General features: G+C 70.7%; 47 protein-coding genes and 3 pseudogenes (2 of these 50 running past the window's edge). 26 read left to right on the top strand and 24 right to left on the bottom strand.

The genetic code is table 11. The annotated features are described in order from the left end of the window. From CLT74_RS26195 to valS, 5 genes are all read left to right on the top strand, one after another. Window positions 1-1189, top strand: the 3' portion of a protein-coding gene (locus CLT74_RS26195) for an AlkA N-terminal domain-containing protein (protein WP_099849823.1). 248 nt of this gene lie to the left of the window's left edge; only the last 1189 of its 1437 coding nucleotides appear in the window; its start codon lies beyond the left edge, outside the window; the stop codon is at window positions 1187-1189. A 40-nt stretch (window positions 1190-1229) separates the two neighbouring features. Continuing rightward, the gene (locus CLT74_RS26190; protein ID WP_099849821.1) at window positions 1230-1745 is read left to right on the top strand and encodes a methylated-DNA--[protein]-cysteine S-methyltransferase; all 516 of its coding nucleotides are present in this window, start codon (window positions 1230-1232) and stop codon (window positions 1743-1745) included. Window positions 1746-2313: 568 nt separating this feature from the next. Next, complete coding sequence (locus CLT74_RS26185; RefSeq protein WP_099849819.1) at window positions 2314-4164, top strand: ABC transporter ATP-binding protein; 1851 nt, start codon at window positions 2314-2316, stop codon at window positions 4162-4164. Beyond that, entirely contained in the window at window positions 4161-6038 is a 1878-nt protein-coding gene (locus CLT74_RS26180; protein ID WP_099849817.1) for an ABC transporter ATP-binding protein, read from the top strand. The genes CLT74_RS26185 and CLT74_RS26180 overlap by 4 nt, the downstream gene beginning before the upstream one ends. Before the next feature lie 58 nt (window positions 6039-6096). Next, entirely contained in the window at window positions 6097-8661 is a 2565-nt protein-coding gene (gene valS / locus CLT74_RS26175) for a valine--tRNA ligase (protein ID WP_099849815.1), read from the top strand. A gap of 101 nt (window positions 8662-8762) precedes the next feature. Here valS and CLT74_RS26170 read toward each other — a convergent pair whose 3' ends face one another. From CLT74_RS26170 to CLT74_RS26155, 4 genes are read right to left on the bottom strand one after another with little or no spacing between them, the layout of a single operon-like run. Next, on the bottom strand, window positions 8763-9473 hold the full coding sequence (locus CLT74_RS26170; RefSeq protein WP_099849813.1) for an ABC transporter permease: 711 nt from the start codon (window positions 9471-9473) through the stop codon (window positions 8763-8765). After that, the gene (locus CLT74_RS26165) at window positions 9473-10423 is read right to left on the bottom strand and encodes an ABC transporter ATP-binding protein (RefSeq protein ID WP_099849811.1); all 951 of its coding nucleotides are present in this window, start codon (window positions 10421-10423) and stop codon (window positions 9473-9475) included. Before CLT74_RS26165 ends, CLT74_RS26170 begins: the two co-directional genes overlap by 1 nt. Beyond that, a complete protein-coding gene (locus CLT74_RS26160) occupies window positions 10420-11301 on the bottom strand; it encodes an ABC transporter permease (RefSeq protein ID WP_099849809.1) in 882 nt (293 codons plus the stop codon). Before CLT74_RS26160 ends, CLT74_RS26165 begins: the two co-directional genes overlap by 4 nt. Continuing rightward, window positions 11294-12208 (bottom strand): ABC transporter ATP-binding protein, encoded by a 915-nt coding sequence (locus CLT74_RS26155; RefSeq protein ID WP_099849807.1) that lies wholly within the window; start codon window positions 12206-12208, stop codon window positions 11294-11296. The genes CLT74_RS26160 and CLT74_RS26155 overlap by 8 nt, the downstream gene beginning before the upstream one ends. A 192-nt stretch (window positions 12209-12400) precedes the next feature. On the opposite strand from CLT74_RS26155, the gene CLT74_RS26150 reads away from it, so the two are divergent. From CLT74_RS26150 to galT, 4 genes are all read left to right on the top strand, one after another. Continuing rightward, complete coding sequence (locus CLT74_RS26150; protein WP_099849805.1) at window positions 12401-12979, top strand: DM13 domain-containing protein; 579 nt, start codon at window positions 12401-12403, stop codon at window positions 12977-12979. Between the two features lie 210 nt (window positions 12980-13189). After that, window positions 13190-14719, top strand: coding sequence for an adenylyl-sulfate kinase (gene cysC / locus CLT74_RS26145; RefSeq protein WP_099849803.1), 1530 nt, complete (start codon window positions 13190-13192; stop codon window positions 14717-14719). Between the two features lie 93 nt (window positions 14720-14812). Further along, window positions 14813-15601, top strand: coding sequence for a DeoR/GlpR family DNA-binding transcription regulator (locus CLT74_RS26140; protein WP_099849801.1), 789 nt, complete (start codon window positions 14813-14815; stop codon window positions 15599-15601). Then, window positions 15598-16674 (top strand): galactose-1-phosphate uridylyltransferase, encoded by a 1077-nt coding sequence (gene galT, locus CLT74_RS26135; RefSeq protein WP_099849799.1) that lies wholly within the window; start codon window positions 15598-15600, stop codon window positions 16672-16674. Before CLT74_RS26140 ends, galT begins: the two co-directional genes overlap by 4 nt. A 330-nt stretch (window positions 16675-17004) precedes the next feature. Here the strand turns inward: galT and CLT74_RS26130 are convergent, their stop codons facing one another. Together CLT74_RS26130 and CLT74_RS26125 are read right to left on the bottom strand one after the other, a co-directional pair. Next, window positions 17005-18222, bottom strand: a complete 1218-nt coding sequence (locus CLT74_RS26130; RefSeq protein ID WP_099849797.1) for an NADP-dependent isocitrate dehydrogenase — start codon at window positions 18220-18222, stop codon at window positions 17005-17007. A gap of 181 nt (window positions 18223-18403) precedes the next feature. Then, a complete protein-coding gene (locus CLT74_RS26125) occupies window positions 18404-18802 on the bottom strand; it encodes a VOC family protein (RefSeq protein ID WP_099852955.1) in 399 nt (132 codons plus the stop codon). Window positions 18803-18883: 81 nt separating this feature from the next. On the opposite strand from CLT74_RS26125, the gene CLT74_RS26120 reads away from it, so the two are divergent. Then, window positions 18884-19660, top strand: a complete 777-nt coding sequence (locus CLT74_RS26120) for a TetR/AcrR family transcriptional regulator C-terminal domain-containing protein (RefSeq protein WP_099849795.1) — start codon at window positions 18884-18886, stop codon at window positions 19658-19660. Window positions 19661-19724: 64 nt separating this feature from the next. Here the strand turns inward: CLT74_RS26120 and CLT74_RS26115 are convergent, their stop codons facing one another. Together CLT74_RS26115 and CLT74_RS26110 are read right to left on the bottom strand one after the other, a co-directional pair. Next, complete coding sequence (locus CLT74_RS26115; RefSeq protein WP_099849793.1) at window positions 19725-20675, bottom strand: malate dehydrogenase; 951 nt, start codon at window positions 20673-20675, stop codon at window positions 19725-19727. A gap of 127 nt (window positions 20676-20802) precedes the next feature. After that, a complete protein-coding gene (locus CLT74_RS26110) occupies window positions 20803-21663 on the bottom strand; it encodes a bifunctional methylenetetrahydrofolate dehydrogenase/methenyltetrahydrofolate cyclohydrolase (RefSeq protein WP_099849792.1) in 861 nt (286 codons plus the stop codon). Window positions 21664-22132: 469 nt separating this feature from the next. On the opposite strand from CLT74_RS26110, the gene CLT74_RS26105 reads away from it, so the two are divergent. The 7 genes from CLT74_RS26105 to CLT74_RS26080 all read left to right on the top strand — a co-directional run bounded on the left by CLT74_RS26105 (window position 22133) and on the right by CLT74_RS26080 (window position 30472). Beyond that, window positions 22133-23737, top strand: a complete 1605-nt coding sequence (locus tag CLT74_RS26105; RefSeq protein WP_099849790.1) for an ABC transporter substrate-binding protein — start codon at window positions 22133-22135, stop codon at window positions 23735-23737. Between the two features lie 81 nt (window positions 23738-23818). Next, on the top strand, window positions 23819-24757 hold the full coding sequence (locus CLT74_RS26100) for an ABC transporter permease (RefSeq protein WP_099849789.1): 939 nt from the start codon (window positions 23819-23821) through the stop codon (window positions 24755-24757). Beyond that, on the top strand, window positions 24750-24872 hold the full coding sequence (locus CLT74_RS31565; RefSeq protein WP_486582576.1) for a hypothetical protein: 123 nt from the start codon (window positions 24750-24752) through the stop codon (window positions 24870-24872). The genes CLT74_RS26100 and CLT74_RS31565 overlap by 8 nt, the downstream gene beginning before the upstream one ends. Next, window positions 24869-25825, top strand: coding sequence for an ABC transporter permease (locus CLT74_RS26095; RefSeq protein WP_099849787.1), 957 nt, complete (start codon window positions 24869-24871; stop codon window positions 25823-25825). The genes CLT74_RS31565 and CLT74_RS26095 overlap by 4 nt, the downstream gene beginning before the upstream one ends. Before the next feature lie 123 nt (window positions 25826-25948). Continuing rightward, window positions 25949-26986 carry an ABC transporter ATP-binding protein gene (locus tag CLT74_RS26090; RefSeq protein ID WP_099849785.1) on the top strand — a complete coding sequence of 346 codons (1038 nt, stop codon included), beginning with the start codon at window positions 25949-25951 and terminating at the stop codon, window positions 26984-26986. Further along, window positions 26970-27998 (top strand): dipeptide ABC transporter ATP-binding protein, encoded by a 1029-nt coding sequence (locus CLT74_RS26085; RefSeq protein WP_099849783.1) that lies wholly within the window; start codon window positions 26970-26972, stop codon window positions 27996-27998. The genes CLT74_RS26090 and CLT74_RS26085 overlap by 17 nt, the downstream gene beginning before the upstream one ends. Before the next feature lie 104 nt (window positions 27999-28102). Next, window positions 28103-30472, top strand: coding sequence for a putative bifunctional diguanylate cyclase/phosphodiesterase (locus tag CLT74_RS26080; protein ID WP_486582575.1), 2370 nt, complete (start codon window positions 28103-28105; stop codon window positions 30470-30472). A 200-nt stretch (window positions 30473-30672) separates the two neighbouring features. On the opposite strand, the gene purH is transcribed toward CLT74_RS26080, so the two are convergent. Continuing rightward, window positions 30673-32244, bottom strand: a complete 1572-nt coding sequence (purH, locus tag CLT74_RS26075; protein ID WP_199172427.1) for a bifunctional phosphoribosylaminoimidazolecarboxamide formyltransferase/IMP cyclohydrolase — start codon at window positions 32242-32244, stop codon at window positions 30673-30675. A 3-nt stretch (window positions 32245-32247) separates the two neighbouring features. Beyond that, window positions 32248-32859 (bottom strand): annotated as a pseudogene (purN, locus tag CLT74_RS30915) (phosphoribosylglycinamide formyltransferase); the annotation flags it as partial. Window positions 32860-33013: 154 nt separating this feature from the next. On the opposite strand from purN, the gene CLT74_RS26070 reads away from it, so the two are divergent. Next, window positions 33014-33313 carry a CD225/dispanin family protein gene (locus tag CLT74_RS26070; RefSeq protein WP_099849780.1) on the top strand — a complete coding sequence of 100 codons (300 nt, stop codon included), beginning with the start codon at window positions 33014-33016 and terminating at the stop codon, window positions 33311-33313. Window positions 33314-33320: 7 nt separating this feature from the next. After that, the gene (locus CLT74_RS26065) at window positions 33321-34019 is read left to right on the top strand and encodes a DUF4190 domain-containing protein (RefSeq protein ID WP_099849778.1); all 699 of its coding nucleotides are present in this window, start codon (window positions 33321-33323) and stop codon (window positions 34017-34019) included. Window positions 34020-34102: 83 nt separating this feature from the next. Here CLT74_RS26065 and CLT74_RS26060 read toward each other — a convergent pair whose 3' ends face one another. After that, entirely contained in the window at window positions 34103-35395 is a 1293-nt protein-coding gene (locus tag CLT74_RS26060; protein WP_099849776.1) for a cell division protein PerM, read from the bottom strand. 178 nt (window positions 35396-35573) lie between these two features. On the opposite strand from CLT74_RS26060, the gene CLT74_RS26055 reads away from it, so the two are divergent. Continuing rightward, window positions 35574-35834: a hypothetical protein gene (locus CLT74_RS26055; protein WP_099849774.1), complete on the top strand. Its 261-nt coding sequence runs from the start codon at window positions 35574-35576 to the stop codon at window positions 35832-35834. Between the two features lie 41 nt (window positions 35835-35875). On the opposite strand, the gene sucD is transcribed toward CLT74_RS26055, so the two are convergent. The 3 genes from sucD to icmB all read right to left on the bottom strand — a co-directional run bounded on the left by sucD (window position 35876) and on the right by icmB (window position 38891). Next, a complete protein-coding gene (gene sucD / locus CLT74_RS26050) occupies window positions 35876-36763 on the bottom strand; it encodes a succinate--CoA ligase subunit alpha (protein WP_099849772.1) in 888 nt (295 codons plus the stop codon). Between the two features lie 3 nt (window positions 36764-36766). Next, window positions 36767-37945, bottom strand: coding sequence for an ADP-forming succinate--CoA ligase subunit beta (gene sucC / locus CLT74_RS26045; protein ID WP_099849770.1), 1179 nt, complete (start codon window positions 37943-37945; stop codon window positions 36767-36769). 541 nt (window positions 37946-38486) lie between these two features. Continuing rightward, window positions 38487-38891, bottom strand: a complete 405-nt coding sequence (icmB, locus tag CLT74_RS26040; protein ID WP_099849768.1) for a coenzyme B12-dependent isobutyryl CoA mutase small subunit — start codon at window positions 38889-38891, stop codon at window positions 38487-38489. A 471-nt stretch (window positions 38892-39362) separates the two neighbouring features. On the opposite strand from icmB, the pseudogene CLT74_RS26035 reads away from it, so the two are divergent. Continuing rightward, window positions 39363-40075 (top strand): annotated as a pseudogene (locus CLT74_RS26035) (M23 family metallopeptidase). 278 nt (window positions 40076-40353) lie between these two features. Continuing rightward, window positions 40354-41136 carry a M23 family metallopeptidase gene (locus CLT74_RS26030; RefSeq protein WP_099849764.1) on the top strand — a complete coding sequence of 261 codons (783 nt, stop codon included), beginning with the start codon at window positions 40354-40356 and terminating at the stop codon, window positions 41134-41136. A gap of 15 nt (window positions 41137-41151) precedes the next feature. Here CLT74_RS26030 and pcrA read toward each other — a convergent pair whose 3' ends face one another. Beyond that, window positions 41152-43554: a DNA helicase PcrA gene (gene pcrA, locus CLT74_RS26025; RefSeq protein ID WP_099849762.1), complete on the bottom strand. Its 2403-nt coding sequence runs from the start codon at window positions 43552-43554 to the stop codon at window positions 41152-41154. A gap of 335 nt (window positions 43555-43889) precedes the next feature. Between pcrA and CLT74_RS26020 the strand changes: the two genes are divergently transcribed. Continuing rightward, window positions 43890-44249, top strand: a complete 360-nt coding sequence (locus tag CLT74_RS26020) for a chorismate mutase (RefSeq protein ID WP_486582574.1) — start codon at window positions 43890-43892, stop codon at window positions 44247-44249. Window positions 44250-44378: 129 nt separating this feature from the next. On the opposite strand, the gene CLT74_RS26015 is transcribed toward CLT74_RS26020, so the two are convergent. The 9 genes from CLT74_RS26015 to CLT74_RS25975 form a co-directional block, all read right to left on the bottom strand. Then, window positions 44379-45389, bottom strand: a complete 1011-nt coding sequence (locus CLT74_RS26015; RefSeq protein ID WP_099849758.1) for a dipeptide ABC transporter ATP-binding protein — start codon at window positions 45387-45389, stop codon at window positions 44379-44381. Continuing rightward, window positions 45382-46419, bottom strand: a complete 1038-nt coding sequence (locus CLT74_RS26010) for an ABC transporter ATP-binding protein (protein ID WP_099849756.1) — start codon at window positions 46417-46419, stop codon at window positions 45382-45384. The genes CLT74_RS26015 and CLT74_RS26010 overlap by 8 nt, the downstream gene beginning before the upstream one ends. Window positions 46420-46503: 84 nt before the next feature. Continuing rightward, window positions 46504-47439 (bottom strand): ABC transporter permease, encoded by a 936-nt coding sequence (locus CLT74_RS26005; protein ID WP_099852948.1) that lies wholly within the window; start codon window positions 47437-47439, stop codon window positions 46504-46506. A gap of 72 nt (window positions 47440-47511) precedes the next feature. Next, entirely contained in the window at window positions 47512-48522 is a 1011-nt protein-coding gene (locus tag CLT74_RS26000; RefSeq protein WP_099849755.1) for an ABC transporter permease, read from the bottom strand. A 100-nt stretch (window positions 48523-48622) separates the two neighbouring features. Then, window positions 48623-50257, bottom strand: coding sequence for an ABC transporter substrate-binding protein (locus tag CLT74_RS25995; protein WP_099849753.1), 1635 nt, complete (start codon window positions 50255-50257; stop codon window positions 48623-48625). A gap of 419 nt (window positions 50258-50676) precedes the next feature. Beyond that, window positions 50677-51879: a thioester domain-containing protein gene (locus CLT74_RS25990; protein ID WP_099849751.1), complete on the bottom strand. Its 1203-nt coding sequence runs from the start codon at window positions 51877-51879 to the stop codon at window positions 50677-50679. 177 nt (window positions 51880-52056) lie between these two features. Next, window positions 52057-52743, bottom strand: a complete 687-nt coding sequence (locus CLT74_RS25985) for a response regulator transcription factor (RefSeq protein WP_099852942.1) — start codon at window positions 52741-52743, stop codon at window positions 52057-52059. Next, window positions 52743-54008, bottom strand: coding sequence for an ATP-binding protein (locus CLT74_RS25980; protein WP_099852937.1), 1266 nt, complete (start codon window positions 54006-54008; stop codon window positions 52743-52745). The genes CLT74_RS25985 and CLT74_RS25980 overlap by 1 nt, the downstream gene beginning before the upstream one ends. A gap of 109 nt (window positions 54009-54117) precedes the next feature. Then, window positions 54118-54411, bottom strand: a complete 294-nt coding sequence (locus CLT74_RS25975; protein WP_099849749.1) for a hypothetical protein — start codon at window positions 54409-54411, stop codon at window positions 54118-54120. Between CLT74_RS25975 and CLT74_RS25970 the strand changes: the two genes are divergently transcribed. The 3 genes and pseudogenes from CLT74_RS25970 to CLT74_RS25960 form a co-directional block, all read left to right on the top strand. Further along, window positions 54397-55971, top strand: a complete 1575-nt coding sequence (locus tag CLT74_RS25970; RefSeq protein ID WP_486582573.1) for a PspC domain-containing protein — start codon at window positions 54397-54399, stop codon at window positions 55969-55971. The genes CLT74_RS25975 and CLT74_RS25970 overlap by 15 nt on opposite strands. Then, window positions 55968-56151, top strand: a pseudogene (locus tag CLT74_RS25965) (hypothetical protein); the annotation flags it as partial. The gene CLT74_RS25970 and the pseudogene CLT74_RS25965, both read left to right, overlap by 4 nt. Before the next feature lie 436 nt (window positions 56152-56587). Next, on the top strand, window positions 56588-57671 hold the 5' portion of the coding sequence (locus tag CLT74_RS25960; protein ID WP_099849747.1) for a phosphatidylserine decarboxylase. The gene runs 164 nt beyond the window's last position; 1084 of the gene's 1248 nt are visible here — the first part of the coding sequence; it begins with the start codon at window positions 56588-56590; its stop codon lies off the right edge, out of view.

The raw sequence follows: 57671 nt of genomic DNA, 5'->3' as shown, positions 1-57671 counted from the left end.
CGACGTGGTCGGCCGGGCGATGCGACTGATCGCCGACGGCGTGGTCGACCGCGACGGGGTACCCGGGCTGGCCGCCCGGCTCGGCTACACCGAGCGGCACCTGCACCGGATGCTGCGGGCGGAACTGGGCGCGGGTCCGCTGGCACTGGCCCGGGCCCAGCGCGCGCAGACCGCCCGCACCCTGATCGAGACGACCGGGCTGGGCCTGGCCGAGATCGCGTTCGCCGCCGGGTTCGGCAGCGTCCGGCAGTTCAACGACACCGTACGCGCGGTCTACGGCGCACCGCCGTCGCAGCTGCGTACCGGCAACGGCACGGCGGTCGGTGGCGCGGGCACCGTCACCCTGCGGCTGGCGTACCGGCCGCCACTGCACACCGCCGCGCTGCTCGACTTCCTCGCCCGGCGCACGCTGCCCGGGGTCGACGAGCTGGCCGACGGGGCGTACCGCCGGGGGTTGCGGTTGCCGCACGGCCCCGGCGAGGCCACGCTCACCCCGGCGGCCGATCACGTGGCGGCGACGCTGCGCCTGACCGACCTGCGCGACCTGGCCCCCGCCGTGGCCCGGTGCCGGCGCCTGCTCGACCTGGACGCGGACCCGGTCGCCGTCGACCAGACCCTCGCCGCCGATCCGGCGCTGGCGGCGACGGTGGCGGCAGAGCCCGGGGTACGCGTCCCGCGCGCGGTGGACGGCTTCGAGATGGCCGTCCGCGCCATCACCACTCAGCAGGTCTCCCTGGCCTCCGCCCGCACCACCCTCACCCATCTCCTCCGAGCGGCCCGTGGTGATCAGGAGGCTCCGGGGACCGGGGCACTGTCCGGGTTCGCCACGGCGGAGGAACTGCTCGGGGTGGCGGATTCCGCGTTCCGGATGCCGGCGGGGCGACGTGAGACGATCCGGGCGGTGGCGCGGGCGGTCGTGGCCGGCGAACTCGACCTGGAGCCGGGTGGGGACCGGGACGAGACGGCGCGGCGGCTGACCGCGATCCCGGGCATCGGTGCGTGGACCGCCGGCTACCTCGCCATGCGGGCCCTCGGCGACCCCGACACGTTCCTCCCCACCGACCTCGCGGTACGTCGGGGCGCCGCCGCCCTCGGCCTCACCGACAATCCCAGAACCCTCGACGAGTACGCAGCGCGTTGGCGCCCCTGGCGGTCGTACGCCGTGATCCGTCTCTGGCGATCAGCATGAGTCCGGCCATCCGCCCGATCGTTCAACCCTGGAGAATCACATGATCAGTACGAACAGCACGATCGACAGCACGGTCATCGCCACCCCCGCCGGACCGTTCACCGTCCTCGTCGCTCCGGACGGCGCGGTACGGGCGTCGGGTTTCACCGCGGACCCGGCGAACCTGCTGCCACTCGTGCACCCGAGCCTGCGCGGCGAACCGCGACAGCGGCCGGAACTCGGCCCGGTCACCGCCGCCGTGACCAGCTACCTCGACGGCGACCTGGCCGCGATCGACGGCATTCCGGTCGAACAGCACACCGGCGGGATGTTCATGTCACACGCCTGGCGGGTGCTGCGCGACGTCAAACCGGGCGAGCCGGTCACCTACACCGCTTACGCCGCACTCGCCGGCCGCCCCGCCGCGATACGCGCCGCCGCCGCGGCGTGCGCCCGCAATGCCGCCGCGCTCTTCGTACCCTGCCATCGGGTGCTACGCACCGACGGCACGCTGGGCGGCTATCGCTGGGGGCTGCCGGTGAAACGCTGGCTCCTCGACCACGAACGACTCGGCTGACGCGGCGTCCAGGCCCATTGAGCCGGACCCGATCGCCGGCCAGACCGCGCCGTGGCACCACCAACGCCTCCTGCCACCGCACCGGAGGCCAGCACTCACCCACTGTGACTATCACGCTGGGTGACAGCCACCACGAACAAGCCGCCGGCCGACTGTCTCCCCTCCGCACGCTTTGCTCTGCTTCAACCCACGCAATAGCCGATGACCAGCGCCGAAGCAGGGCGGCGGTCCGACCCCGCCAGACGAGGTGGCACGGAGAGTAACCGTTGCGCGGGTTGAAGCAGAGCAAAGGGGGCCGCTGACACGTTGGTGGACGGGCGCGGCAGCCACGCATCGTCACGGCCGTGACGGAGCTGCCGCACCCGACAGGGGTGACGGGCCGACGGGACTGACGGCACTGACTGACTGGGCGACGGCGGCGCTCGGCGACGGTACGTGCCGCGGGGCGGGGGCAGGGCACGGCGGGGCAGGGCACGGCACGGCGCGGCGGGGCACGGCGGGGCGGGCGGGGTGGCTCTGACAGCAAGCCGACAGCGGCGTCGCTGCCAAATGCGGCTACCGTCGGGTAGTGGCTGCGGGGAGCGACGGCGGCCCGGCCGACCGGGGCGAGGTCCGTAGACATCCCCTGCGCAACCTCTGGCGACTGCGACGTTACCTGCGTCCACACGCGTTCGAGTTCGGTTGGTTGATGGTGGCCGGGCTCGCCGCCACCGGCGCGGGCATCGCCGTACCCCTGGTGGCGCAGCAGGTGGTCGACGGGCCGGTGGCCCGGCGTGACCTGACCGGTCTGTTCGTGTTGGCCGGGCTGGCGCTGCTGCTCGGGCTGGCCGAAGCTTTGCTGATCTTCATTCGCCGGTGGGTGCAGTCGTCGTCCTCGGTGGCGATGGAGGCGGCCATTCGCACCGACGTCTACGCCCACCTGCAACAGCTGTCGGCCAGTTTCCACGACCGGTGGCCGTCCGGGCAGTTGCTCTCCCGCATCACAAGCGATCTGTCGGTGCTGCGCCGGTTCCTCTCCTTCGGCTTGTTCTTCCTCATTCTCAACGTGGTCACCTACCTGGTCGTGGTGGTGCTGCTGATCCGGCTGCACCCCGCGCTGGGCCTGCTGGTGGCAGCGAGCGCGGTGCCGCTCTTCCTGATCGCCCGCCGTTTCGGCCGGCACTACCACGTCGCGTCCCGTCGCATGCAGGACCAGCAGGGTGACGTGGCCACCCTGGTCGAGGAGACCGCGCAGGGCCTGCGCACGATGAAGGCGTACGGCCGGGGTCCGCAGCTCGCCGCCCGGTTCGCGGCCGGCACCAGAGCGTTGCACGACACCGGGATCGACAAGGGCAGGCTGCTGGCCCGCACCTCCGCACTGCTCGACCTGGTGCCGAACCTGACCCTGGGCGTGGTCCTGGTCGCCGGTGCCGCGGCTGTCGCGGGTGGCCGGCTCACCATCGGCCAGCTCGTCGCGTTCGTCAGTCTCCAACTGATGCTGATCTGGCCGGTGCAGTCGCTGGGATGGATCATCGCCAACGGCCAGGAGGCGGCCACCGCCGCCGATCGTATCCAGGAGGTGCTGGACACCCGGCCGGCCATCGTGGACCCGCCGGTCGCCGTCGCCCTGGCGCGCTCGACGGTGCGCGGCCGGCTCCGTTTCGAGGGGGTGTGTTTCCGCTATCCGGGTGGCAGGGTGCCGGTGTTGCGAGGCCTCGATCTGACCGTCGAGCCCGGCGAGACCCTGGCCGTGGTCGGCGCCACCGGCAGCGGCAAGAGCACCCTGCTGTCCCTGGTGCCCCGCCTGAACGAGGTCAGTGCCGGCCGCATCACGCTGGACGGGCACGACCTGCGCGACCTGCGGCTGGCCGCACTGCGCGGCCTGGTCGGGGTCGCCTTCGAGGAGCCGACGTTGTTCTCCATGTCGGTGTGGGAGAACCTCACCCTGGGCCGACCCGACGCCGGTGAGGACGAGGTCCGGGCAGCCCTGGCGCTGGCCCAGGCGGAGTTCGCGTACGACCTGCCGTGGGGCCTGCGAACCCGGCTCGGGGAGCAGGGCCTGTCGCTCTCCGGCGGCCAGCGGCAACGACTCGCCCTTGCCCGGGCGGTGCTGATCCGACCGGCGGTGCTCGTGCTCGACGATCCACTCTCCGCACTCGACGTGCACACCGAGGCGTTGGTGGAGTCGGCACTGAAACGGGTGCTGCGGAACACCACAGCGCTGCTGGTGGTGCATCGTCCCTCCACCATCGCGCTGGCCGACCGGGTGGCACTGTTGGAGCACGGCCGGATCACCGCCGTCGGCACCCACACCGAACTGCTCGCCAGCGTGCCCGCCTACCGTGGACTGCTCTCCGCCGAGCCGGCCGTACCGTCGATCGCCGGAACGCCGGCATCCATCGATCCAACACCTGGCGGCTCTCCCCTGGTCCTCTCATGACCGCCACGTCGGCTGTGCCGGACCCGCCGCCCGAAGCCGACCCGGATCACTGGCGGGGGGTGGCACCGGATCCGCACGCCGACCGCAGCCTCGCCGAGGACACCGACCCGGCAGCGGTGGCCCGGCTCCGGGCACGCAGCCGGGCACTGCTGGCGGACGTGTTGCGACCGCACCGGGCGCGGCTGGGCGGGGCGGTCGCGCTGCTGCTGACTCAGAACGCCGCCGCCATGTCCGGGCCGTACCTGGTCATGCTCGGCATCGACCGGGGGATCGAGCCGCTCCGGGCCGGCGAGCCCGGCCCGCTGATCACCGTGGCCGTGTCGTTCGCCGCCGCGACGGGCGTCGAGTACCTGGCCCGGCGGGGCTTCCTCGCCCTCTCCGCCCGCATCGGCCAGGCCGTCCTGCTCGACCTGCGTCGCCGGGTGTACGCGCACTTTCTGCACCTGCCTGTGGCCTTCCACGAGCGGTACACGTCGGGCCGGATGATCTCGCGGCTGACCAGCGACATCGACTCGATCGCCGAGTTGGTCGACGGTGGGGTGGAGAGCCTGGTGATGGCCGCCCTGACGATCGTCTCGGTGGCCGGCATCCTGCTCTGGCTCGACCTGCCGCTGGCCTCGGTGACGCTGCTCGCCTTCCCGCTGCTGTTCTGGCTGTCCCGCTGGTTCGCCCGGGCCTCGGCTTCCGCGTATCGGCGTACCCGGGAGGCGATGGCGCTTGTCATCGTCCATTTCGTCGAGTCGATGCGGGGCATCCGGGCGGTTCAGGCGTACCGCCGTCAGGCCCGCAACCAGCAGATCTTCGACTCGGTGAACGACGACTACCGCAGGTCCAGCCGGCATGCCTTCCATCTGATCGCGACGTACTCGCCGGGCATCAAGTTGATCGGCAACGTCACGGTCGCGGTGGTGCTCTGCTATGGCGGCGCCCGGGTGCTGGGCGGCGACACCGGGGTCGGTGTGCTCGCGGCCTTCCTGCTCTACCTGCGCCGGTTCTTCGAGCCGATGCAGGAGCTGAGCCAGTTCTACAACTCGCTCCAGTCGGCGACGGCGGCGCTGGAGAAGCTCGCCGGGGTGCTCGACGAGCGGCCCTCGGTCGCCGAGCCGGCCCGGCCGGTGCCGCTGCCCGACGGTCCGACCCGCGGTGCGGTCCGCTTCCACGCGGTGTCGTTCGGGTACCGCCTCGACTCACCGATCCTCACCGGGCTGGACCTCACCGTTCCCGCCGGGCAGACCGTGGCCCTGATCGGGCCGACCGGCGCCGGCAAGTCCACGGTCGCCAAGCTGCTCGCCCGCTTCCACGACCCGGACGCGGGCACGATCACGCTCGACGGGGTGGACCTGCGCGAGGTGGCCGACGCGGACCTGCGCCGGGCGATGGTGCTCGTCACCCAGGAGACCCACCTGTACGGCGGCACCGTGGCGGACAACATCCGGTTCGGTCGCCCGGACGCGGACGACACCGCCGTCGAGGCCGCCGCTCGGGCGATCGGCGCGCACGACTTCATCTCGGCGCTGCCCGACGGGTACGCCACCCAGGTTCATCGACGCGGTGGCCGGCTCTCCGCCGGGCAACGCCAGTTGGTCGCCTTCGCGCGGGCGTTCCTGGCCGACCCGGCGGTGCTGATCCTGGACGAGGCCACCTCGTCGTTGGACGTGCCTACCGAGCGTCTGGTGCAGCACGCGCTCGGCAGCATCCTGCGAGACCGGACCGCGTTGGTGATCGCGCACCGGCTCTCCACGGTGGAGACCGCCGACCGGGTCCTGGTCCTCGACCGGGGCCGGATCGTCGAGGACGGGCCGCCGACCGAACTGGTCGCCGAGGGCGGCAGGTACGCCGCCCTGCACCGCCAGTGGCGCGACTCGCTGCTCTGACCCGTTCGTGATCAGGTAATGGGGTGCCCACCCCGGTACGGGTGCCTAGGATCGGCGAATGACTGATACGGCGAGGACGGCCCGTACCGGTGTCCCCGAGCGCCCGAACCTGGACGGGCTTGAGGAGACCTGGTCGCGCCGCTGGCAGGAGGAGGGCACGTACGCGTTCGACCGCACGAAGGAGCGGTCGGACGTATACGCGATCGACACCCCGCCGCCGACCGTATCGGGCGAGCTGCACATGGGCCACGTCTTCTCGTACACGCACACCGACCTGGTCGCCCGGTTCCAGCGGATGCGCGGCCGGACGGTCTTCTACCCGATCGGCTGGGACGACAACGGACTGCCCACCGAGCGTCGGGTGCAGAACGTCTACGGGGTGCGGTGCGACCCGTCGCTGCCGTACGACCCGGACTGGGAGTCGCCGACCGGTCCGGTGGACGACGCCGCCCGGAAGAACCCGACCCCGATCTCCCGACGCAACTTCATCGAGCTGTGCGAGCGGTTGACGCTCGCCGACGAGCAGGTCTTCGAGGCGTTGTGGCGGCGGCTCGGCCTGTCGGTGGACTGGTCGTTGGTGTACACCACCATCGGGCCGGTGGCCCGGGCCACCTCCCAGCGGGCGTTCCTGCGCAACCTGGCCCGGGGTGAGGCGTACCAGGCCGAGGCGCCGACGTTGTGGGACGTCGGGTTCGCCACCGCCGTGGCGCAGGCCGAGCTGGAGGACCGGGAACGCCCCGGCGCTTACCACAGGCTGCGTTTCCACGCGCCCGACGGACGCGAGGTCCTTATCGACACCACCCGACCGGAGCTGCTGCCGGCGTGTGTCGCGCTGGTCTGCCATCCCGACGACGAGCGGTACGCCGACCTGGTCGGCACGACCGTGCGTACCCCCGTGTTCGGGGTCGAGGTGCCGGTGCGCGCGCACCCGCTGGCGGACCCGGCCAAGGGCACCGGCGTCGCGATGGTCTGCACCTTCGGTGACCTGACCGATGTGACCTGGTGGCGGGAACTGGCCCTGGACACCCGGGTGGTGATCGGCCGGGACGGCCGGCTGCTGCCGGAGCCACCGGCGGGGGTGCCCGCACGGCCGTACGCGGCGCTGGCCGGGCAGACCGTGAACGCTGCCCGGCGGACCGTGGTGGAGCAGCTGACCGAGGCGGGTGAGCTGGTCGGTGAGCCGCGCCCGATCACCCATCCGGTGAAGTTCTACGAGCGGGGCGACCGGCCTCTGGAGATCGTCTCGACCCGGCAGTGGTATCTGCGCAACGGTGGCCGCGACGCCGACCTGCGGGCCGAACTGCTGGCCCGGGGGCGGGAGCTGCGCTGGGTGCCGGAGCACATGCGGCACCGCTACGAGCACTGGGTGGGCGGCCTGACCGGCGACTGGCTGGTCAGCCGGCAACGCTACTTCGGGGTGCCGGTGCCGGTGTGGTACCGACTCGACGACGCTGGCGAGCCGGACTGGAGCCAGCCTCTCACGCCCGAAGAGTCCACGCTGCCGATCGACCCGTCCGAGGACGCTCCACCGGGATACGACGAGTCGCAGCGCGGTGTGCCGGGCGGTTTCATCGGCGACCCGGACGTGCTGGACACGTGGGCCACCTCGTCGCTGACCCCGCAGATCGTCGGCGGCTGGGAACGCGACCCGGACCTGTACCGCCGGGTCTTCCCGATGGACCTGCGCCCGCAGGGGCACGACATCATCCGCACCTGGCTGTTCGCCACAGTGGTCCGGGCGCATCTGGAGCACGGCACGCTGCCCTGGCGGACGGCGGAGCTGTCCGGTTGGATCCTCGACCCGGACCGCAAGAAGATGTCGAAGTCCAAGGGCAACGTGGTCACCCCGATGGCGCTGTTGGAGCAGCACGGCTCGGACTCGGCGCGGTACTGGGCGGCAAGTGGCAAGCCCGGCACCGACCTGGCCTTCGACCCGGCCCAGATCCGGGTCGGCCGACGGTTGGCCACCAAGCTGCTCAACGCGTCGAAGTTCGCGCTCGGGCTGGGCGCCGCCGACGCGCTGCGCGCACCGGCGACCGAGCCACTGGACCGGTCCATGCTCGCCGAACTGTCCGAGGTGGTGACGGCCGCGACAACGGCGTTCGAGGGGTACGACCACACGGCGGCGCTCCAGGCCACCGAGTCGTTCTTCTGGCGGTTCTGTGACGACTACATCGAGTTGGTGAAGGAGCGCGCCTACGGCAGCGGGGCCGGGGCCGACTCGGCCCGGGCGGCGTTGGCGACCGCACTGTCGGTGCAGTTGCGGCTGTTCGCCCCGGTGCTGCCGTACGCCACCGAGGAGGTCTGGTCGTGGTGGCGGTACGGCTCGGTGCACCGCGCGCCGTGGCCGACCACGTACGAGGTGGGCCGGGCCATCCAGGGCGACGGTGATCCACACCTGCTGCGCCTCGCCGGTGACGCACTGGGTCAGGTCCGCCGGGCCAAGTCGGAACGGAAGCTGTCGATGAAGGCGGAGGTGCCACTGGCCGAGGCGCTCGGTCCGGCCGCCCTGCTCGACCAGCTCACACTTGTCATCGACGACCTGCGCGCCGCCGGCCGCATCAACAAGCTCGACCTGCTGCCCGACCGCACCCCCGAACTGGTCATCGCCTGCGCCTTCTGAGGATGCCGCGCACCATCGGGAAAGTGCTGCCTCAACAGCCGCCAGCCAGGGAGGCAGCACTTTCCCCGAAAGTCCTGCCTCCCGACGCCCGCCCAGGCGGGTCAGCTGGTTTCGCCGGCTACCGAGAAGGAGCGTAGGCGGTCGATGGAGAGGAACGTGGCCGCGACGATGATCAGCGCGGTCATCACCGCCGCCACCGGTACGGAGACCGTGGTGTTGAGCAGCTCGGTCGGGGCGAGCCGGTCGGCCAGGGCGATCACGTAGTGCTGGATCGACAGCACCCGGGTGCCGGTGACCACGTTGCTGAGCAGCCCCTCCCAGATCAGCACGTAGACCAGGCCGAGCAGCACCGGCCGCCGGGTGAGCAGGCTGGCCGCCACGAACAGCGCCGAGTAGGCGAGCGCGCCGACCGACGCGGCCACGGCGAGCGCCACGCCGAGGCGTACCGAATCGGCAAGCAGGCCCGCCGCGAACAGTGGGACCGCGACGCTTACCGCTGTGACTCCGGCCGCGACGGCGAGCTTCGGCAGCACGATCTGCCAGCGTGGCAGCGGCGTGGTGAGCACGTGCACCACAGTGCCGTCGTCGATCTCGGCCCCGAGCACCCCGGTGCCGACGATCAGGGCGACCACCGGCAGCACCACGGCCAACCCGAGGCCGACAAGCACCGGCGGCCCCCAGTCGGCGGGTTCGACCCCGAGCCCCCGGGACAGGACGGCCAGCCCCACCAGCAGGACGGGCAGCGGAAGCAGCAGCAGGAACCGGCGACGCCCGAACAGGCCACGCGCGGTGATCCAGGTGACAGTGGACATCAGGCCTCCACCAGATAGGAGAAGACGCTCTCCAGGGATTCGTCCTCGGGTACCAGTTGCCGTACCCGCACGCCACGGGCCAGAGCGATCTTCGGCAGGGCCCGGGTGAAGGCGCCGTAATCACCGGCACGGACGGTCAGGCCGTCGCGCCCCAGCTCGACCCCGGTGACGGACACCTCGGCCATCAGCGCCACGGCCAGCGCCCGGTCGTCGGTGGACCGGACGGCGAAGACGTGCGGCCGGTTGGTCATCAGCCGGCGGATGGTCCGGAAGTCGCCGGAGGCGGCGAGCCGGCCGGCGACCATCACCTGGACGGTGCCGGAGACCTGCTCGACCTCCTCCAGGATGTGCGAGCTGAACAGGATCGTCCGCCCCGCGTCGCCGAGGGAGTGCAGCAGCTCCATCATGTGCAGCCGCTGGCGTGGGTCCATGCCGTTGAACGGCTCGTCGAGCAGCAGCACCTGCGGGTCGTGCACGAGCGCCGCCGCCACCCGGGTGCGCTGCCGCATGCCCTTGGAGTACGTGCCGATGCGGCGGTCCTGCGCGTCGGCCATCTCCACCAGGTCGATGGCCCGCCGGGCCGCCGCCTGCGGATCCGGCAGCTTGTGGAGCTTGGCGGTGGCCAGCACGAACTCGTACGCGGTGAGGTAGCTGTGCACCGCCTCCCGCTCACTGACCAGGCCGAGCCGGCGGTAGACCTCCGGGTTGCGCCAGGTGGGCCGGCCGTCCAGGGTGACCTGCCCCCGGGACGGGGTGAGGAAGCCGGCCATCATGTGCAGCAGGGTCGTCTTGCCCGCGCCGTTGGGGCCGAGCAGCCCGGTCACCCCGGGCCCGAGGCTCATGCTCACGTTGTTCACCGCGACCACGTTGCCGTACCAGCGGGAGACCCCGGCGAGGTCGAGGGTGCTGGCGGTGATGGCCGCCGGTGGGGCGGTGTTCGTCGTGGTCATCGTGCGGCCACCTTCTTGTAGCGGGCCAACAGCAGGGCGACGCAGCCCGCCACGAGCGCGACGGCGACAAGCGCGTACACCGGACCGAAGGCCCCGAGGTCGAGGTCGGCGCTGTTGTCTTCGGTGACCAGCAGGTCGCGCATCGTCCAGAGGCCGACGCCCTGCACCAGGGTGGGCGGCGAGGCGATGCCGGCCAGCTGGTTCGCCGTCTGCGAGGGCAGGACCGACAGGATGCCGACGATGGGCGTGGTCATCAGGAACACGGCGACGATCCCGCCGGCGGCGAAGGCGCGCTTGCCGGTCATCGAGGCGATCAGCAGACCGACCGAGGCGAACACCACAGCCCACAGCCCGGCGTAGAGCAGCCCGGGCAGCAGGTCGAGCAGTTCGTCCCAGACCGCCCCCATGCCGTCGGCGGTGAAGGCACCGCCGAGGAACATCAGTAGTTGCGGCGCGCCGAGCAGCAGGAAGAGCGCGGTGACCAGAGCGAGCAGCTTGGCCAGCGGGTAGTCGGCGTGTGGCAGGGGCCGGGAGAAGTACAGCGGCAGGACCCCGCTGCGCAGGTCGCGGGAGACCAGCTCGGGTGCGGCCACCGCGACGAAGAAGATGACAAGCCAGCTCATCGCGTCGGCGAACTGGGCGTACGTCATGATCACTTCGCCGATCTGGCTGCGGATCGCGGTCACCGCGGCGGCGACCAGCAGCACGATGCCGACCACCAGCCAGGGGAAGATCTTGGCCTTGGCGCTGCGGCCCAGCCCGAAGGCGGTCCGCACACCGTGCAGGTACAGCGCCCCGAAGACGTGCCGGCGGCCGAGCCGGGGGCCGGTGTAGCGCTGGTAGCCGATGTCGTGGATGACGCCGGTCGGCTCAGGCATGGCTGTTCTCCCTCCGGGCGAAGAGTTCGGCCACCCGGTGCCGGCGCTGGTCCAGCCGGTGCAGCGGCAGGTCCAGCTCGGCCACCGCACCGAGGATCAGGTCGTAGGTGCCCTGGTCGGCCAGCGGCACCAGCAGCAGCCGACCCTCGCGACCCACCGGCAGGTCGAGCGCGGCGAGCCGGGCGGCAAGCATCTCGGTGCCCTCACTCACCTCGACCGCGAGCACGTCGGTGGCCGAGGTCATGGCGGCGATGTGGTCGGCCCGCAACAGCCGTCCGCCCTCGATGGCGACCAGGGTGTCGCAGATCCGCTCGACCTCGCCGAGCAGGTGCGAGCAGACAAGTACGGAGATGCCGAACTCGGTGCCGATCCGCTGCACCAGGGCGAGCATCGCGTCCCGACCGGCCGGGTCGAGGCCGTTCGTGGGCTCGTCCAGCAGCAGCAGGTCGGGATCGTGCACCAGCGCCTGGGCGAGCTTGACCCGCTGCTTCATGCCCGTGGAGTAGCCGCCCACCGGGCGGTGCCGCTCCTCGTGCAGGCCCACGTGGCGCAGCGCCTCGGAGGCCCGTTCCCGGGCCACGGTGCGCGGTAGGCCGCTGATCCGCCCCAGATGGGTGACCAGTTCAGCGGCGGAGAGGTCGGGCGGCAGGCAGTCGTGCTCCGGCATGTAGCCGACCCGGGCCCGCACGGCCGCCGTGTCGGCGGTCGGGTCCAGCCCCAGCACCTGTATCCGGCCGCTAGTGGGAGTGAGCAGGCCGAGCAGCAGCTTGATCAAGGTCGACTTGCCGGCGCCGTTGGCGCCGACCAGGCCGACGATCCCTGGTTCCACCGCGACCGTCAGATCGGACAGTGCGGTGACCCCGCCGCCGTAGACCTTCGTCAACGACTCGGTTGCGATCAGTGTCACGCCGTCAGCCTAGAGCCGTCGGACAATGCGCCGCGCTCCGGAAGCAACCCCCGTTTCCCCTGATACCGGCACACCCGCTCCCCCTAGGGAGATCGACCACGCCGCCGGTATGCCGCCGCCGGGCAATCGGTTCGAATATCGTAAGGATTGCCTGGCTGACACGACGCGATCGGGCGCGACAGACTGAACAACATGATCAGCCGCTTGTTACGCGCCCCGTTGACGTGGATCGCGATCACCGTACTGGCCGCCGGCTCGGCCTTCGGCCTGTACTGGTTCCAGCCCTGGAAGCTGCTGACCGACGCCGAGGTGGCCGAGCGACTGAGCACGGTCGCCACACCTGCCAGCTCGGCGGCGTCGGCCAGCCCGGCCGCGCCCGCCAGTTCCGCGCCGGCTTCCCCGGCGGCCACCGAGCCGGCCACCGCGACCCTGGTCAGCTCCGGTGACTTCATCAGTCACGAGCACGACACCTCCGGCAGCGCGCGGATCGTGCGTACCGCCGACGGGCGGCACCGGCTGGAGCTGGTCGGACTGAACACCTCGAACGGTCCGGACCTGCGGGTCTGGCTGACCGACCAGCCGGTCGTCGAGGGCCGGGCCGGGTGGCACGTGTTCGACGACGGCCGCTGGGTCGAGCTGGGACGACTCAAGGGCAATCTCGGCGACCAGGGTTACGAGATCCCGGACGAGGTCGAGTTGACGAACCTGACAAGCGTCTCCATCTGGTGCAAGCGCTTCGCCGTCTCCTTCGGTGCGGCCGCGCTGGGCTGATCGGGCCGAGCGCGTACGACGTGCGGGGACACCGGTCGCAGCGGCCGGCGACCGGGTGCCGCCAGCCCTGTTGCCGGCCGCTGCGGGCAGCCGGTTCGCGGTGGCCGGGCGGCCCCGCCGGCACCGGTGACCCGGTGAGCGTGGTGGCGCTCTCGACCGATCGGCGACCGGCTGCGAAACTGTGTGCCGGTCGCCGGAGTTGGGGGTCTGATGAGCAACGGGTGGGTGCTGCCCGACGAGGTGCTGCGGGAGGCACCGGCGTACACGCCGCGTCCCGGTGAACTCGCGGATCTCGAACTGCTGCTGATCGGTGCGTACGCGCCGCTGGCCGGCTTCATGACCCGGGCCGACCTGGTCTCGGTCAGCCGCCGGGGCCGGCTCGTCGACGGTGCTCCCTGGCCGGTCGCCGTCACCCTCCAGGTGCCCACGACGCTTGTGCAGCAACTCGACCTCGCCGACGCGGACCGCCGGACGCTTGTCCTCACCGACAGTGAGGGCGCGCCGATGGCCGCCCTGGAGGTGGCCGACGCCTGGACGATCCGCGACGGGGTGGCCGGGGTCGGTGGCACGGTGCGCCGGCTGGGCGACGGCGGACACGGTCCGTTCCAGCGGCTGCGGCGCACGCCCGAGGAGATTCGTGGGCTGCTGCCGCCCGGCCGGGTGCTCGGGGTGGTCGCCGACCGCCCGCTGCACCGGCCGCAACTGGCCCAGATCGCGCACGCCGTACGCACCCTGAGCGCGCACCTGCTGATCATGATTCCGGTGGGCGAGGACGGCACCGGCGGGCTGCCGCCGGAGGCGCTGGTGCGCAGCGTGTTCGCCGCCCGGGACCGGATGCCACCGGCGACCCTGGTCGCCGTGCCGTTCTCCCGACGACGCGACGAGATCAGCGACGCGCTGCTGCTGGCCCGGGTCTCCGCCGCGTACGGCGTCACCCACCTGCTCTCCACCGGAGAGATGCTCTCCGGTGCCGGGCTGCGGGTGCTGGTGCCCCGCGAGCTGGCCTACGACAACCGGGACGGCCAGTGGCGCTGGCGCGACGACATCCCACCCCGCAACCGGCGGCTCGCGCTGAGCCAGGCGGAGATCGAGGACCTGCTGGACCGGGGTTTCCCGCTGCCCGAGTGGCACACTCCGCCGGCCGTGGCGAAGGAGCTGAGCCGGGCCCGGCCGCCCCGACGGCATCGCGGCCTGGTGGTGTTCTTCACCGGGCTCTCCGGCTCCGGCAAGTCGACGGTCGCCCGGGGGCTCGCCGACGCGTTGCGTGAGGAGGGCGAGCGCACCGTCACCCTGCTCGACGGTGACGTGGTGCGTCGCGAACTGACCGCCGGGCTGGGTTTCAGCAAGGCTGACCGGGACACGAACGTGCGCCGGATCGGGTGGGTCGCCGCCGAGATCGCCCGGCACCACGGGATCAGCATCTGCTGCCCGATCGCCCCGTACGCCCAGGCCCGGGCGACCGCCCGGGAGATGGCGGCGGCGGCGGGCGCCGGGTTCGTGCTGGTGCACGTCGCAACTCCGTTGGAGGTCTGTGAGCGACGTGACCGCAAGGGCCTGTACGCCCGGGCCCGGGCGGGACTGCTCACCGGGATGACAGGCATCGACGACCCGTACGAGGAGCCGACCGACGCGGACCTGGTGCTGGACACCACCGAGCTGACCGTCGAGGAGGCGGTGCAGCGGGTGCTGCACCAGCTCACCGAGACCGGTTGGGTGGAGCCCCGCCTGCCCGCGCTCTGATCCCGCTACCGCACCCCTTCCGGCGATGACGCCGAACACTAGTGTTTGATTCTGTTCAGTGATGTTTGTTCACGTGAGGTCTGGAAGGGACCGATGCTCGCGCAGCAACGCCATGCGGCGATCCTCGACCGGGTCCGGGTGACCGGCGGCGCACGCGTCGGCGAGTTGGCCGCCGAGTTCGGTGTCTCCGACATGACCATCCGCCGCGACCTGGACCTGCTGCACGAACGCGGCCTGCTCGCCAAGGTGCACGGCGGCGCCACCGTCGCCGGGGCCACCGACGAGCCGGGATTCCAGGCGAAGTCGGTGCGCCAGCAGGCCGAGAAGGCGGCCATCGCGGCGCGTGCCGCGCAGTTGGTCAGGCCGGGGGCCGCGATCGCGCTCTCCGCCGGCACCACCACCGCCGAACTGGCCCGGCACCTGGTCGACGTGCCGGCCCTGACCGTGGTGACCAACTCGCTGCCGGTGGCCGACATCCTGCACGAGCGGGGCCGCGCCGACCAGACGGTGGTGCTGACCGGCGGGGTACGCACCCCCTCCGACGCCCTGGTCGGGCCACTGACCGTCGACGCGGTCCGCACCCTGCACCTGGATCTGCTCTTCCTCGGCGTGCACGGGATAACCGAACGGACCGGTTTCACCACCCCGAACCTGACCGAGGCGGAGACGAACCGGGCGCTTGTCGCGGCGGCGGACCGGTTGGTGGTGCTCGCCGACCACACCAAGTGGGGCACCGTGGGCATCTCCGCCATCGCCGACCTGGGCTCGGCCGACGTGCTGGTCACCGACGACCGGTTGCCGCCGGAGGCCCGACGACTGCTCACCGACCGGGTCGGCGAGCTGATCGTCGTACCGGTCCTGCGAGGCGGGAGACCACGATGAAACGTACGGCGATCAGCCTGGCCGACGGCCGTGAACTGATCTATTTCGACGAGCGCGACGACGCGGTCCGGGATCAGCCGGACCGGCGCCCGTTGCCACCTCCCCCACCCGCCTCCCAGCTGCGCCACGACCCGCTCACCGACGAGTGGGTGGCACTGGCGGTGCACCGGCAGACGCGCACCTTTCTGCCGCCGGCCGACCAGTGCCCGCTCTGCCCCTCGACGGCGGACCGGCTCAGCGAGATCCCGGCACCGGAGTACGCGGTCGCGGTCTTCGAGAACCGGTTCCCGGCGCTGAGCGAGCGGGTGGTGGCGGAGCCGGCCGCGATCACCCCGTTCACCGCGGCCCGACCGGGACAGGGGCGCTGCGAGGTGGTCTGCTTCACGGACGACCACGACGCCTCGTTCGCCGGGCTACCGCCGAGCCGGGTGCGTACCGTGCTGGACGCGCTGGCCGACCGGACCACGGCGCTCGGCGAACTGCCCGGTGTCGAGCAGGTGTTCTGCTTCGAGAACCGGGGCGTGGAGATCGGCGTGACGCTGCATCACCCGCACGGGCAGATCTACGCGTACCCGTTCGTCACCCCACGCACCCGCGCGCTGCTGGGCGCGGCCCGCCGGCACGCCGAGCGCACCGGCGGTGGCAACCTCTACGCCGACGTGCTGGCCGCCGAACGCGCCGCCGGCGAGCGGGTGGTGGCGACCAACCAGCACTGGACGGCGTACGTGCCGGCGGCCGCCCGGTGGCCGTTCGAGGTGCACCTCGCACCGCACCGGGTGGTGCCCGACATCCCGGCGTTGACCGACCCGGAACGCGACGCGTTCGGTCCGCTCTACCTGGACCTGCTGCGCCGCTTCGACGGGTTGTTCGACTCGCCCATGCCCTACATCGCCGCCTGGCACCAGGCGCCGGTACGCGTCGAGCGCGAGCTGGGCCATCTGCATCTGCAACTGTTCAGCGTCCGGCGGGCGGCGGACAAGTTGAAGTACCTGGCCGGTTCGGAGTCGGCGATGGGGGTCTTCATCAACGACATCGCCCCGGAACGCGCTGCCGAGTTGCTGCGCGCGGTGTGACGGGCGGTCCACCTCGGTCGCCGCACCGGGCGGAGCCCACAGCGGCCCTGCGGACAACAGGGCGCGGGGGGCCCGGGACAGGGCCCCCCGCAGGGAAGGGACGGCTGGCTGTACTCGACAGCCGGGAAGGCTGGCTGCTGGGCACGCGTGTCGCGCGGTGGCGACGGTCAACCTTCCTGGACGGGACTGGCATCTCGTCCACCCAGGTCAACGAGGCGCGCCGGACGAAGTGACGACGGCTGGCGCGTCCTTCACGACACGCCGCGGATCCGCGTACCCGGAAACACCGAGCCCGCCGGCGCTCGGGCCGGCGGGCTCGGTGAATGATTCTCAGGCAGCGAGCCGGCGCGCCAGGTTCTCGTCGAGCGTGTTCATGAACTCCTCGGTGGTCTGCCACGGGGCGTCCCGCGAGATGAGCAGCGCGAGGTCCTTGGTCATCTGACCGCCCTCGACGGTGTCGACGATGACCTGCTCCAGCGTGTTGGCGAACTCGCTGACCGCCGGGGTGCCGTCCAGCTTGCCCCGGTGGGCCAGGCCCCGGGTCCAGGCGTAGATCGAGGCGATCGGGTTGGTCGAGGTCTTCTCGCCCTTCTGCCACTGCCGGTAGTGCCGGGTGACGGTGCCGTGGGCGGCCTCGGCCTCGACGGTGCGACCGTCCGGGGAGAGCAGGACCGAGGTCATCAGGCCGAGCGAGCCGAAGCCCTGCGCGACGGTGTCGGACTGCACGTCACCGTCGTAGTTCTTGCAGGCCCAGACGTAGCCGCCCTCCCACTTGAGCGCGGCGGCGACCATGTCGTCGATGAGCCGGTGCTCGTAGGTGAGGCCGGCGGCGTCGAACTCGGCCTTGAACTCGTTCTCGAACACCTCGGCGAAGATGTCCTTGAAGCGGCCGTCGTACGCCTTGAGGATGGTGTTCTTGGTGGACATGTAGACCGGGTAGTTGCGGTCCAGGCCGTAGCGGAACGAGGCCCGGGCGAAGTCCCGGATCGACTCGTCGTAGTTGTACATGCCCATCGCGATGCCGCCGCCGGGGAAGTTGGCGACCTCCATCTCGACCGGCGCCGAGCCGTCGGCGGGGGTGTAGGTGATGGTCACCGTACCCGGGCCGGGGACCACGAAGTCGGTGGCCTTGTACTGGTCACCATGGGCGTGCCGGCCGATGATGATCGGCTTGGTCCAGCCGGGGACCAGCCGCGGCACGTTGGACATGATGATCGGCTCGCGGAAGACGACGCCGCCGAGGATGTTGCGGATGGTGCCGTTCGGCGACCGCCACATCTTCTTCAGCCCGAACTCCTCCACCCGCGCCTCGTCCGGGGTGATGGTGGCGCACTTGACGCCGACGCCGTGCTCCTTGATGGCGTTTGCGGCGTCGACGGTGACCTGGTCGTCGGTGGCGTCGCGGTGCTGGATCGAGAGGTCGTAGTAGTGCAGGTCGACGTCGAGGTAGGGCAGGATCAGCTGCTCCCGGATCTGCTTCCAGATGATCCGGGTCATCTCGTCGCCGTCGAGCTCCACGACCGGGTTGTTTACCTTGATCTTCGCCATCGGCCGGCGCTCCTCTCAGGGGACATGCTCAAGCAGTACGAGCGTACTGGATCGGCTCGGACAGGAACGCCGCGCCCACCGGTCGGCCCGTGCCCGGCAGGTCGAGGCACGGACGCGCGCTGGGCTCGGCGGAGCAATACCCCGCCGGGCCCAGCGCACACCAACGCGTCGACCGCCCGGATCAGCCGGCGGCCTCCGGGTCGTGCACCCACTGCACGAGTTGGAGGATCACCCCGTTGGGGTCGGCGACCTGGAAGAAGCGCTCGCCCCATGGCTCGGTCTGGATCGGGGTGGTGATCGACACACCGGCCTCGATGAGTCGGGCGTACTCGGCATCGATGTCGTCCACCACGAAGGCGACGAGCACACCCTCGGCCCGCTGCGACCGCAGGCTCTCCGGCTGGAGGCTGGCCAACCCGGTACGCAGGAAGATCAGGTTGACGCCGGCCCCTTCGTGGGCCAGTGAGACGAAGCCGTCGGCCGACATCTGCTCGTGGAATCCGAAGTGCTGCTTGACGAACTCGGCCGAGGCCGCCACGTCCTCGACGTTCAGCGAAATCGCCGCTGCGGTGATGTGCACACGCACCCCCTGTGAGTGACAGTAACTTCGTACATTGTACAGCGTACTGCGTACGGCGTTTGGACCTGCGAAGATCGGGGGGTGCCCGATCACCGCACCGGAGGCGGCGACCCCGCTCACACCCTGCGCCTGCTCTGGCGGCAGCCCGACGACGCCCCTCGTCGTGGCCCCCGCCAGGGCCGCTCCCTCGACGACATCCTGACCGCCGCGATCGCCCTGGCGGACGCCGAAGGGTTGGCGTCGGTGACCATGCGGGCCCTCGCTCAGGCCGTCGACGTGGCACCGATGACCCTCTACACGTACGTTCCGGGCAAGGCCGAACTGCTCGATCTGATGCTGGACGCGATCTACGCGGGGATGCCGAGGCCGGACCGCTCCGGGGCACCGTGGCGGACGCGGGTGGCGGCAGTGGCGGCGGACAACCGGAACCTCTTCACCACCCACCCGTGGGCGGCCGAGGTCGCCACCGGGCGGCCACCGCTCGGGCCGGGCCAGATGGCGAAGTACGAGTACGAACTGCGCGCCTTCGACGACACCGGCCTGGACGACGTGACCCGGGACGCCGCGTTGACCTACGTCCTCGACTTCGTCCGGGCCGCCGCCCGATCGGCGACCGAGGCACGCTCCGCCCAGCAGGAGAGCGCCTGGACGGACGAACAGTGGTGGACGGCGAACGCCCCCCTGCTGACTCAGGTTCTCGATGACCGACGCTTTCCGACAGCCGTCCGGGTCGGCGCAGCGGCCGGAGCCGCCCAGAACGCCGCATACCACCCCGACCGGGCGTACGAATTCGGGCTGGCCCGGGTGCTCGACGGGCTGGGCGTGCTGATCGACGCCGGCCCCGGTGTGGACGACTGATCCCCGTGCCGCAACGCCGAGCGCCCCACGACATCGCGTCGTGGGGCGCTCGGCAAAGAGTCGATCACATGCTGGCGACGTCAGCCTGCTTGGCCCGGACGGCCTCGGCGGCCTCCTGGAGTGCGGCCAACTCGTCCGCGTCGAGGTCGGTCTCCACCACGCGCTTGACGCCCTGGGCACCGATTTCGGCCTCCACACCCAGGTAGACACCGGAGATGCCGTACTCGCCGTCGACCCAGGCACAGACCGGCATGACCTCGCCGGAGTCCTCCGCGACAGCCTTCGCCATCCGGGCCGCCGCCGCCGACGGGGCGTAGTACGCCGACCCCGTCTTCAGCAGCGCCACCACCTCGGCGCCACCGTTGCGGGTCCGCACGACCAGGTCCTCGATCTGCTCGGCCGGCATGACCTCGCGCAGCGGCTTCCCGTCGACGGTGCTCTTCGACGGAACCGGAACCATGGTGTCGCCGTGCGAGCCGAGGGTGAGGGTGCGTACCGACTTCACCGGCACGTCCAACGCCTCCGCCACGAAGTTGGTGAACCGGGCGGTGTCCAGCATGCCGGCCTGGCCGAGGACCCGGTTACGCGGGAACTGGGTCGCGATCTGGGCCAGCGCGGTCATCTCGTCGAGCGGGTTGGAGACCACGATGACGACGGCGTTCGGGGCGTACTTGGCCACGTTCTCGGCGACCTGACGCACGATCTTGGCGTTGGTCTCCAGCAGGTCCATCCGGCTCATCCCGGGCTTGCGGGGCAGGCCGGCGGTGATGACCACCACGTCCGAGCCCTCGATGCCCTCGTAGCCCTCACCGTTCGGACCGGTCGTGACGCCGACGACAGTGGTCTCGAAGCCCTCCACAGCACGCGACTGGTTGAGGTCGAGGGCGATGCCCGCGGGCTTTCCCTCGATGATGTCGGTGATCACGACGGTGTCGAAGACGTCGTACTCGGCCAGGCGCTGCGCGGTGGTAGAGCCGTAGAACCCGGCCCCGACGACAGTGACCTTCTTACCCATGGTCGTCCCACTCCCTGATACCAGTCGGTTTTCCGGACCGTATCAGCCATCCTGGCACCGAGCGGGCCAGGGGCGGACGGTTATGAGCACTCCGGGGTTTTCGTACCCGCGACGGACGTTGCCCGCCTCAGCCGCGTTCGGCCCGCTCCACGACGTTCGTGAGCAGCATGGCGCGGGTCATCGGCCCGACCCCGCCGGGCATCGGCACCAGCTTGCCGGCCACCTCGGCCACCTGCGGGTCCACGTCGCCGGTGTAGCGCCCCTTGCCATCCTGGCCGATCACCCGGGTGATGCCCACGTCGACCACCACGGCGCCCGGGGTGACCATGTCCGGGGTGAGCAGGCCGGGCACCCCCGCCGCCACGATGACGATGTCGGCGGCGCGGGTGTGTGTGGTCAGGTCGAGGGTGCCGGTGTGGCAGAGGGTGACTGTGGCGTTCTCGCTACGCCGCGTCAGCAGCAGGCCCAGCGGACGTCCGACGGTGTTGCCCCGACCCACCACCGCCACGTTGGCCCCGCGCAACGGCACGTCGTGCCGACGGAGCAACTCCACGATGCCGCGCGGGGTGCAGGGCAGCGGCGCGTCGTAGCCGAGCACCAGCCGACCCAGGTTCACCGGGTGCAGACCGTCGGCGTCCTTGTCCGGGTCGATCAGCTCCAGCACCCGCTGGGTGTCCAGGTGCGCCGGCAACGGCAACTGGACGATGTAGCCGTGGCAGGCCGGATCGGCGTTCAGCTCGGCCAGGATCCCGTCGACCTGCTCCTGGCTGGCGTCGGCCGGCAGCTCGCGGCGGATCGAGGCGATGCCGACCTCGGCGCAGTCCCGGTGCTTGCCGTTGACGTACGCCTGGGAGCCCGGATCGGACCCGACGAGCACCGTGCCGAGCCCCGGCACGATGCCCCGTTCCGCAAGCGCCTTGACCCGCGCCCGCAGCTCGTCCTTGATCTCCGCCGCGGTCGCCTTGCCGTCCAGAAGCGTCGCCGTCACGAGCAGATCGTCTCACGCCCGTCGCCACCGACTCCCTCGACCTCGGCGACCCGACCGGCCGGCCCAGCGGGCGGTGCGGGTGGTTGGTGAAGGGATGGGTGGTGCGACTACTTTACGTGACGTGGCATTCATCACTTAGCGTGATGACTTGTGTGGCACCGCACAACGATTCCGGACTGCGGGGCACGAAGGGGCACAATCCGACGATCATGCTGAGGCGCCATCAGGCCGCCCCAATCCGCCTCCGACACTGTCGAGCAATGCCAAATCACCGCACTCCAGGGCCGGTAAGTGCCGATTCGTGTAGCACGGGCCCACGAGCCCGACAAGGCCGGGGGTGGCGTTCTGTTACCCCTTCGCAACCACTACGTTGCCGAGTCGCGGCATACGACCTACCGTTGCCGATCGTTGCGCAGCGTCACCCAATGCCGGGCCCGACTGCGCAGCGTAATGGAGATGAGGAGGCTAGATGCGTGTTCGTAGGCTTGCCGCCTGGACCGCCCTCCCGCTCGCGGTGACCCTGGGCCTGGTGGCCTGCGGCTCGGGCGGCGACGGCGGATCCGGCGAGAGCGACCCCAACGCGGCAGTGCGGATCGAGATCGCCGAGCCGCAGCACCTGGTGCCGACAAACACCAACGAGACGAGCGGTTCCCAGGTGCTCGCCGCCCTGTTCAGCCCGCTTGTCGACTACGACGAGGCCCACAAGCCGTACGAGGTGGCCGCCGAGTCGATCACGTCCGAGGACAACACCACCTGGACGGTCAAGCTCAAGGACGGCTACACCTTCCACAACGGCGAGAAGGTCACCGCCGACAACTACATCGACGCCTGGAACTACGGCGCGTACGCGCCGAACGGGCAGAACTCCAGCTACTTCTTCGAGAAGATCGCCGGCTACGACGACCTGCAGGGCGAGAGCCCGAAGGCCGAGACGCTCAGCGGGCTGAAGAAGGTCGACGACCTGACCTTCACCGTCACGCTGGCGCAGCCGTACAGCGAGTTCAAGGCGATGCTCGGCTACACCGCCTTCTACCCGCTGCCGGAGGCCGCGTTCTCCGCGCCCGGCGAGCTGGCCGAGGGCTACGAGCAGGCACCGATCGGCCAGGGCCCGTTCAAGATGAAGGGAACCTGGCAGCACGACGCCAAGGTCGAAGTCGAGCGGTACGACGCCTTCGCCGGCGAGCAGCCGAAGGTGGCTGGCGTCGAGTTCCGGATCTACCAGCAGCTGACCGCCGCGTACGCGGACGTGCTGTCGGACAACCTCGACGTGATCAAGACCGTGCCGACGGAGAACCTCTCCACCGCCGGCACCGACCTGGGCGACCGGTTCCTGCAGAGCCCGGCGTCGTCGCTGCACTTCCTGGCGTTCCCCACCTTCCAGGAGGAGTTCAGCAACCCGGACGTGCGCAAGGCCATCTCGATGGCGATCGACCGGGACGAGATCACCCGGTCAATCTTCAAGGACTCGCAGCAGCCGGCCCGCTCGTTCGTCTCCCCGGCCGTCGCCGGCTACCGGGAGAACACCGTCGGCGCGGCTGGCGAGTTCGACCCGGCCAAGGCCAAGACGCTCTACCAGGCTGCGGGCGGCCCGTCGAAGATCACCCTGTCCTACAACGGCGACGGTGGCCACAAGGACTGGATCGACGCCACCTGCAACCAGCTCAAGGCCAACCTGGGCGTGGACTGCGTCGGCAGCGCCGAGCCCAAGTTCGCCGACCTGCTGACCAAGGTCAAGGCCAAGCAGCCGGTGGGTCTGTTCCGGATGGGCTGGATCATGGACTACCCGTCCATGGAGAACTACCTGGGCCCGCTGTACAGCACCAACGGCTCGTCGAACTACTACGGCTACAGCAACCCGGACTTCGACCGCCTGCTCGCCGAGGGCGCCAGCGCCCCCAGCGAGGAGGAGGCGATCAAGAAGTACCAGGAGGCCGAGGATCTGCTGGCCGAGGACCTGCCGGTGGTACCGCTGCGGTTCGGCCAGAACAACTTCGGTCACTCGACAAAGGTCAAGAACGTTGAGATGGACCTCTTCGACCGGATCGACCTGATCAAGATCGAAGCCATCAAGTAACACCCACGCCGGCGGGTCGGGTCATCGCGAGGTGACCCGACCCGCCACGCGGTTCGTACCTTTTCAGAGAGACTGCCAAGTATGTTCCGCTTCATCGTGCGGCGTCTGCTCCAGATGGTCCTGGCGTTCTTCGGGACCACGCTTATCGTCTACGCCCTGATGTTCGCCGGTCAGGGTGACCCGATCCAGGCCCTCGCCGGTGAACGCCCGGTCACCGCCGCACAGCGGGCCTACCTCACGGAGAAGTACCACCTGGACGCCACAGGCGTCGGTGGCTTCTTCTACAGGTACTTCGACTACATCTCCAACCTGCTCCGGGGCGACCTGGGTGAGTCGCTCACCGGACGGTCGATCGGCGACATCCTCGCCGCCGCCTGGCCCGTCACGATCAGGCTGGCCCTGATCGCCATCGCGGTAGCGGTCATCTTCGGCGTCACCGCGGGCGTGCTCGCCGGCATCCGGCGGGCCAGCATCTTCGACAACGCCACCCTGCTGCTGACCCTGCTGGTGCTCGGTATTCCGACGATCGTGCTCGCCCCGCTCGCGCAGTACTTCCTGGGCGTCAAGTGGCAGCTCTTCCCGCCCACCGCCGGCGCCGACCCGGACTTCTTCGCGCTGCTGCTGCCGGGCATCGTGCTCGGCTCACTCTCCCTGGCCACCGCGCTGCGGCTGACCCGTACCTCGGTCGCCGAGAACCTGCGTGCCGACTACGTACGCACCGCCCGGTCGAAGGGCCTGCCGAACCGGCGGGTGGTGAGCGTGCACGTGCTGCGCAACTCGCTCATCCCGGTGATCACGTTCCTCGGCGTCGAGGTCGGCAACCTGATGAGCGGCGCGATCATCACCGAGGGCGTGTTCAACATCCCCGGCGTCGGCTTCAACCTCTTCCGCGCCATCCGCACCGAGGACGGCCCACTGGTGGTGGGGATAGTCAGCGTGCTCGTCGTGGTCTACCTGGTCTCCAACCTGGTGGTGGACATCCTGTACGCCGTCCTGGACCCGAGGATCCGCTATGAGTGAGCACACCCTCAGCAGGTCGATCATGAAGTTGTTGCCCCGCCACGCCGCAGAGGCTGGCAACAACTTCATGGTCAACGCACGTGGTGGGGTCGAGCGCAGCGAGGTGCCGGCATGAGTGATTTTGAGACGGTGGCGGCGTCGGAGAACCAGGCCGCGCGGCGCGGGCCGTCCGGGGAACCCGGTACGCCGAACCAGGTGGGCCAGCCCCGCAAGCCGCGCAGTCTGGCCGGCGACGCCTGGCGCGACCTGCGCCGAAAGCCGATCTTCTGGATCAGCCTGATCCTGGTGCTGCTGGTGACCGCGATGGCCGCCGTGCCGGGCCTGTTCACCAGCAACGACCCCACCGACTGCGTACTGTCCCGGCAGCACGCGGCACCCTCGGGCGGCGCCATCTTCGGCTACGACTTCCAGGGCTGTGACACCTACGCCCGGGCGGTCTACGGCGCCCGCGCCTCGCTGCTGGTGGGCGCGCTCTCGGCCCTGTTCACCGGGCTGATCGCGCTGGTCGTGGGGATGCTCGCCGGTTACTTCGGCGGCTGGGTCGACGCGGTGCTCTCCCGGGTGGTGGACATCGTGCTCGGCATCCCGCTGCTGCTGGCCGCGATCGTGCTGCTGAAGCGGGTCGCCACGGACAGCGCCACGGTGCGACTCGCCTCGGTGATCTTCGTACTGGCGGTGCTCGGCTGGACGACAGCCGCCCGGGTCGTCCGCTCCTCGGTGATCACCGCCCGGGAGCAGGACTACGTGGCGGCGGCCCGGATGCTTGGGGCCGGCAACGGCCGGATCATGTGGCGGCACATCCTGCCGAACGCGCTGGCCCCGGCCATCGTGGTGCTGACAATCGCGCTCGGCTCGTTCATCGCCGCCGAGGCGACGCTGTCCTTCCTCGGCATCGGGCTGCGGGAACCGACGATCTCCTGGGGCATCGAGATCAACAACGGTCGGGTGCACATGCGGGAGTCGGCGACCCCGCTGGTGGTCCCGTCGACCTTCCTGGCGCTCACCGTGCTGGCCTTCATCATGCTCGGCGACGCGATCCGCGACGCCTTCGACCCGAAGCTCCGGTGAGGTGCTCATGCGAGCGCGAGGAGTGAGCGCAGCGAGCCCCGCAGTCGCGAGCGAAACACAGACACCGCGAGCGCGAGGAGTAAGCCCAGCGAGCCCCGCAGTCGCGAGCGAGAGGCAGGCACCATGAGTCAGCACGCGGTCCAGCCGACGCCGGCCTCCCCCACCCCGCCCGGTGGTCACCTGCTGGAGGTACGCGACCTGCACGTCGAGTTCCGCACCGGCGAGGGTGTGGCCAAGGTGATCAACGGGGTCAGCTACCACCTGGATCCGGGCGAGACGCTCGCCGTGCTGGGCGAGTCCGGCTCCGGCAAGTCCGTCACCGCCCAGGCGATCATGGGCATCCTGGACACCCCACCGGCGCACATCAGTTCGGGCGAGATCCGCTACCAGGGCCGGAACCTGCTGGACCTGCCGGAGGAACAGCGCCGGCAGATCCGGGGCAAGGAGATCGCGATGATCTTCCAGGACGCCCTCTCCGCGTTGAATCCGGTCTTCCCGGTCGGCTGGCAGATCGGCGAGACGCTGCGCCAGCGACTCGGGATGTCCCGCGCGGACGCCCGCCGCCGCTCGGTGGAGCTGATGGACCTGGTGCAGATCCCCGGAGCGGGGAGACGTCTCGGCGACTACCCGCACCAGTTCTCCGGCGGCATGCGACAACGGGTGATGATCGCGATGGCACTGGCGATGGAGCCGAAGGTGCTGATCGCCGACGAGCCCACCACCGCGCTCGACGTCACCGTCCAGGCCCAGATCATGGACCTCCTCGCCGACCTGCGGCGGAACCTGGACATGGGGATGATCCTGATCACCCACGACCTCGGTGTGGTCGCCGACGTCGCGGACCGGATCGCGGTCATGTACGCGGGCCGGATCGTCGAACACGCCGACGTCCGGTCGCTGTACCGGGCGCCCGCCCATCCGTACACCAAGGGGTTGCTGAACTCGATCCCACGCCTGGACCAGCGGGGCGGGAAGCTGTCCACGATCCGTGGCCTGCCACCCAACCTGATGCGGATCCCCAGCGGCTGCCCCTTCCACCCCCGGTGCCCGTACGTGCAACAGGTCTGTGTGGACGTGGTGCCACCCGATCTGGTCCTCGGCGACGGCCGGACCAGCGCGTGCCATTTCGCTCAGGAGGTACGTGATGACCGCGCCGGCTAACCCCACCAAGATCCGCGGCGAGACGCTCCTCGACGTCAACCACGTGGTCAAACACTTCCCGATCACACAGGGCGTGCTGTTCCGCAAGAAGACCGGGGCGGTAAAGGCCGTCGACGGGGTGAGCTTCCAGCTACGCCGGGGCGAGACGCTGGGCATCGTCGGCGAGTCGGGCTGCGGCAAGTCCACCCTGGCCCGGCTGCTGATGCGGCTGGAGAAGCCCACCGCCGGCCGCGCCACCCTGGCCGGCCAGGACCTGTTCGCCGCCTCCGGCGGTGAGCTGCGCCGGATCCGGCGCAACATGCAGATGGTGATGCAGGACCCGTACACCTCGCTCAACCCACGGATGACGGTCGGCGACATCATCGGCGAGCCGTTCGAGATCCATCCGGAGGCCGCCCCGAAGGGCAGCCGCCAACGCCGCGTCCAGGAACTGCTCGACGTCGTCGGATTGAACCCGGAGCACATCAACCGCTATCCGCACCAGTTCTCCGGCGGCCAGCGGCAGCGCATCGGCATCGCCCGGGCGTTGGCGCTGCGGCCCGAGGTGATCGTCTGCGACGAGCCGGTCTCCGCGCTGGACGTCTCCATCCAGGCGCAGGTGATCAACCTGTTGGAGGAACTCCAGGACGAGCTGGGCCTGTCCTACATCTTCATCGCCCACGACCTGTCGGTGGTGCGGCACATCTCCGACCGGATCGCGGTGATGTACCTGGGCCGGATCGTGGAGATCGGCACCGAGGACGAGATCTACGACCGCGCCACCCACCCGTACACCCAGGCGCTGCTCTCCGCGGCACCGCTACCGGACCCGGACGCCCGCGAGCACCGCAGCATCATCCGGCTCACCGGCGACGTGCCGAGCCCGGCGGACCCGCCGAGCGGCTGTCACTTCCGCACCCGCTGCTGGAAGGCCCAGGAGATCTGCGCCATCCAGGACCCGCAGGCGGTGCTGCGCGCCGCAGACCCCCACCCGTCCGCCTGCCACTTCGCCGAACTACGTCCGGCACCATGAAGAATGAATTCCCTCCCTAGTGGAATTCACCGCTCCGATCCTTTGTAGAAGAAACACCCAATGACGGATGTCGCGCCCCTGACCACTCACTAGGGTCTACAGCCGTGACACAGGTGGCGCTACGGCCGACGACGGGCCCCACGGTCGGGGCCACCGCCAGGGACAGCCGGACCGCCGTGCGGTATGTGCAGGCCACCGTCGTGGTCGTCGCCCTCGGCACCGCCTGGTGCGTCGCGAACTTCACCATCGGCGCCGGCACCGAGGCGCTCGCATACACATTCGTGCCCGTGGGCGGGGTCTTCGCCGCCGGGTCCGTCGTACATCTGCTCCGCACCGCCGACCTCGACCCGGTCACCCGACGCTTCTGGCGCGCGCTCCTCGTCGCGGCGGTCACCATCACGATCGGGTACGGCTGGCTGGCGCTGGACATGCTGACGCACGCCGCCGAGGCCCGTACCCGAAGCATGCCGTTGCCGGCGGCGGCCTGCGTGGCGATCGGATTCGTCGTCGCCATCTGGGCAGTCGCCCGGGTGCCCGTCGTCGAGGCCGGCGGTGTCGAGCGGTGGCGCATCCTGCTCGACCGCATGATCGCGTTCCTCGGCTGCACGGCCCTGCTCTGCTACGTGGGGCTGGCCCCGATGTTCGACTCCGCCGAGCCGTGGAGCCCACAGGCGATGGCACTCGTCGGGCTCGCCTTCCTGGTCGCGGTCGGCGCCGCGACGAAGGTGTCCTTCATCGCTGGTGGCCCGGTGGATCGCGTCGCCCTGCGATGCGTCGCGGCCAGCGGCGGCGTCACCGCCGGCATCGTCGCCGTGCTCGCGGTCCGGTACGGGTACGTCGCCGCCATCCCCTCCCAGGCGATCGTGATGCCGCTGACCCCTGTGTTCTTCACCCTCGGCGTCACGGCACAGTGGCGGGCCCAGCTCGGGACCCGGCGCGATCAGGCCCGCAACGGCATGCTCCTGCCGTACCTGGCCGTGGTGGCGGTCGACGTGCCGCTGCTCGCGGTCGCGCTCGGCGCCCCCCTGACCTGGCCGGTCCGGGTGGTCCTGATCGCCGCGGTGGTGGTGACCGCGCTGGTCAGCGCCCGGCAGTTCATCGCCTACCGGGAGAACGCCCGGCTGCTGCGGAACACCCGCATCCAGGAGGAGCGTCTCCAGTACGAGGTCAGCCACGACGGCCTCACCGGGCTGGCCAACCGGGTGCTCTTCCGGGACCGCCTCGCCGCCGCGCTCACCGAGACGACACCCGCGTCGGTGCTCCTGGTCGACCTGGACGATTTCAAGACCGTCAACGACCTGCTCGGGCACGGCGTCGGTGACCGGCTGCTGGTCTCGGTCGCCCAGTTGCTGCGCGCCGAGGTCGGCGACGACGGCCTGCCGGTACGGGTCGCCGGTGACGAGTTCGCCGTCCTGCTCACCGGCGCGGACGCCGACCCCGAGGAACTGGCCGGCCGGCTGCTGGCCGCGCTCGACCAACCGATCAGCCAGCACCGCCTGCTGGTGCAGGCCAGCATCGGCATCGCGGACGCCGCGCCCGGTGCCACAGTCGACTCGGTGCTGCGGGACGCGGACGTCGCCATGTACACGGCCAAGCAGCGCGGGAAGGCAGCCTTCGTACGCTACGTGGACGGCATGGGTGAGCCGGTACTGGCCCACATGCAGCTCGGCGGCGAACTGCGGCGGGCCCTCGACGACAACGAACTGCGTGTCGTCTACCAGCCGATCCTGCGGCTCGACGACAACCGGCTGGTCGGAGTCGAGGCGCTGGTCCGCTGGCACCACCCGACCCGTGGGGTCGTCAGCCCGGCCGAGTTCATCCCGGCCGCCGAGCGGACCGGTCTGATCGTGCCGCTGGGCCGGTTCGTGCTGCGCGAGACGTGCCGCCAGGCGGCGGCGTGGGCACGGGAGTTCGGCCCGGACGCACTCCGGGAGGCGGGCCTGAACGTCTCCGCGCGGCAACTGCACGACCCCGACTTCGTCTCCGACGTGACGGCCGCGCTCGCCGACAGCGGGCTGCCCTGCGAGCGGCTGGTGCTGGAGGTGACCGAGTCCGCGGTACTGCGCGGTCAGCAGGTCTCCCGAACCCTCTTCGAACTCGACCGGATGGGGATCCGCCTCTCGCTCGACGACTTCGGCACCGGTGAATCGTCGCTGAGCCTGCTGCGGGCCTTTCCCGCCTCGATCGTGAAGCTCGACAGGTCCTTCGTCGAGGGAATCGAGATCGACGACGGCCAGGCCGCAGCGGCCGACGCCCGGCAGGCGGTGGCCCGCGCGGTGATCCAACTCGCCCGCGCGCTCGGCCTGGAGACAGTCGCCGAGGGCGTCGAGAGCGCCGCGCAGGTCGCCGTGCTCCGCGACCTCGGCTACACCCATGGCCAGGGCTTCTACCTGGCCCGACCGATGACCGCCGACGGGATCTCCTGCCTGCTGGCCCGACAACGGACCGTGACAGCCATCCGACCGCCGACCTGACCGGCAACTGGCGGGCCGATCTGCGCGGCCGGGGACGTCGACACACTTCCTGGACGGCCCGGATCTCCCACCCGAGGCCTCCAGCACGGCCGGGCCAGCCACAGGTTCGGTCAGAATCTTGGACAGTTTCCGTTAGCCGCTAACGGAAACTGTCCAACATCTCGCCTTCGCATCTCATCCGCTGAGAAACAGGACCGCGCCTAGTGGAAGAAGTGGCGGGTGCCGGTGAGGTACATGGTGACGTCGGCCCGCTTGCAGGCGTCGATCACCTCTTCGTCGCGGATGGAGCCGCCGGGCTGGACGATCGCCCGGATCCCGGCCTCGATGAGGATCTGCGGGCCGTCGGCGAACGGGAAGAACGCGTCCGAGGCGGCCACCGCGCCGCGCGCCCGGTCGGCACCGGCCCGGCTGACCGCCAGACGAGCCGAGTCCACCCGGTTGACCTGTCCCATGCCGACGCCGACCGTGGCGCCGTCCCGGGCCAGCAGGATGGCGTTGCTCTTCACCGCGCGTACCGCCCGCCAGGCGAAGGCCAGGTCGGCCAGGGTCGCCTCGTCGGCCGGCTCGCCGGTGGCCAGCCGCCAGGTGGTCGGGTCGTCGCCCTCGGCGTCGATCGCGTCGCGCTGCTGCACCAGTACGCCGCCGGTGACCTGCCGCCACTCGGCCGGACGCGGCCGGAAATGGGGCGCGCGCAGCAACCGGATGTTCTTCTTGGCCTGGAGCGTCTCGACCGCACCGGCTTCGTAACCGGGTGCCACCACGACCTCGGTGAAGATCTCGGCGATCTGCCCGGCCAGTTCCACGGTGACCGGCCGGTTGACGGCGATGACCCCGCCGAAGGCGGAGACCGGGTCGCAGGCGTGCGCCTTGCGGTGCGCCTCCGCCACGTCCGCGCCGACCGCGATGCCGCACGGGTTGGCGTGCTTGATGATGGCCACCGCGGGCTGGTCGGCGAAGTCGTTGGCGGCCCGCCAGGCAGCGTCCGCGTCGACGTAGTTGTTGTAGGACATCTCCTTGCCGTGCAGCTGCTCGGCCTGGGCCAGCCCGGCCGGACCGGCCGGGTCGGTGTAGAGGGCGGCGGCCTGGTGCGGGTTCTCGCCGTAGCGCAGCACCGACTGCCGGCGCAACGCCAGGCCGGCGAAGTGCGGCCAGCCGTCAGCGGCCGGGGCGACCGACGCGGCGAACCACTCGGCGACAGCCACGTCGTACTCGGCGATGTCGGCAAAGGCACGGGCGGCCAGCGCCCGACGCTGCGCCAGGGTGAAGCCGCCGTCGTCGAGGGCGGCCAGCAGCATCGGGTACGCGCCCGGGTCGGTGACCACGGCCACCGAGGCGTGGTTCTTGGCGGCTGCCCGGACCATCGCCGGCCCGCCGATGTCGATCTGCTCGACGCACTCGTCCTGACCGGCACCGGAGGCGACGGTGTCCTGGAACGGGTACAGGTTGGACACCAGCAGGTCGATCCCGACGATGTGGTGCTCGTCGAGCTGAGCGGTGTGCGCGTCCTTGCGCAGGTCGGCGAGGAGCCCGCCGTGGATGGCCGGGTGCAGGGTCTTCACCCGCCCGTCGAGGATCTCCGGAAAGCCGGTCACCTGCTCCACCGGAGTCACCGGCACCCCGGCGGCGGCGATCGTCGAGGCGGTGCTGCCGGTGGAGACGATCTCCACACCGGCCGCGTGCAGCGCCGTGGCCAGTTCGGCCAGGCCGGTCTTGTCGTAGACGCTGACAAGTGCGCGCCGGATCGGACGCCGCCCGTCCTGGATGGAGTTCACTCCGACCGTGACCTTTCTTCCGATGATCGTCCAACCTTCACGAACCAGCCGGCCCACCTGCTCGACGAGCTGGGCCCGCTCCGCTTCCTTGATGCGTTCGGTGAGCGTGTCGACATCGTCGTCGTCGCGTACCGGCACCGCCACCTGCGCGACGATCGGGCCGGTGTCCATCCCGGCGTCGACGAAGAAGAGGGTCGCCCCGGTCACCTTCACCCCGTAGGCGAGGGCGTCGCGCGGGCCGTGGATGCCGGGGAACGCCGGCAACAGGGTGTTGTGCGTGTTGAGGTACCGGTCGCCGAAGGCGGCGAGGAAACGCGGACCGACAAGCTTCAGGAACCCGGCCGAGATGACCAGATCGGGTCGGTGCTCGGCGACCTGTGCGGTGAGCGCGGCGTCCCACTGGTCGCGGTCCGGATGGTCCTTGACCCGCTCGACGAAGGTCGGCACCCCGGCTGCGGCGGCCCGGTCCAGGCCCGCGATCCCGTCGCGGTCCGCTCCGACAGCGACCACCCGTGCCCCGTACGCCGGGTCGGCGGTCGCGTCCAGCAGAGCCTGAAGGTTGCTTCCGGAGCCGGAGACAAGGACGACGATACGGGCGGACTGGGTCACCGGCACACCCTATCCGGACCGCTGGCGGTGCCCATCCGCTGGGCAGCACGACGTCGCGCACCTGCCGGACTGGCCTGGACCGGGTACGCTGCCGGTCGCTTGGGACCGGCGCATGTCCGGCCCGCACCCGTCAGCGCACAACCGTGAGGAGCATGTAGTCATGCAGCCCGAATACCAGTCGCAGCCACCGCAGCCGGTCGACAACAACATGACAATGTCGATCGTCGCGATCTTCCTGTTCTGGCCGCTGGCCATCCCGGCGATCATCAACGCCTCGAAGGTCAACCCGCTGCTCCAGCAGGGTGACTACGCCGGCGCCCAGGCCGCGGCGGCCGAGTCGAAGAAGTGGTCCAAGTGGGCCCTGATCGTCGGTATCGCCTGGCTCGCGATCGTCCTGGTGTGCTGCCTGGGTGGCGGCCTGCTGGGCTCGATGAGCGGCAGCAACGCCAGCGGTTACTGAGCCTCGGATGCAGCCCGGTCACCCCGGTCAGGACCCGTACGGCCAGCAGCCGCCGTACGGGGACCCGACCACACCACCGCCGGCCAACCCGTACGCGCCACCGCCGGCCAACCCGTACGCGCCGCCACCGGCCAACCCGTACGCCCAGCCGACCGATCCGTACGGTCAGCAACCCCCAGCCGACCCGTACGGTCAGCAACCCCCGGCGCCGGGTCAGCCGGAGGCCCAGCCGCCGGCGTCGCCCGCGCCCTACGACCCGTACGCGCCGCCGGCCGCCGGGCAGCCCCCGGGCTACGGACAGCCCCCGGCGTACGGACAACCGGGCTACGGACAGCCGCCGGCGTACGGACAACCGGGGTACGGACAGCCCTACGGGGACCCGTACGCTCCGCAGCCCTACGGCGGCGCGCCGATGTACCCGAACGCGGGCTTCACCGGAGCGCAGGGCCAGCAGAACACCCTCGGCCTGGTCGCGATGATCCTCGGTATCGCGTCGATCCCGCTGAGCTGCTGCTACCTCGGAATCCCGCTCGGGCTGGCCGCGCTGGTGACCGGCTGGCTGGGCAAGCAGAAGGCCGACCAGGGACTGGCCGGCAACTCCGGCCAGGCGCTCGCCGGCCTGATCTGCGGCGGCGTGGGACTGCTGCTGGGTCTGCTCCAGATCGTGGTGGTGGCGCTCAACGTCGGCGGGTCGATGTACCCCTGACGTGTGCCCTGCCCGCCGCCAGGGGCGTTCCGGTACATCCGGGACGCCCCTGGCTCGTCCGGAGATCCGTCGGGGCGAGAAGCTCAGCTGGCGAGTCGGGCGAGCCATCGCGTGGCGGCGGCACCGAGCAGCGCGCCGCCGCCGGTGACCAGGAGTGCCGCGACGGCCACCTGCCAACCGACCGGCCCGACCTCCGCCAACCGGCCGGCGCCCAGCGGCCCGCCGGAGGCCGCCGCGGCCACACCCAGCAGCAGGCCGGCCACCGGCCCGGCAAGCGCCGCCGGTACGAGCAGCCGCCGCCAGGGCAGCGGTGCCCGCTCGGCGGCGGCCAGTCGGAGCAACCGGCGCGCCAGCAGCCCGCCGGTGGCCATCCCGACCAGGACGGGTAGCGCGAGGACGGTCGCCGCACCGAGCCCGTCGACCGGCCCGCCCGGCAGCCCGGCGAACAACGGCAGGGCCGGCAGCGCGCCGACGGAGACCTCGCTGGTGCGTACCGCCGTGTCGGTGCCGACCGCGAAGCCGGGGCCGAGCAGATAGCTGGCCGACCAGACGCTGACGTTCGGCGCGTACGCGAGGCTGACCATGGTGATGCCGGCCTGCCCGGCGACACCTGTGCGATAGGCACCGATCAGGTCGGCCGCGTCACCGCCACCGGTCGCCACGGCCAGTCCCGCCGCCGCGGCCCCCGCGCCGAGCAGCACCAGAGCGGCGACCACACCGGCCCGCACACCCTCGCGCAGCGGCGTCGGCACCTGCTCGGTGAGAACCTCCGCGACCCCTGTCGTCCGGGCGGCTCCCACGCCGGCCGCGAGCGTGCCGATCGCGACCAGGGTCAGCCCGGCCCGCACCGGCGACACGCCGAGCCCGCCGGTCCCCACCAGCATCGCGGCGAGCGCTCCCAGCAGTGCGTACGCGACACCGACCGCCGTCGCGACGGAGAGCGTACGGCCCGGCGACCGCCCGCCCCGCGCACCGACGGCTCGGCTGGCATGCACTCCGGCCCGGGTGAGCCGCCACACCGCCAGCGCGGTGACGGCCAGCGGAGCCAGGCCCAGCGGACCGGTGGCCGTGGCCAGGGGCACCCCGTGCCCGAGCAGCCATCCCGCTGCCCCTGCCCGCGCGGCGTCGAGCAGGCTGCCGGTGCCCTCGCTGAGCTGGAACAGCCAGAGCGCCAGCGCCACCGGCAGCCAGGTGGTGACGGCCGCCCCGACGGCGGCGACAAGCGCGGCGACCGCGAGCGGCGGATGGCTGCGACCCGAGGGTCCCGCCCGCGCAGCGGGCACCCGACGCGGAGGGCCGGCCCGACCGGGTGGCCGGGCACCGGCTCCCCGGGCGTCGGTGGCCCGGCGAGGCTGGTCAGGGGTGACAAAGGACATCGGCTCTACTCTGGCATGCCGTGCCAGCGCCGGCTGCCCGACACCCGCCCATGGTCGACGCTCAGCGCGGCGGTCCGGACCAGTTCGCCTGATCAGGCGTGGACGGGCACCGGCTCCTCTAGCCTCGGCACAGGGGCCGTGACCGACGTCGCGGCAGCATGTGACAGTAAGGGGAGTCGTGAACGCTCCATATCCACCACCCCCGCCGCCGCCCGCCGGCCGGGACCGCACGACCCTCTGGGGCGTGCTGGGCATCGTGACAGGTGTCCTGTGCTGCGGCATCCTCGGCATCGTCTTCGGCTGGTTGTCGATCCGCGACGCGCGCCGGTACCGCCAGTCGCCGGTGCTGGGCTACGTGGCCATCGCGCTCGGCGTGGTGAACATCGTCGTCAGCCTGATCCTCCAGGCGACCGGAAACTACCCGTACTGGAACCGCTGAGGGGCCGACCGACAGGCCGGCCCCTCAGCGGGTGTTTCCGCTCAGCCAGCGGACATGATCTCGCGCATCAGGTTGGCCGTCTCGGTCGGCGTCTTGCCGACCTTCACACCGACCGCCTCCAGCGCCGCCTTCTTCGCGTCGGCGGTGCCCGCCGAGCCGGAGATGATCGCACCGGCGTGCCCCATGGTCTTGCCGGGCGGGGCGGTGAAACCGGCGATGTAGCCGACCACCGGCTTGCGCACGTTGGCCTTGATGAACTCGGCCGCCCGCTCCTCGGCGTCCCCACCGATCTCACCGATCATGACGATGGCGTCGGTGTCCGGGTCGGCCTCGAACGCGGCCAGCGCGTCGATGTGGGTCGTCCCGATGATCGGGTCACCGCCAATGCCGACACATGTCGAGAAGCCGATGTCCCGCAGCTCGTACATCATCTGGTAGGTCAGCGTGCCGCTCTTGCTGACCAGACCGATCCGGCCGCTGCCGGTGATGTCCGCCGGGATGATGCCGGCGTTCGAGGAGCCCGGCGAGGCGATGCCGGGGCAGTTCGGGCCGATGATCCGGGTCCGCTCGCCCTTGGCCACGTTGTACGCCCAGAAGGCGGCGGTGTCGTGCACCGGCACCCCCTCGGTGATCACCACGGCCAGCGGGATCTCGGCGTCGATCGCCTCGATGACCGCGCCCTTGGTGAACTGCGGCGGTACGAAGATGACAGTGACATCCGCGCCGGTGTCCTTCATCGCGTCCGCGACGCTGGCGAAGACCGGCAGTTCGGTGCCGTCGAAGTCGACGGTGGTGCCCGCCTTGCGCGGGTTGACACCGCCCACCACGTTCGTGCCGGCGGCGAGCATCCGGCGGGTGTGCTTGGAACCCTCGGAACCGGTCATCCCCTGAACGATGACCTTCGAGTCCTTGGTCAGCCAGATAGCCATGTGTCAGACCCCCGCAGCCGCCAGCTCGGCGGCCCGCTCGGCCGCGCCGTCCATGGTGTCGACCCGCTCGATCAACGGGTTGTTCGCGCCGTCGAGGATCGCCCGACCGGCTTCGGCGTTGTTGCCGTCGAGGCGGACGACGAGCGGCTTGGTGACCTGCTCGCCGCGCTGCTCCAGCAGTTCCAACGCCTGCACGATGCCGTTGGCGACCGCGTCGCAGGCGGTGATGCCGCCGAAGACGTTGACGAAGACGCTCTTGACCGACGGGTCGGAGAGCACGATCTCCAGACCGTTGGCCATGACCGCGGCGCTCGCGCCGCCGCCGATGTCGAGGAAGTTCGCCGGCTTGACGTTGCCGTGCCGCTCACCGGCGTAGGCGACCACGTCGAGGGTCGACATGACCAGGCCCGCACCGTTGCCGATGATCCCGACCTCGCCGTCGAGCTTGACGTAGTTGAGGTCCTTCTCCTTGGCCGCCTGCTCCAGGGGGTCCACCGTCGCCTGGTCGACGAGCGCCTCGTGGTCCGGGTGCCGGAAGCCGGCGTTCTCGTCGAGCGAGACCTTGGCGTCCAGCAGCAGCAGCTTGCCCTCGGCGGTCTTGGCCAGCGGGTTCACCTCGACCAGGGTGGCGTCCTCGGCGACGAACGCCTGCCACAGGCCGACCGCGACCTCGACGACCTGGTCGGCGACCTCGGCCGGGAAGTTGGCCGCGTCGACGATCTCCCGCGCCTTCGCCTCGTCCACGCCCTTGACGGCGTCGATGGGTGCCTTGACGACCTTTTCCGGGGTCTCGGCGGCGACCTGCTCGATGTCCATGCCGCCGGCGACACTGGCGATGCAGAGGAACGTACGGTTCGCCCGATCGAGCAGGTACGAGAAGTAGTACTCCTCGGCCACGTCCGCGGTCACGGTGATCATGACCTTGTGGACGGTGTGACCCTTGATGTCCATGCCGAGGATGTCGGTGGCGCGGGCCACCGTCTCCTCCGCGCCCTCGGCCAGCTTGACGCCGCCCGCCTTGCCTCGTCCGCCGACCTTCACCTGTGCCTTGACGACCACCCGGCCGCCGAGGCGTTCGGCGATCGCGCGGGCCTCCTCCGGGGTCGTGGCGACGCCGCCGGCGAGCACGGGAAGCCCGTGCCGCTCGAACAGGTCCCGCCCCTGGTACTCGTACAGGTCCACGATTGCGCGTCCCGTCCCGTCTCTGCGGCGCACCGTCGCGCCGCCACCAGCGTATGGAAAGAAAACAGTGCGATGCCCGACATCAGTTGAAGTTGACGCGGGCCGTCGAACCCTCGCCACCGCAACCACGCGCCGCAGCCGACCTGACGGTCCGGCCCGCAAGGGGAGGTCGGAAAGGGTTCATTGGGCGCAGCCTAGCGATGCCGGCACATCCGGCAACCGAGCGGGTGCGCGGTGTGCGGTAATGCACAACCCGGCTGACGGTGGGTCACCGACGGGGCACCGATCAGGGCAACGGGCCGGGCGACGTCACCCGTTCGAGCGATCTTGCCGGACGGAGGACGGTTCTCGGCGGTCCCGCGTAACCCCGCAGGAAGGGCATCGTTGAGTCAGGTGTCGGAGCGCTGGAAAGCGCAAGGACGGAAACGGCCGATGCCCTGTCGGTCGAGGGGTGGCGGCGGGGCATCGTGCATAGAGGGGCCGGACGTGTGAGGGGTGCGTCCGGCCCCTCCCCTGTGCTCAGGCACACCGGCTGGTGTGCTCAGGCCACCGGCTGGGCGACGTTGTCCCGGACCCACTCCACGATGGACGTGGTGGTCGCACCCGGCGTGAAGATCTTGGCAACGCCGAGCCGCTCCAGCTCCGGCAGGTCGGCCTCCGGGATGATGCCGCCACCGAAGACCACGATGTCCCGGGCGTCCCGCTCGTCGAGCAGCTCCAGGACCCGGCGGAACAACGTCATGTGCGCCCCGGAGAGCACCGAGAGACCGACGGCGTCGGCGTCCTCCTGGATCGCGGTCTCCACGATCTGCTCCGGGGTCTGGTGCAGGCCGGTGTAGATGACCTCCATGCCGGCGTCGCGCAGGGCGCGCGCCACCACCTTGGCACCACGGTCGTGGCCGTCCAGGCCCGGCTTGGCGACGACGACCCGAACACGAGAGCTCATCTGGGCATCCCTTTCACCGGCTCAGCGGCAATCACCTGAACGAACGGTAACCCGCCCGACCGGGGCCGGGGAACCGGGGCCGGCAGGACGAGCGGCAGACGACGTTCGGCGTCGGCGTCGGCACGGCATCCCCCGCCCCTCACGCAGGCACCACAATCACCTCACGCAGAGGTACGACCCGACACCCGGCGCGTCAAGCGGGACGACTCCGCCGAACGGTCACGGTGTGCGACGAACGGAGGATAACGAGGACACCCCACCACACCCCCGAGCCATGACAATCTCGGACGGAAACGGACAGAACGTTGCAAGCAATTCGGCGCTCCGGCTTGTGACAGGACTGACGGTTGGCTACCGTGTCCACGGTTGTCATCAGGTCTACGGACGGGTGACGACGCGAACAGCCGACGCACGGTCATCAGATCCGGACGACGGCTATCCGCATCGGAACCCCGACAACGGAGGGTGTGCGTGCGCCAGCGCCTGTCGTCTGAGCCCGATCGATATCGCGGCCGCCGCCGCGTACCCACCCCCCACGCAGCCGCTACGCCGCGGTTGTCACCACCGCCTTCGTCGGTGCCGGTGTGGTGGCACTTGGGGCCAACGCCATGCCGGACGCCAAGAGCGTCAGCCCGTCGGTGCTCGACGAGCTGAAGCAGGCGTCGATAAGCAACCAGGGCGCGGCCGAGCGGGCCGACGCCGCCGACCGGGCCTCCCGGGACAGCCGCAACGGCCCGGAGAGCGCCGAGGAGAACGGCGTCTGGCTGCTGCCCCTCCAGGGCTACGACTTCAACTCCCCCTACGGCATTCGCTGGGGCAAGCTGCACACCGGCGTCGACCTGGTGGCGCCGGAGGGCACGCCGTACGTCGCCATCCACGAGGGCACCGTCACCAAGGCCGGCTGGTTCGGCGGCTACGGGCACGCGGTGATCGTCCAGCACGCCGACGGCAGCGAGGCCATCTACGGCCACTCCTCCGCGCTCAACGTGCGCGAGGGGCAGCAGGTGAAGGCCGGAGACCAGCTCGGACTGGTCGGCAACACGGGCCACTCCTACGGCTCCCACCTGCACCTGGAGATCCATGTCAAGGGCGAGCCGCTCGACCCGGTGCCGTGGCTGCAGGAGCGCGGAGTGGACATCAAGCTACAAGTCGAAGCAATCTACAGCGAGGTAGCCGCGTCCTGACCGGCCGTGACGCCCGTTGACCGCCCGGATCGATCGATCCGGGCGGTTTCGCTTTCCGGGCCGGTGACGTAAGTGTCCCAGCTCACAGGCGAGAGTGTGACTGGCGACACAACAGGTGGTCGAGCCAGCATCGGGCAGTCGAGGACAGCCGCGCCCAGAGGTGGACAGCGGCACCGACCACCTCACCCGCCGCCCGCACCCCCGGTACCCGGCGCCGGGCGGACCGACACCAGGATTTCGAGGTCACGTACCACTCGAAACCAGTGAGGTCCGTACCCGTGCCTGACGACAACCCCACCACGACCCGCAGCATCCCCCACACCCCGGCCCGCCACCGGCGAACGCTGAGCCGGCGCTCTCGTCTCCTGGCGGTCGGTGCGGTCGCCCTGGTGGGGCTCGGCGTCGCCGGTGTCGTCATGACCGACCGCGACGACCAGCCGACCACCAGCCCGGTCGCCCTGGACACCCAGGACCGGGCCGCAGCCGCCGAGCGGGCCGACCGCTCGGCCCGGCAGCCTGCCACCCTGGGCAGCCCGTCGCCGAGCCCGACCACGAGCCCGACCGCGAGCGCCAGTCCCACCGGGAAGCCCAGCCCGAAGCCGAAACCCCGCCGGACCGCCACCGCCACGGCGAAGCCGAAGAAGAGCGCGAAGCCGAAGTCGTCCTGGGTCATCCCGATGGCCGGCGGGGCTATCACCTCCTGCTACGGGCCCCGCTGGGGCACCCTGCACGCCGGCATCGACTTCGCCATGCCCGCCGGCACCCCGGTGCGCGCCGCCTTCCGTGGCACCGTGACCAAGGCCGGCGACGCGGGCGACGGGTACGGCATCTCAGTGGTCATCGACCACGGCAACGGCTACCTGACCCACTACGCCCACCTGAGTACCGCCAGGGTGAGCGTGGGCGAGCAGGTAGGCACCGGGCAGACGATCGGCCTGGAGGGCTCCACGGGCGACTCCACCGGCCCGCATCTGCACTTCGAGGTGCACCAGGGCCAGATGTGGAACCAGATCGACCCCGCGCCGTTCCTGCGCGCCCGGGGCATCGACGTGGCCTGCTGACCTCCTGGGCCCTGGTCAGATCTTCTCGATCGGGGCGTGTCGCAGCACCAGCCACAGCGTCTGGTCGCCGAAGTCGATCTGCGCCCGGGCGCCCGGGCCGTGCCCCTCCACGGCCACCACCCGGCCGAGGCCGTACCGCTGGTGGTTCACCCGGTCCCCGGCGGACACCTTCGGCCCCTGCGGCAGCTCGCTGGCGGTGGCCAGCCGGCTGCCGTCCACCCCGAGCTTGCGGGCCAGCTGAACCGCCCGAGGCGTACCGCCGGCGAAGCCGCCACGCCCGCCGGGTGCCCGGTCCGCGCGGCCCCCCACGCCGCCGCCACCGCCGCCCCACGAGGTGTACGAGCCTTCGGTCCGCTCCCAGCGGACCAGCTCGGGCGGTAGCTCCTCGACGAAGCGGGACGGCGGGTTGTAGGACGGCTGGCCCCACGCCGACCGGGTCACCGCCCGGGAGAGGTAGAGCCGCTGCCGGGCCCGGGTGATGCCGACGTACGCGAGCCGACGCTCCTCCTCCAACTCCCGGGTGTCCCCGAGCGAGCGCAGGTGCGGGAAGACGCCGTCCTCCAGGCCGGTCAGGAACACCACGGGGAACTCCAGGCCCTTGGCGGTGTGCAGGGTCATCAGGGTGACCACGCCCTGATGCTCGGGATCGTCGGTGGGCACCTGGTCGGCGTCGGCGACGAGGGCGACCTGTTCCAGGAAGCCGGCCAGGGTGGCCCGTTCCCCCTCCGCGCCGGTCGCCTCGATCCGCTCGGTGTACTCGCGGGCGACGCTCACCAACTCCTGGAGGTTGTCGACCCGGCCCGCGTCCTGCGGGTCGAGGCTCTCCTCCAGCTCGGTCAGGTAGCCCGAGCGGGTCAGCACCGCCTCCAGGACCTCTTCCGGGGTACCGTCGACGGCCAGCTCGCGGGCCGCGTCGAGCAGTGCCACGAAGTCGGCGATGCCGTTCGCCGCCCGGGTCGAGATGCCGGGCGCGTCTCCGGCCCGGCGCAACGCCGCGCCGAAGGAGATCCGGTCCCGACTGGCCAGCGCCTCCACACATGCCTCGGCGCGGTCGCCGATCCCCCGACGCGGGGTGTTGAGGATCCGACGCAGGCTGACCGTGTCGTCGTCGTTGACCACCGAACGCAGGTAGGCCAGTGCGTCCCGGACCTCCTTGCGCTCGTAGAAGCGCACCCCGCCGACGACCTTGTACGGCAGGCCGAGGCGGATGAACACCTCCTCGAAGACCCGGGACTGCGCGTTGGTGCGGTAGAAGACCGCCACGTCGCCCGGCCGGGTCTCCCCGTCGTCGACCAACCTGTCGATCTCCCGGGCCACCCAGTCCGCCTCGGCGTGCTCGGTGTCGGCGACGTACGCGACGATCGGTTCACCCGCACCGGCGTCGCTCCACAACCGCTTCGGCTTGCGGGACGTGTTGCGGTCGATCACCGCGTTCGCCGCGTTCAGGATGGTCTGGGTGGAACGGTAGTTCTGCTCCAGCAGGATGGTGCGGGCGTCGGTGAAGTCGCGCTCGAACTCCAGGATGTTGCGGATCGTCGCGCCCCGGAAGGCGTAGATCGACTGGTCCGCGTCGCCGACCACGCACAGCTCCGCCGGGGCGAGACCCTCCGTGCCGGAGACCAGCTCCTTGATCAGGACGTACTGCGCGTGGTTGGTGTCCTGGTACTCGTCGACGAGCACGTGCCGGAAACGGCGGCGGTAGCTCTCCGCGACGTGCGGATGCGACTGGAGCAGGTGCACCGTCGTCATGATCAGGTCGTCGAAGTCGAGCGCATGTGCCTCACGCAGCCGCCGCTGATAGAGGGCGTACGCCTCGGCGAGGGCCCGTTCGTTTGGCCCACTGGCCCGCGCGGCGAACATCTCCGGGTCGACCAGCTCGTTCTTCAGGTTGGACACCTGGGCGGCGAGGCCGCGCGCCGGATAGCGCTTCGGATCCAGGTCGAGCTCGCGGGCGACGAGCTGCATCAGCCGGCGTGAGTCGTCCGCGTCGTAGATCGAGAAGGTGGACTTCAGACCGGCCTGCTCGTGCTCGGCCCGCAGGATCCGCACACAGGCGGAGTGGAACGTGGAGACCCACATCAGCCGGGCCCGGGGGCCGACCAGGGCGGTGACCCGGTCCTTCATCTCACCGGCGGCCTTGTTGGTGAAGGTGATCGCGATGATCTCGCCGGGATGCACATCCCGCGCGGCGAGCAGGTAGGCGATCCGGTGGGTCAGCACCCGGGTCTTGCCGGAGCCGGCACCGGCCACGATCAGCAGCGGCGAGCCCGCGTGGGTGACCGCGTCCCGTTGCGGGCCGTTGAGTCCCTCCACCAGCTGCGCCGGATCGAGGCGGCCGGGCACCGGCCGATGGGGCGGCAGCGCCCGGGCAGGCTCGGGCTCGGGCGGGGACGCGGGGATGTCGAAGAGAGGATGCATCGCACGGCGAGTCTATGCCGCCGCCCGGACATCCCCCGCTGACGGCACCGCCCGATGCCGTGACCACGCAGCACCGTCGGGAGGGCGGTTCTTCCCGACAGGTGAGCGGACGACGGCTTTCTTCGGCGTTTCCTTGCGCGCCGGCCCGGTGCGGCGGCATACTCGACGGCGTGTTCGACACGCGCTTCTACTTTTACTACGGCTCCGGGAGTCCGGCAGCCGTAGGTCGCGCCTGATCGATCAGACCTACGAAAAGCCCCGGGCTCTCGAAGCCCGGGGCTTTTCGCGTCCCGGGATCCGGGCACCGGGCACCACACCGCGAGAGGTACCCGAAGATGACAGACGTGATGGAGCAGAACGGCGGCGCGAACGGGTCCGGCGCGATCTCGAACGGGGCCGGTTCCACAGGTCCAGCGGGGAGCGTCCCGGCCACCGGCACCACCGAGCCGGACGCCGCCAGCCGGATCGCCGAGATCCGGGTACGGATCGACGAGATCGACAGCTCACTCATCGAGTTGTGGCAGGAGCGGGCAGCGCTCTCCCGAGACGTCGGTGCGACCCGGATGGCCTCGGGCGGCACCCGGCTCGTCCTCTCCCGCGAGCAGGAGATCCTGGAGCGGTTCCGGGCCGCCCTCGGCGCGGACGGCACCCAACTCGCCCTGCTGCTCCTCCGAGCCGGCCGCGGCCCCCTCTGATCCGTCCGGGTGCGGGTGTGGACCGGGGCGCCGGCTGCTGGTGACGGCCGACGCCCCGATCACTGAGGAGGCACTACCTTCACCGCCGCTCCCGCTGCGGATGGACGGAAGCCGGCGGCGTCTGTGGGGCTACTCCGACGCGTGCACCACGTCGCGTACCTCGGCGAAGTGGCAGGCGCTCGGGTGGCCCGACTTGTCCCGGACCTCAAGCGTCGGCTGCTGCTCGGCGCAGATGTCCTGGGCCTTCCAGCACCGGGTACGGAACCGACAGCCGGACGGCGGGTTGGCCGGCGACGGCACGTCACCGGTCAGCACGATCTGATCCCGGAGCCCGCGCAGCTTCGGATCCGGCACCGGCACCGCGGACAGCAGCGCCTGCGTGTACGGGTGGGTCGGCTTGTCGTAGATCTCGTCCTCGGTGCCGATCTCGATGATCTTCCCGAGGTACATGACCGCGACCCGGTCGGCGATGTGCCGGACCACCGACAGGTCGTGGGCGATGAAGATGTACGACAGCCCGAGTTCCGCCTGGAGCTTCTCCAACAGGTTGATCACCTGGGCCTGGATGGAGACGTCGAGCGCGGAGACCGGCTCGTCACACAGGATGATCTCCGGGTTGAGCGCCAGCGCCCGGGCGATGCCGATGCGCTGCCGCTGGCCGCCGGAGAACTGGTGCGGGTACCGGGTGATGTGATCCGGGTTGAGACCGACCAGATCCAGCAGTTCCTGCACCTTGGCCCGCCGCTTGCCCTTCGGCACCACGTCCGGGTGCACCTCGAACGGCTCGCCGATGATGTCACCGACCGTCATCCGCGGGTTCAGCGAGGTGTACGGGTCCTGCATCACCAGCTGGATGTTGCGCCGCCCCCGACGGCGCTCCTCGGCGCCGACCTTCGACATGTTCTTGCCCTGCACGAACAGGTCGCCGGAGGTCGGCGTCTCCAGCCCGACGAGCATCCGGGCCAGCGTCGACTTGCCGCAGCCGGACTCGCCGACGATGCCGAGCGTCTCGCCCCGCCGCAGCTGCAGGTTGACCCCGTCGACCGCCTGGACCGCACCGTACTGCTTCTTGAAGACGATGCCCCGGGTCAGCGGGAAGTGCTTGACCAGGTCGCGGGTTTCCAGCACCACATCACTCATCGCCCTTGACCTCCTTCCAGAAGTGGCAGGCAGCCGTCCGGCTCGGCGACACCTGGTACAGCGGTGGCGCCGGATCCTGCCGACAGACCTCCTGTGCGTACCGGCACCGGGGGTTGAAGGCGCAGCCCGGTGGGATGTTCGTCAGCATCGGCGGCAGGCCCTTGATGGCGCTGAGCTCGTGACCCTTGAGGTCCAGGCGCGGGATCGACTCCAGCAGACCCTTCGTGTACGGGTGGGCGGGGCTGGCGTAGATGTCGTTCACGCCGGCTTCCTCGATGACCCGGCCGGCGTACATGACCGAGATCTGGTCCGCCACGTCGGCCACCACACCCATGTCGTGGGTGATCAGCACCAGGCCCATGTTCCGTTCCCGCTGCAACTCGGCGAGCAGCGCCATGATCTGCGCCTGCACAGTCACGTCCAGCGCGGTGGTCGGCTCATCCGCGATCAGCACCTCGGGGTCGAGCGCCAGCGCCATGGCGATCATGACGCGCTGCCGCATACCGCCCGAGAACTGGTGCGGGTAGTCGTTCACCCGCTGCTTGGCCGCCGGGATCTTCACCAGGTCCAACAGCTCGACGGCACGGGCCTTGGCGTCCTGCCGGGACATGCCCCGGTGCTTGCGGAACAGCTCGGCGAGCTGGAACCCGACGGTGAAGACCGGGTTCAACGCGGAGAGCGCGTCCTGGAAGATCATCGCGATCCGGTTGGCGCGCACCTTGCGGCGCTCCGACTCCGGCAGCTTGAGCAGGTCGACACCCCGGTAGAGGATCTCGCCGCCGGTGATGAAGCCGGGCGGGGTGTCCAGGATGCCCATGATCGCCTGAGCGGTCACGCTCTTGCCGCAGCCGGACTCACCGAGGATCGCCCGGGTCTCGCCGGCCCGCAGGTCGAAGCTCACGCCGTTGACGGCGTGGGCGATGCCGTTGCGGGTACGGAACTCCACATGCAGGTCCTTGACCTGCAGCGGCAGCGCGTCGGGGTCGACACCCGCCAGCGCATCGATCTTGACGTTCACATCAGTGCTCATACCGGCACTCCGCTCGCTCCGTGCCCTCGTGAGGCACCGTCGCCCTGGGCTGATGACTCGCTCGCTGAGACTCGCTCATCGGACTCACCGGAACTTCGGGTCGAGGGCGTCACGCAGGGCGTCACCCATCAGGATGAAGGACAGCACCGTGCCGACCAACAGACCGCAGGGGAAGAGCAGCAGCCACGGGTCGTCCAGGAAGTAGACCTGGTGAGTGCTGATCATGATGCCCCAGGACTGCGCCGGCTGCTGGAGCCCGACACCGAGGAAGGTCAACGTGGCCTCGGCTGCGACGAACGAGCCGAGCACGATGGTGGCGTACACGAGCATCGGGGCGATCGCGTTCGGCAGGATGTGCCGGAACATCAACCGGGAGTTGCGGGCGCCGACCGCCTTCGCGGCGTGCACGTAGTCCAGGTCCTTCGACGAGATGACGCTGCCCCGGATGATCCGGGCGATCGTCGGCCAGGCCAGCAGGAACAGCACCGCGGTGATGGTCCAGATGTTCTGCCGCTTGATCACGGTGAGGAAGACGATCGCGCCGAGCAGGAACGGCAGCGAGAAGAAGATGTCCATCACCCGGGAGATGACCGCGTCGACCCAACCGCCGTAGTAGCCGGCGAGCAGGCCGAGCACCCCACCGAACAGCACGATGCCGCTGGTCGCCATCACCGCGATCACCATCGACGGGCGGGCGCCGTAGATCGCGTGCGCGTAATAGTCACAGCCCAGCACGTCGAAGCCGAAGGGGTGCTCCCCGCTCGGCGAGACCCGGGACCGGTCGGTGCTGCACGCCCGCGGGTCCTGGCTGGTCCAGAGCTTCGGGAAGGCCGCCATCGAACCGACCGCGAGGATGTACAGAAGGGCGATCACGAAGACCGGGTCGCGCAGCAGCTGCCGCCGGGCGTCCGCCCACAGGCTCGCGCTGCGCTCCTTGCCGCCCGGCGCGTCAGTCGTGGGGCCGTCACCGGCCACCGGCGCACCGCCGACGGCGGCGCCCGCGCTCGTCAGGTCACTCATGTCCACACCTCGTTTCGCTCCACCCGGCCACCAGGAACGGTGGGAAGACAAGCGTCCGCCACCGTGGTTCGGTCACTCATAGCGGATCCTCGGGTCGAGCACGGCGTACAGCAGGTCGACAAGCAGGTTGGCGACAAGCACGACAAGCACCAGCATGGTCACCACGCCGACCACCACCGAGGACTCACCGGTACGCGCCGACAACGTCACCAGTCGGCCGATGCCCGGCACGTTGAAGATGGTCTCGGTGACGACCGCGCCGGCCATCGCGGCGCCGATGTCGACACCGAGGAAGGTGATCACGGGGATCAGCGAGTTGCGGAGCGTGTGCACGCCGATGACGCGCTTGTTGGTCAGACCCTTGGCCTTGGCCGTACGGACGTAGTCCGCCCGGATGTTCTCCATGATGCTGGTCCGGGTCAGCCGGGCGGTGGTGGCGAGCGAGACCGCGCCGAGCACCATCCCCGGAATCACGAGACTGGCCAGCGGATAGTCGGGCTTGAATCCAGGCGTGAAGACGCCGACGGAGATCAGGTCGGGAATCCAGTCCTGGCCCCGCAGCACGTTGCCGAACTTGACCCCGACGAACTCCCGGACCACCAGGCCCAGCACGAAGATCGGCACCGAGATGACGAAGACCGTGCTGATCTTCACCATGTAGTCGGTGAAGCTGCCGCCCCGAAGACCGGCGAGCACCCCCGCCGCGATACCGACGACCGCCTCGAACACGATCGCGATGACCAGCAGCTTCAAGGTGAACGGAATGGCATCGGCGACCAGTTCGGTGACCTCCCGCTGGCGCAGGTTGATGCCGAAGTCGAAGTGGAAGAAGATGTTCTGCAAGCGGTCCAGGAAGAGCCCGAAGCAAGGGTTGCCCCGCTGGTCGAGACACGGGTCGGCGTAACCGAGCCGCTCGGTGATCGCCTGAAGCAGCGCAGGGTCCGGCGTCCGGTCCCCGAACAGCGCCCGGACCGGGTTCCCGCTGAACTGGATCGCCAGCGAGGTCATGTAGTGCAGGAGGAACATGGTGCCCAGCACGGTGGGGATGAACTGGAGCAACCGTCGAATGACGTAGCGCCCCATGACGGGGTCTCCTCTCGGCGCTGACGTGGCGGCAACGATCACCCTGTTGGGGTCACCGTTGCCGCCACGTCGTATTACGGCAGGATCAGGAGTCTGAAGCTCAGTTCTGCTTCAGCGAAATCGCACCGTAGTCGGCGTCCGAGACGGCGTTCCAGACGAACTGGTCGACGTTCTCGCTGTAGACCGCGCCAACCTTGTTGAACCACATCGGGATGACCGGCAGGTCCTCGCCGAGGATGTCCTCCGCCTTCTGGTAGGACGGGATCGCGGTCTGGATCGAGTCGGCCGAGTCACCCTCCTTCATCAGAGCGTCGAAGGCCTCGTTCGTGTAGCCCGAGTTGTTGCTGCCGGCACCGGTGCCGTACAGCGGGTAGAGGAAGGTCTCCATGAACGGGTAGTCCGGACCCCAGCCGAGGCGGAACCCACCGGTGAACTTCTTCTGGTCAGCGGTCTCGAGGTACTCGGCGAACTGCAGGTTGACCTTGAGCTCGTAGTCGATGCCCAGGGCCTCCTTGATCTGGTCACCAACCGCCTGCAGCCACAGGTCGTGGCCGGCACCGGCGTTGGCCCACAGGATCAGCTTCTCACCGGCCGGCCAGCCGCCAGCCTCGGCGAGCAGCTGCTTGGCCTTCTCGACGTCCTTGGCGCAGTACTTGCAGACGCCCTCACGTGCACCCTCGAAGCTCGGGGCCACGTAACCGGTCGCCGGGGTGAACCGACCGTCGAAGACCGCGTCGATGATCGACTGGCGGTCGATCGACAGCGACAGCGCCTGGCGGATCCGCTTGTCCTTGAAGGCGTCCTGGTACAGCGGCATGCCGACGTAGGTGAAGCTGTCACCGGGCGCCTCGTACATCCGGTCGCCGTACTGCGCCTTGGCCTCCTTGTAGCGAGCCGGGGGCAGGGTGTAGAGCACGTCCAGCTCGCCCGCCTGGAAGGCGGCGTAGCCGGCGTCGATGTCGGCGAAGATCCGGTACTCGATGCGGTCCGGCTTGCCCGGCTCGCCCTTCCAGGTGTCGCTGCGGACCAGGTTGATGGCGACGTTGTGCTGCCAGCTACCGTCGATCTTGTAGGGGCCGTTGCCGATCGGCGTCTCGTTGCACTTCGCGATGTCGTCGACGCACGCCTGGGCCATCGGGAAGAAGCCCGGGTAGCCGATCGTGGTCGGGAAACCGGAGAACGGCGCGTCAAGCTCGACGGTGAAGGTCAGGTCGTCGACCTTCTTGAGACCCGACATGGTCTCGGCGGTCGGCGCCGGAGCCTTCTTCGGGCCCTCGCCGTCCGGGTCGGCCGGTGCCACGTCCGCCTTACCGGCGATCCGCTTCATGAAGTAGCCGTTGTTCTGGGCGTTCGGCCCGTAAGCGGCGTAGTTCCACGACCGGAGGAACGCATCGGCGTTGACCGGCTCACCGTTGTCGAAGGTGTAACCGCTCTTGAGCTTGATCGTCCAGAGCTTCTGGTCGGTCGACTCGACCGACTCGGCCAGGTCCATCTCGACCGCGGAGGTCTCGGCGTTGTACTTGACCAGACCGCGATAGAGCTGACGGATCACGTACAACGACGGCTCGTCGTCGCCGCCGGACGGGGTCAGGAACGCCGGCTCGGCGTTGTAGACCCGCAGCGTGCCGCCGGACTCGCCGGCCGACTCGTTGTCGTCGCCACCGCCGCTACAAGCGGTGGCCAACATGGCGGTGGCGGTCGCCGCGACCGCCACCTTCAGGAATTTCCCGCGCATGGGAGTGCCTCCTCAGGGCGCTCGGCTCACGAGGGGGTTGTGAGGTGCCTGCAACTGTGACACTCGATGCGCCCAGGCGGGAAGGCGTGTTATCAAGCCGATACCCGCCCGGGACGGGGCCGACATCGACCCGGAGGCGCCGCTCCGACGCGCCGAAGGCATGGTATGAGCTGCTGGTCAACCAGATTTCCGCGCTCAACCGACCACCGCGTGACGGGGCGTCGACGACTCCGCGAACCTCCGGAGTAGCGACGTGAACCCCACCACTTCTGAGCAATGCTACCCGAAAGTATGAGTCTGATTCCAGACCAGCGGCCGATCGTCGCGGCCGGGGATAGGAGCCTGCTACCGGAGACGGTCCGACCCCGGATCCTCAGAGTGGGATCCGGGGTCGGACAGCCAGCGCTACGGCGCGGTGATCAGGCCATGAAGTGGACCCGGCGACGACGCAGCACCAGTACGGTGACCGCGCCCGCGATCAGCAGCACCAGCCCGGCGGCGATCGCGGTGACGATCGGCGCGCCGGTCAGCGGCAGACCACCGTCATTCGAGGCCGGCGAGGTGGACGGGGCGGGGCTCGACGGCGACTCCTCGGGAGTGCTCGGCGACGGCTCCGGCGACGGGGACTCCGTCGGGGTGGACGGGGTCGGCTCCGGCGTCGTCGGCTCCGGCTGGGGGCTGCTCGGCTGCGGCGATGGCGCCTCGGTGAAGGTGGCAGCCGCCGTGGCGGTCACCGTGGCACCGGTGCTGCCGCCCAGGATCAGCTTCTGCGCCGCCTTGCGCCCGGTGTAGAGGAAGACCCGACCGAAGGAGACCGAGTCGGCGGCGGACGCGGTCACACGGACCTCGCCGGCACCCTCCGCGGTCAGCCAGAACTGACCCCCGTTGCTCGTGGTCGCCACCGGCGCACCTTCGGCGTCGACAGCGGTCCCGCCGGTGACCACAAGCGTGATCTCCCCCGCCGGGCCCTTCACGGTGAACGGACCGGCCTTCTCGCCGACCGTCGCGGTGGCCGTGGTCGGATCGATGCTCAGCTCGGCCCTCGGCTCGGGCTGGTCGGTGGCGTTCCCGACCAGGTAGTCGTGGACCTTCTTGATCACGTCGTACTTCGGCTTGCCGATCAGGCCACGTCCGGCGGCCCAGTCACCGAGAACGATGCCGTCGCTGAAGTGCCACACGGCGGTCTGCGTGCCGAAGTAGAGCAGATTGCGGCTCTCCTGCTCGTTGGTGCCGGCGGGCACGGTGGCACCGGCGGCGGACAGCAACGCGGCCGGGTCGGCGTTGGGGTGACCGTGGGTGAGCACCCACTGGACCTTCGCGAGGTTCTTCACCTGGGACTCGTCCCAGGTGCCCTCCTGGTAGGTGCCGTCGATGGCGACGTTCGTGTGGTAGTCGATGCAGAAGGCCGGGACGCGCTTACCGTTGATCTCGATGGCCAGCGCGGAGGTGCGCTTGACCTTGCCGTCGAGCAGTAGCTTGACGCTGCTGCCGGATACCGCCTTCGCCACGCCGGTGGCCGGGTCCTCGGCAGCGGCCGGTGCGGCGGCGGCGAGTGCCAGCGCGCCGCCGGTGACGGCTGCGAGCGCGATCCGCGCCCAACGCCGTCCTCGTTGGTTGATCATGAGTTACGTGCACCTCTCGGGCAGGGAGTGACCCGCGTACGCGCGGGCGGCCGGAGTCGCCGTTCCCGCGGGATGAGCGGCATCCGCACGCAGGGAAGGCGAGGGGCATTATCAACCGCCCCTTGATCACATGTCACGCCCTGGGGCCAGATTGGCCACTTATGCCGGAAAGATCGGTTATACCAGGCGCCGGTCCGCCGCCCAGCGGGACAACTCGTACCTGTTGGACATCTGGAGCTTGCGCAGCACGTTCGAGACGTGGGTCTCGACCGTCTTGATCGAGATGTACAGCTCCCGGGCGATCTCCTTGTACGCGTACCCCCGGGCCAGCAGCCGCAGCACCTCGCGTTCCCGGTTGGTCAGCTGGTCCAGCTCCGGATCGGCGACCGGCGCGTCCGGACGCGCGGCGAAGGCGTCCAGCACGAAGCCGGCCAGGCGCGGGCTGAACACCGCGTCGCCGTCGGCCACCCGCCGGATCGCCGCGGCCAGTTCGTCCGGCGAGATGGTCTTCGTGACATAGCCTCGGGCACCGGCCCGGATCAGTCCGATCACGTCCTCGGCCGCGTCGGAGACGCTGAGCGCCAGGAATCGCACCTGGGGATGGCTGCGCCGCATCGCCTCCAGCACGGCCCGGCCACCGCCGTCGGGCATGTGCACGTCGAGCAGGACCACGTCCGGAGCGGTGGCCGCGATCCGGCTGACCGCCTCGGTCACCGTGCTCGCCTCGCCCACCACCTCGACGTGCGCGCCGAGTTCGGCGCGTACCCCCGCGCGGAACATGGCGTGATCGTCGACCAGGAACACCCGCAGCCGCCCGGGCGCGGTGCCTTCCGGTTCGACGGCTGGCGTCGACTGCTCGGCCATCATCTGTCCCTCTCCGCCGTGGCCGAGTCCCGGGAGATCGGCAGGATCAACCGGACCTCGGTCCCTTCTCCTGGCCGGGAGCGGATCTCCGCCCGGCCACCGTGCCGCTTCATCCGCCCGACGATCGAGCCTCGGACACCGTGCCGATGGTCCTCCACCGTATCCGGGTCGAACCCGACACCCCGATCCCGTACGAAGACACTTACCTGTTCGGGCTCGACCTCCGCGTAGAGCGAGACGGTCTGCACGCCGGCGTGCCGCGCGGCGTTCACGAGCGCCTCGCGTGCGGCGGCCACAAGCGCGCCGACCCGCTCGTCGGTTTCCCGGTCGCCCACCACGACCGCCTCCACGGTGATCGCGAAGGTGTCCTCCACCTCGGCCGCCGCCTGCTCCAGCGCGGCGGCGAGGCGCTCGGTGGGTGACGCGGTGGGCTTGTACAGCCAGTTGCGCAGCGAGCGCTCCTGCCCCCGGGCGAGCCGTTGCACGGTCTTCACGTCACTGGCGTTGCGTTGGATCAACGCGAGGGTGTGCAGCACCTGGTCGTGCACCATCGCCGCCAACTCGGCCCGCTCCTGCTCGCGGATGCGACCCTCACGCTCCGAGCGCAGTTGGTTCCAGGTACGCCAGAGCACCGGCGCGGCAACCACCCCGACACCGGCCAACCCGACCAGCGCGAAGATCACCCCGTTGATCACCGCGTCGAGGTTCTGCGCCGGGGAGTAGACCGCGGCCACCCCGATGATGCCGACCGCGACCAGCACCCCACCGCCGACGAAGCGGAGCACGAACGCCCGCCGGTCGCTCTCCTCTATCACCGCGCCGAGCCAGGGCACCGGCATCGACTCGCCCCACTGCCGCCGCCGCTCGGGCGCGGACTGGTGCCAGATCACCCCGGCGCCGACCGCGATGATGGCGACCAACCAGCCCGCGGTGCCGGCCGCGCCGATCGAATCGAAGACCATCACCTGGATCAGCAGCACACCGAGCCCGATGGCCACGAACGGCAGCAGTTGGCCGACGTCGCGACGCGGCGGTACGGCGGTGTCCCCTGGCCGCAGCGGCACGACAGCCCAGAACGCCGCGTAGAGCAGCAGGCCCAGGCCGCTCAGCCCGAGCAGCACCATGAAGGCGATCCGGACCCGGACCACCGGAACGCCGAGGTGCTCGGCGATGCCGGCGGCCACCCCGGCGCCCATCCGGTGCTCCGGGGCGCGGTAGAGGCGGGGTGGTTGACTGCTGCTGCTGATCGCGAGCTCCCTGGTCAGGACCGGTCGAGCCGGCTGAGAGGCGAGAAATCCGGCGCTGGTCCGATCGTCACACGCGGCGCGGCCACCCGACCACGGGGACGCCCCCGACATTCGGGCGGGCCGGATCTCAGGGTGGGGTCAGGGTCGCTGCCGGAGGACGCTGGGGCGTCGGGCGCAGCAGGATCGAGGGCATGACCGACGACGCTGCCCAGCCGTACCGGCCGGGACCGACCGAACCGGAGTCGACGCCTCCGGCGGCCACCCGGCCGGCCGTACCCGAATCGTCCGGTGCCGAGGCGGACGACCTGGCCGCGCCGGAGGGTGGGCGGACGCCCACCGGCGGCGCGGCCTGGGACGAGACGCCGCCACCCGTCGCCGCCGCGGCACCGCCCGCCGGCGGGCGGGCGTGGGAGGGCACCACCGCGCCACCATCCGCCGGGCCGGGGGGCCGGGCGGACCAGGTGGACCGGGCTGGCCGGGCGGGTACGGCGGAGCGGGCGGGCCGGACCAGCACGGTGGAACGGGCGGGCCGGGGTGGCCGGGCGGGCCGCCGCCGGGGGGCGGCCCGGGCGGGCCCTTCGGCGGCGCCGGCTTCACCTCCCGGTACGGGCTGGTCCGGCCCCGGGAGGGCCGTTACCTGGCCGGCGTCTGTGCTGCTGTCGGTCGGGCCACCAACACCGACCCCGTGCTCTGGCGGGTGCTGCTGGCGGTCCTGGGCTTCTTCGGCGGCGTCGGAATCCTGGTCTACGTCGCCGCGTGGTTGATCATCCCCGGCGAGGGTGACAGCGCTTCGCCCATCGAGTCCATGCTGGGCCGGGGGCGTTCCAGCATGTCCCCGGTCACTGTGATCATCCTCGGCGTCGTGGTCGCGGTGGGCTTCGGGTTCGTCGTCACCGACGCCTTCCGCGCGGTACTGCTCGGCGCGGCCATCCTGGTCGGCGGCGCGCTGATGCTCAACCGTCAGCAGCGCGAGTCCCGTCCCGAGTCGACGGGGACCGGGCCGGGTGTGGGTGTCCCCGCGAGCCCACCCCCGCCACCGGGTCCGGTGCCACCCGTCAGTTACCCCGGGCCGACCGCCTACCCGGCGGCCTATCCGCAGTTCGGCCGGACCGCGACCGTCGCGTTCCCAGCACCCGGCCCCACCTCCGGCGTCCCCTCGGCACCGCCCGTGCCGTCGACGCCCGGCGGGCCTGAGGAGCCGACCATGCAGTTGCCGCCGGCACCACCGTGGCCGACGAGCGCCACCGCGTCCGGCCCGCCGGTCACCCCACCGACCTACCGTCCCCCGTTCGCCCCGCACGGCCCCTATGCCGGGCCGCCGAAGGTGGCGCCGCCACCACCGCCCAGGTCGAAGCCGCCCCGCAAGCCCCGGGAACGGTCGGCCCTGGGTGCGGTGACCTTCTCGCTGATCTTCGTCGCGCTGGGCCTGGTGGGCGTTCTCGACCTGCTGGACGTCTTCGGGATCGGCGCGTCGGCCTACTTCGCCGCGGCACTCGCGGTGATCGGCCTCGGCCTGCTGGTGGGCACCTGGTTCGGGCGGGCCCGCTGGCTGATCGCGCTCGGTCTGGTCACCGCCGCCGCCCTGGCCGTGGTCACAGTCGTGGAGTCCTACGACCGGGTACGCGGAGTGGACGGCGCGGTCACCTGGGCGCCAGCCAGTCACCGCGAGCTCGCCGTCCGGTACGAACAGAGTTTCGGTGACGCGGTGCTCGACCTGCGGGCTATCGACTTCAGCCAGCAGGAGACGGAGGTCACCGTCGCCATCAACTTCGGCGAAGCCACTGTGGTGCTGCCGCCGAACGTGGACGTCACGGCGGTGGCGCAGGTGACCGCCGGTGAGGCGAACGTCCTCGGCCAGCGGACGCAGGGCATGGACAACCGGCTCGCGGACATCGTCGACCTCGGCCCGGACGGCGCCGGCGGCGGAAAGCTGCGCCTGAACCTGCACGTCAACGCCGGACAGATGGAGGTGACCAGGTGAGGGCCCACCGCACCGACCTGGTGTCGTTCGCCTTCGGGCTGCTCTTCCTCGCACTCGCCGCCTGGTGGCTGCTCGCCCAGGTGCTCGGTCTCGTGCTGCCGCCTGTCGGCTGGTTCCTGGCCGGTGGGCTGATCCTGGTCGGCGGGCTCGGCCTGGTCGGTGCGCTGCGCTCCGGCCGGCACAACGATCGGCCGGCACCGGCCGACTCCCCTGACGACTCCGGCCGGGACACCTCGGCGGCGGGCGCCGACGCCTCGGCACCGGATGCCGGGGACACCGCCGTCGACCCGCTTGCCGACCCGGCGGAACCGGAAACCCCGACCCCGGCCAGCCCGGCGGCACCAGCCACCGGCGAGCCGCCGGAGGACCGTACGCTCGATCTGTTCGGCGGGGACGACACGCCACCGTCCGGACGGTCGGGGCGCGACGCCTGACCGTGCGGTAGCTGTCGCTCGCCGCCTATGCTGGCCGGTGTGCTCCCGCCAGCGCCGGCCGGCCCGCGCCGCAGGGCACCCCGCGCGGGTCGCCGGCTCGCGCGGGCCGTCCGTGGTCGGGCCGACCGCGCCGGCGGTGACCCTCGCGTCAGTCGCCTCTACCCGTCAGGAGCCCGTTCGAGATGACCCAGTCCCCCGCCGTGCGTACGCCCGACCGATCCGGTCCGGTCCGCCTCGGCGAGCGCGCCGCCCGTACCCTCGTCTCCGAGCTTGCCCGGATCAACGACCCGAAGGCCGCTCTGCTGGTCGGCGCGGCTCCGGAGTCCGCGGTGCTGACCGCGGCGATCGAAGCGATGCTGCCCGGCGACACCCTCACCGTGGTACCCGCCGAGCAGGTCAGCGCCACCGCGCTGCGGGAGCACGTCAACGCCCAGGGCCGCTGGGTCGCCGAACGGGTCCGGGTCGTGGACAGCCTCGCCGAGGCGGAGGCCGCCGCAGTGGTCATCGCCGCGGAGGCGTTCACCGGCACCGCCGACGAGGCCCGGACCACCATCGGGGCCCTCACCAAGTACCTGGCCGACGGCGCGGTGCTCAGCCTCGCCACCCCCGTCGCCCGGACCGCCGGCGCCGCCGCCGAGTTGGACCGGCAGGGCGCGCTGTACGGCGTCGGCAACGACCTGGTGCTGCGAAACAACCCACCGGTACGCGTGTACCGGCTCCGCTTCACCCCGGCCGACGCGGCGGCGGCGGAGCAGCTCGCTCCCGCGTACCGCCCGTCGAGTGTGCCGCTCAGCCGCGACATGCACATCGACTCGAACGGGGTCGCCGCCGCTGGCATCGCCCTCGGGCTGGCCGCGCTGGCCCGTCTGGCCCGACCGAAGTCGAAGCTCTGGCTGCTGCCCGCGCTGGCCGCCGCGCCGGTGGCTGCCTTCTTCCGGGATCCGGAGCGGGACGTGCCGGAGGACCCTTCGGCCGTGGTGGCCGCCGCCGACGGGCAGGTGCTGTCGGTGCAGCGCCTCACCGACGAGCGTTTCGGCGACGGCGAGTTCCTGCGGATCGCGGTCTTCCTGTCGGTGCTCGACGTACACGTCAACCGGTCCCCGGTAGCCGGCAAGGTGGTTGACTACTTCGTCGCCGACGGCGGGTTCGTCAACGCCATGAAGCCGGACGCGGAGCACAACGTGGCCGCCTACACGGTGCTGGAGACCACCCACGGCACGGTGGTGGTGGCGCAGCGCACCGGCCTGATCGCCCGGCGGATCGTGC

The sequence above is a fragment of the Verrucosispora sp. CNZ293 genome, from assembly GCF_002754655.1.
This window is presented reverse-complemented; position numbering and strand designations above follow the sequence as displayed.

What these genes read in the sequence shown, in the direction of transcription:
- CLT74_RS26190 (WP_099849821.1), top strand. Translation starts at nt 1,230, where the DNA reads ATGATCAGTACGAACAGCACGATCGACAGCACGGTCATCGCCACCCCC.
- CLT74_RS26180 (WP_099849817.1), top strand. Translation starts at nt 4,161, where the DNA reads ATGACCGCCACGTCGGCTGTGCCGGACCCGCCGCCCGAAGCCGACCCG.
- valS (WP_099849815.1), top strand. Translation starts at nt 6,097, where the DNA reads ATGACTGATACGGCGAGGACGGCCCGTACCGGTGTCCCCGAGCGCCCG.
- CLT74_RS26170 (WP_099849813.1), bottom strand. Translation starts at nt 9,473, where the DNA reads ATGTCCACTGTCACCTGGATCACCGCGCGTGGCCTGTTCGGGCGTCGC.
- CLT74_RS26165 (WP_099849811.1), bottom strand. Translation starts at nt 10,423, where the DNA reads ATGACCACGACGAACACCGCCCCACCGGCGGCCATCACCGCCAGCACC.
- CLT74_RS26160 (WP_099849809.1), bottom strand. Translation starts at nt 11,301, where the DNA reads ATGCCTGAGCCGACCGGCGTCATCCACGACATCGGCTACCAGCGCTAC.
- CLT74_RS26150 (WP_099849805.1), top strand. Translation starts at nt 12,401, where the DNA reads ATGATCAGCCGCTTGTTACGCGCCCCGTTGACGTGGATCGCGATCACC.
- cysC (WP_099849803.1), top strand. Translation starts at nt 13,190, where the DNA reads ATGAGCAACGGGTGGGTGCTGCCCGACGAGGTGCTGCGGGAGGCACCG.
- CLT74_RS26140 (WP_099849801.1), top strand. Translation starts at nt 14,813, where the DNA reads ATGCTCGCGCAGCAACGCCATGCGGCGATCCTCGACCGGGTCCGGGTG.
- galT (WP_099849799.1), top strand. Translation starts at nt 15,598, where the DNA reads ATGAAACGTACGGCGATCAGCCTGGCCGACGGCCGTGAACTGATCTAT.
- CLT74_RS26130 (WP_099849797.1), bottom strand. Translation starts at nt 18,222, where the DNA reads ATGGCGAAGATCAAGGTAAACAACCCGGTCGTGGAGCTCGACGGCGAC.
- CLT74_RS26115 (WP_099849793.1), bottom strand. Translation starts at nt 20,675, where the DNA reads ATGGGTAAGAAGGTCACTGTCGTCGGGGCCGGGTTCTACGGCTCTACC.
- CLT74_RS26105 (WP_099849790.1), top strand. Translation starts at nt 22,133, where the DNA reads ATGCGTGTTCGTAGGCTTGCCGCCTGGACCGCCCTCCCGCTCGCGGTG.
- CLT74_RS26100 (WP_099849789.1), top strand. Translation starts at nt 23,819, where the DNA reads ATGTTCCGCTTCATCGTGCGGCGTCTGCTCCAGATGGTCCTGGCGTTC.
- CLT74_RS31565 (WP_486582576.1), top strand. Translation starts at nt 24,750, where the DNA reads ATGAGTGAGCACACCCTCAGCAGGTCGATCATGAAGTTGTTGCCCCGC.
- CLT74_RS26095 (WP_099849787.1), top strand. Translation starts at nt 24,869, where the DNA reads ATGAGTGATTTTGAGACGGTGGCGGCGTCGGAGAACCAGGCCGCGCGG.
- CLT74_RS26090 (WP_099849785.1), top strand. Translation starts at nt 25,949, where the DNA reads ATGAGTCAGCACGCGGTCCAGCCGACGCCGGCCTCCCCCACCCCGCCC.
- CLT74_RS26085 (WP_099849783.1), top strand. Translation starts at nt 26,970, where the DNA reads ATGACCGCGCCGGCTAACCCCACCAAGATCCGCGGCGAGACGCTCCTC.
- CLT74_RS26070 (WP_099849780.1), top strand. Translation starts at nt 33,014, where the DNA reads ATGCAGCCCGAATACCAGTCGCAGCCACCGCAGCCGGTCGACAACAAC.
- CLT74_RS26065 (WP_099849778.1), top strand. Translation starts at nt 33,321, where the DNA reads ATGCAGCCCGGTCACCCCGGTCAGGACCCGTACGGCCAGCAGCCGCCG.
- CLT74_RS26060 (WP_099849776.1), bottom strand. Translation starts at nt 35,395, where the DNA reads ATGTCCTTTGTCACCCCTGACCAGCCTCGCCGGGCCACCGACGCCCGG.
- sucD (WP_099849772.1), bottom strand. Translation starts at nt 36,763, where the DNA reads ATGGCTATCTGGCTGACCAAGGACTCGAAGGTCATCGTTCAGGGGATG.
- icmB (WP_099849768.1), bottom strand. Translation starts at nt 38,891, where the DNA reads ATGAGCTCTCGTGTTCGGGTCGTCGTCGCCAAGCCGGGCCTGGACGGC.
- pcrA (WP_099849762.1), bottom strand. Translation starts at nt 43,554, where the DNA reads ATGCATCCTCTCTTCGACATCCCCGCGTCCCCGCCCGAGCCCGAGCCT.
- CLT74_RS26020 (WP_486582574.1), top strand. Translation starts at nt 43,890, where the DNA reads ATGACAGACGTGATGGAGCAGAACGGCGGCGCGAACGGGTCCGGCGCG.
- CLT74_RS26015 (WP_099849758.1), bottom strand. Translation starts at nt 45,389, where the DNA reads ATGAGTGATGTGGTGCTGGAAACCCGCGACCTGGTCAAGCACTTCCCG.
- CLT74_RS26010 (WP_099849756.1), bottom strand. Translation starts at nt 46,419, where the DNA reads ATGAGCACTGATGTGAACGTCAAGATCGATGCGCTGGCGGGTGTCGAC.
- CLT74_RS26005 (WP_099852948.1), bottom strand. Translation starts at nt 47,439, where the DNA reads ATGAGTGACCTGACGAGCGCGGGCGCCGCCGTCGGCGGTGCGCCGGTG.
- CLT74_RS26000 (WP_099849755.1), bottom strand. Translation starts at nt 48,522, where the DNA reads ATGGGGCGCTACGTCATTCGACGGTTGCTCCAGTTCATCCCCACCGTG.
- CLT74_RS25995 (WP_099849753.1), bottom strand. Translation starts at nt 50,257, where the DNA reads ATGCGCGGGAAATTCCTGAAGGTGGCGGTCGCGGCGACCGCCACCGCC.
- CLT74_RS25990 (WP_099849751.1), bottom strand. Translation starts at nt 51,879, where the DNA reads ATGATCAACCAACGAGGACGGCGTTGGGCGCGGATCGCGCTCGCAGCC.
- CLT74_RS25985 (WP_099852942.1), bottom strand. Translation starts at nt 52,743, where the DNA reads ATGGCCGAGCAGTCGACGCCAGCCGTCGAACCGGAAGGCACCGCGCCC.